This is a genomic window from Actinocorallia libanotica (assembly GCF_039525175.1).
GTDB classification, from domain to species: Bacteria; Actinomycetota; Actinomycetes; order Streptosporangiales; family Streptosporangiaceae; genus Actinocorallia; species Actinocorallia libanotica.
On the sequence record NZ_BAAAHH010000041.1, the window covers coordinates 1 to 56,506 of the forward strand.

General features: G+C 71.5%; 50 protein-coding genes, 2 pseudogenes and 1 riboswitch (1 of these 53 cut by a window edge). Of the genes and pseudogenes, 25 read left to right on the forward strand and 27 right to left on the reverse strand.

Annotated features, from left to right (window positions below; translation table 11 throughout):
- Both ABD140_RS33535 and ABD140_RS33540 read left to right on the forward strand, forming a co-directional pair.
- Positions 1–719 (forward strand): annotated as a pseudogene (locus tag ABD140_RS33535) (hypothetical protein); the annotation flags it as partial.
- Positions 716–1,255 carry a flavoprotein gene (locus ABD140_RS33540; RefSeq protein ID WP_344245808.1) on the forward strand — a complete coding sequence of 180 codons (540 nt, stop codon included), beginning with the start codon at positions 716–718 and terminating at the stop codon, positions 1,253–1,255. The pseudogene ABD140_RS33535 and the gene ABD140_RS33540, both read left to right, overlap by 4 nt.
- Before the next feature lie 518 nt (positions 1,256–1,773).
- Here the strand turns inward: ABD140_RS33540 and ABD140_RS33545 are convergent.
- Positions 1,774–2,370 carry a TetR/AcrR family transcriptional regulator gene (locus ABD140_RS33545; RefSeq protein ID WP_344245810.1) on the reverse strand — a complete coding sequence of 199 codons (597 nt, stop codon included), beginning with the start codon at positions 2,368–2,370 and terminating at the stop codon, positions 1,774–1,776.
- A gap of 132 nt (positions 2,371–2,502) precedes the next feature.
- Between ABD140_RS33545 and ABD140_RS33550 the strand changes: the two genes are divergently transcribed.
- On the forward strand, positions 2,503–3,447 hold the full coding sequence (locus ABD140_RS33550; RefSeq protein ID WP_344245812.1) for an alpha/beta hydrolase family protein: 945 nt from the start codon (positions 2,503–2,505) through the stop codon (positions 3,445–3,447).
- 25 nt (positions 3,448–3,472) lie between these two features.
- Here ABD140_RS33550 and ABD140_RS33555 read toward each other — a convergent pair whose 3' ends face one another.
- The 8 genes from ABD140_RS33555 to ABD140_RS33590 form a co-directional block, all read right to left on the reverse strand.
- Complete coding sequence (locus ABD140_RS33555) at positions 3,473–4,876, reverse strand: MFS transporter (protein ID WP_344245814.1); 1,404 nt, start codon at positions 4,874–4,876, stop codon at positions 3,473–3,475.
- Between the two features lie 406 nt (positions 4,877–5,282).
- Complete coding sequence (locus ABD140_RS33560) at positions 5,283–5,849, reverse strand: nucleoside deaminase (protein WP_344245816.1); 567 nt, start codon at positions 5,847–5,849, stop codon at positions 5,283–5,285.
- 181 nt (positions 5,850–6,030) lie between these two features.
- On the reverse strand, positions 6,031–7,287 hold the full coding sequence (gene serS, locus ABD140_RS33565) for a serine--tRNA ligase (protein ID WP_344245818.1): 1,257 nt from the start codon (positions 7,285–7,287) through the stop codon (positions 6,031–6,033).
- A 260-nt stretch (positions 7,288–7,547) separates the two neighbouring features.
- Positions 7,548–8,600 carry a hypothetical protein gene (locus ABD140_RS33570; protein ID WP_344245820.1) on the reverse strand — a complete coding sequence of 351 codons (1,053 nt, stop codon included), beginning with the start codon at positions 8,598–8,600 and terminating at the stop codon, positions 7,548–7,550.
- A gap of 156 nt (positions 8,601–8,756) precedes the next feature.
- Complete coding sequence (locus ABD140_RS33575; protein ID WP_344245822.1) at positions 8,757–9,512, reverse strand: enoyl-CoA hydratase/isomerase family protein; 756 nt, start codon at positions 9,510–9,512, stop codon at positions 8,757–8,759.
- A gap of 39 nt (positions 9,513–9,551) precedes the next feature.
- Positions 9,552–10,466, reverse strand: coding sequence for a prephenate dehydratase (gene pheA, locus ABD140_RS33580; protein ID WP_344245824.1), 915 nt, complete (start codon positions 10,464–10,466; stop codon positions 9,552–9,554).
- Positions 10,467–10,498: 32 nt separating this feature from the next.
- The gene (locus tag ABD140_RS33585) at positions 10,499–10,939 is read right to left on the reverse strand and encodes a DUF4446 family protein (RefSeq protein WP_344245903.1); all 441 of its coding nucleotides are present in this window, start codon (positions 10,937–10,939) and stop codon (positions 10,499–10,501) included.
- Positions 10,939–12,219: a glycosyltransferase 87 family protein gene (locus ABD140_RS33590; RefSeq protein ID WP_344245826.1), complete on the reverse strand. Its 1,281-nt coding sequence runs from the start codon at positions 12,217–12,219 to the stop codon at positions 10,939–10,941. Before ABD140_RS33590 ends, ABD140_RS33585 begins: the two co-directional genes overlap by 1 nt.
- A 71-nt stretch (positions 12,220–12,290) precedes the next feature.
- Here ABD140_RS33590 and ABD140_RS33595 point away from each other — a divergent pair, with 71 nt between their 5' ends.
- A complete protein-coding gene (locus ABD140_RS33595) occupies positions 12,291–14,444 on the forward strand; it encodes a hypothetical protein (protein ID WP_344245828.1) in 2,154 nt (717 codons plus the stop codon).
- Here the strand turns inward: ABD140_RS33595 and mptB are convergent.
- Genes mptB through ABD140_RS33610 form a run of 3 tightly spaced genes read right to left on the reverse strand, consistent with a single transcriptional unit; the run spans position 14,362 to position 16,971 of the window.
- Positions 14,362–15,864 carry a polyprenol phosphomannose-dependent alpha 1,6 mannosyltransferase MptB gene (gene mptB / locus ABD140_RS33600; protein ID WP_344245830.1) on the reverse strand — a complete coding sequence of 501 codons (1,503 nt, stop codon included), beginning with the start codon at positions 15,862–15,864 and terminating at the stop codon, positions 14,362–14,364. The two genes, ABD140_RS33595 and mptB, sit on opposite strands and share 83 nt — an antisense overlap.
- Positions 15,854–16,612 (reverse strand): glycosyltransferase family 2 protein, encoded by a 759-nt coding sequence (locus ABD140_RS33605; RefSeq protein ID WP_344245832.1) that lies wholly within the window; start codon positions 16,610–16,612, stop codon positions 15,854–15,856. The genes mptB and ABD140_RS33605 overlap by 11 nt, the downstream gene beginning before the upstream one ends.
- A 20-nt stretch (positions 16,613–16,632) precedes the next feature.
- Positions 16,633–16,971 carry an STAS domain-containing protein gene (locus ABD140_RS33610; RefSeq protein ID WP_344245834.1) on the reverse strand — a complete coding sequence of 113 codons (339 nt, stop codon included), beginning with the start codon at positions 16,969–16,971 and terminating at the stop codon, positions 16,633–16,635.
- A 164-nt stretch (positions 16,972–17,135) separates the two neighbouring features.
- On the opposite strand from ABD140_RS33610, the gene ABD140_RS33615 reads away from it, so the two are divergent.
- Positions 17,136–17,501, forward strand: a complete 366-nt coding sequence (locus tag ABD140_RS33615; protein ID WP_344245836.1) for a hypothetical protein — start codon at positions 17,136–17,138, stop codon at positions 17,499–17,501.
- A gap of 197 nt (positions 17,502–17,698) precedes the next feature.
- Here ABD140_RS33615 and ABD140_RS33620 read toward each other — a convergent pair whose 3' ends face one another.
- From ABD140_RS33620 to ABD140_RS33635, 4 genes are all read right to left on the reverse strand, one after another.
- Complete coding sequence (locus tag ABD140_RS33620; protein WP_344245838.1) at positions 17,699–18,148, reverse strand: ATP-binding protein; 450 nt, start codon at positions 18,146–18,148, stop codon at positions 17,699–17,701.
- Positions 18,149–18,395: 247 nt separating this feature from the next.
- Complete coding sequence (locus ABD140_RS33625) at positions 18,396–20,210, reverse strand: ATP-binding protein (protein WP_344245840.1); 1,815 nt, start codon at positions 20,208–20,210, stop codon at positions 18,396–18,398.
- Positions 20,211–20,308: 98 nt separating this feature from the next.
- A complete protein-coding gene (locus ABD140_RS33630; RefSeq protein ID WP_344245842.1) occupies positions 20,309–21,697 on the reverse strand; it encodes a purine-cytosine permease family protein in 1,389 nt (462 codons plus the stop codon).
- A 7-nt stretch (positions 21,698–21,704) separates the two neighbouring features.
- Positions 21,705–21,821: riboswitch (TPP riboswitch) on the reverse strand.
- A 37-nt stretch (positions 21,822–21,858) separates the two neighbouring features.
- Complete coding sequence (locus tag ABD140_RS33635) at positions 21,859–22,194, reverse strand: rhodanese-like domain-containing protein (protein ID WP_344245844.1); 336 nt, start codon at positions 22,192–22,194, stop codon at positions 21,859–21,861.
- Between the two features lie 49 nt (positions 22,195–22,243).
- Between ABD140_RS33635 and ABD140_RS33640 the strand changes: the two genes are divergently transcribed.
- Complete coding sequence (locus ABD140_RS33640; protein WP_344245846.1) at positions 22,244–22,699, forward strand: SSI family serine proteinase inhibitor; 456 nt, start codon at positions 22,244–22,246, stop codon at positions 22,697–22,699.
- Between the two features lie 294 nt (positions 22,700–22,993).
- On the opposite strand, the gene ABD140_RS33645 is transcribed toward ABD140_RS33640, so the two are convergent.
- On the reverse strand, positions 22,994–25,225 hold the full coding sequence (locus ABD140_RS33645; RefSeq protein ID WP_344245905.1) for an FtsX-like permease family protein: 2,232 nt from the start codon (positions 25,223–25,225) through the stop codon (positions 22,994–22,996).
- Positions 25,225–25,956, reverse strand: coding sequence for an ABC transporter ATP-binding protein (locus ABD140_RS33650; RefSeq protein WP_344245848.1), 732 nt, complete (start codon positions 25,954–25,956; stop codon positions 25,225–25,227). The genes ABD140_RS33645 and ABD140_RS33650 overlap by 1 nt, the downstream gene beginning before the upstream one ends.
- An 87-nt stretch (positions 25,957–26,043) precedes the next feature.
- Between ABD140_RS33650 and ABD140_RS33655 the strand changes: the two genes are divergently transcribed.
- Positions 26,044–26,649 carry a response regulator transcription factor gene (locus ABD140_RS33655; protein ID WP_344245850.1) on the forward strand — a complete coding sequence of 202 codons (606 nt, stop codon included), beginning with the start codon at positions 26,044–26,046 and terminating at the stop codon, positions 26,647–26,649.
- Between the two features lie 109 nt (positions 26,650–26,758).
- On the opposite strand, the gene ABD140_RS33660 is transcribed toward ABD140_RS33655, so the two are convergent.
- On the reverse strand, positions 26,759–28,870 hold the full coding sequence (locus ABD140_RS33660; RefSeq protein WP_344245852.1) for a sensor histidine kinase: 2,112 nt from the start codon (positions 28,868–28,870) through the stop codon (positions 26,759–26,761).
- A 186-nt stretch (positions 28,871–29,056) separates the two neighbouring features.
- Between ABD140_RS33660 and ABD140_RS33665 the strand changes: the two genes are divergently transcribed.
- Positions 29,057–29,992, forward strand: coding sequence for an EamA family transporter (locus ABD140_RS33665; RefSeq protein WP_344245854.1), 936 nt, complete (start codon positions 29,057–29,059; stop codon positions 29,990–29,992).
- Here the strand turns inward: ABD140_RS33665 and ABD140_RS33670 are convergent.
- Positions 29,970–30,593, reverse strand: a complete 624-nt coding sequence (locus ABD140_RS33670; RefSeq protein WP_344245856.1) for a TetR/AcrR family transcriptional regulator — start codon at positions 30,591–30,593, stop codon at positions 29,970–29,972. The two genes, ABD140_RS33665 and ABD140_RS33670, sit on opposite strands and share 23 nt — an antisense overlap.
- Positions 30,594–30,681: 88 nt before the next feature.
- On the opposite strand from ABD140_RS33670, the gene ABD140_RS33675 reads away from it, so the two are divergent.
- A complete protein-coding gene (locus tag ABD140_RS33675) occupies positions 30,682–31,713 on the forward strand; it encodes an oxygenase MpaB family protein (RefSeq protein ID WP_344245858.1) in 1,032 nt (343 codons plus the stop codon).
- 68 nt (positions 31,714–31,781) lie between these two features.
- Positions 31,782–32,390, forward strand: a complete 609-nt coding sequence (locus ABD140_RS33680; RefSeq protein ID WP_486303353.1) for a response regulator transcription factor — start codon at positions 31,782–31,784, stop codon at positions 32,388–32,390.
- Here ABD140_RS33680 and ABD140_RS33685 read toward each other — a convergent pair.
- Entirely contained in the window at positions 32,331–34,094 is a 1,764-nt protein-coding gene (locus ABD140_RS33685) for a sensor histidine kinase (protein WP_344245862.1), read from the reverse strand. The genes ABD140_RS33680 and ABD140_RS33685 overlap by 60 nt on opposite strands.
- Before the next feature lie 94 nt (positions 34,095–34,188).
- Here ABD140_RS33685 and ABD140_RS33690 point away from each other — a divergent pair, with 94 nt between their 5' ends.
- From ABD140_RS33690 to ABD140_RS33715, 6 genes are all read left to right on the forward strand, one after another.
- Positions 34,189–36,045 (forward strand): serine hydrolase domain-containing protein, encoded by a 1,857-nt coding sequence (locus ABD140_RS33690; protein ID WP_344245864.1) that lies wholly within the window; start codon positions 34,189–34,191, stop codon positions 36,043–36,045.
- A gap of 175 nt (positions 36,046–36,220) precedes the next feature.
- The gene (locus ABD140_RS33695; RefSeq protein WP_344245866.1) at positions 36,221–37,195 is read left to right on the forward strand and encodes an Acg family FMN-binding oxidoreductase; all 975 of its coding nucleotides are present in this window, start codon (positions 36,221–36,223) and stop codon (positions 37,193–37,195) included.
- Positions 37,196–37,388: 193 nt separating this feature from the next.
- Positions 37,389–38,390, forward strand: a complete 1,002-nt coding sequence (locus ABD140_RS33700) for an OB-fold domain-containing protein (RefSeq protein WP_344245868.1) — start codon at positions 37,389–37,391, stop codon at positions 38,388–38,390.
- Positions 38,387–39,412, forward strand: coding sequence for a lipid-transfer protein (locus tag ABD140_RS33705; protein WP_344245870.1), 1,026 nt, complete (start codon positions 38,387–38,389; stop codon positions 39,410–39,412). Before ABD140_RS33700 ends, ABD140_RS33705 begins: the two co-directional genes overlap by 4 nt.
- Positions 39,412–40,566, forward strand: a complete 1,155-nt coding sequence (locus ABD140_RS33710; protein WP_344245872.1) for a thiolase domain-containing protein — start codon at positions 39,412–39,414, stop codon at positions 40,564–40,566. Before ABD140_RS33705 ends, ABD140_RS33710 begins: the two co-directional genes overlap by 1 nt.
- 202 nt (positions 40,567–40,768) lie before the next feature.
- Positions 40,769–41,533 (forward strand): TetR/AcrR family transcriptional regulator, encoded by a 765-nt coding sequence (locus ABD140_RS33715; protein WP_344245874.1) that lies wholly within the window; start codon positions 40,769–40,771, stop codon positions 41,531–41,533.
- Positions 41,534–41,548: 15 nt separating this feature from the next.
- Here the strand turns inward: ABD140_RS33715 and ABD140_RS33720 are convergent, their stop codons facing one another.
- Positions 41,549–42,841 carry a CE1 family esterase gene (locus ABD140_RS33720; RefSeq protein ID WP_344245876.1) on the reverse strand — a complete coding sequence of 431 codons (1,293 nt, stop codon included), beginning with the start codon at positions 42,839–42,841 and terminating at the stop codon, positions 41,549–41,551.
- Between the two features lie 257 nt (positions 42,842–43,098).
- On the opposite strand from ABD140_RS33720, the gene ABD140_RS33725 reads away from it, so the two are divergent.
- Complete coding sequence (locus ABD140_RS33725; protein WP_344245878.1) at positions 43,099–43,596, forward strand: DoxX family protein; 498 nt, start codon at positions 43,099–43,101, stop codon at positions 43,594–43,596.
- Between the two features lie 190 nt (positions 43,597–43,786).
- Here the strand turns inward: ABD140_RS33725 and ABD140_RS33730 are convergent.
- Together ABD140_RS33730 and sigJ are read right to left on the reverse strand one after the other, a co-directional pair.
- Positions 43,787–44,568: pseudogene (locus ABD140_RS33730) on the reverse strand (transposase family protein).
- A 303-nt stretch (positions 44,569–44,871) separates the two neighbouring features.
- On the reverse strand, positions 44,872–45,822 hold the full coding sequence (sigJ, locus tag ABD140_RS33735; RefSeq protein WP_425544180.1) for an RNA polymerase sigma factor SigJ: 951 nt from the start codon (positions 45,820–45,822) through the stop codon (positions 44,872–44,874).
- Positions 45,823–45,908: 86 nt separating this feature from the next.
- On the opposite strand from sigJ, the gene ABD140_RS33740 reads away from it, so the two are divergent.
- The 4 genes from ABD140_RS33740 (at position 45,909) to ABD140_RS33755 (ending at position 49,289) form a co-directional block, all read left to right on the forward strand.
- The gene (locus ABD140_RS33740; protein WP_106396697.1) at positions 45,909–46,298 is read left to right on the forward strand and encodes a hypothetical protein; all 390 of its coding nucleotides are present in this window, start codon (positions 45,909–45,911) and stop codon (positions 46,296–46,298) included.
- Complete coding sequence (locus ABD140_RS33745; protein ID WP_344245883.1) at positions 46,295–47,239, forward strand: NAD-dependent epimerase/dehydratase family protein; 945 nt, start codon at positions 46,295–46,297, stop codon at positions 47,237–47,239. Before ABD140_RS33740 ends, ABD140_RS33745 begins: the two co-directional genes overlap by 4 nt.
- A gap of 320 nt (positions 47,240–47,559) precedes the next feature.
- A complete protein-coding gene (locus ABD140_RS33750) occupies positions 47,560–48,522 on the forward strand; it encodes a hypothetical protein (RefSeq protein ID WP_106396699.1) in 963 nt (320 codons plus the stop codon).
- 419 nt (positions 48,523–48,941) lie between these two features.
- Entirely contained in the window at positions 48,942–49,289 is a 348-nt protein-coding gene (locus ABD140_RS33755; protein ID WP_344245885.1) for a hypothetical protein, read from the forward strand.
- Positions 49,290–49,441: 152 nt separating this feature from the next.
- Here ABD140_RS33755 and ABD140_RS33760 read toward each other — a convergent pair whose 3' ends face one another.
- Together ABD140_RS33760 and ABD140_RS33765 are read right to left on the reverse strand one after the other, a co-directional pair.
- Positions 49,442–49,795 carry a VOC family protein gene (locus tag ABD140_RS33760; protein WP_106396701.1) on the reverse strand — a complete coding sequence of 118 codons (354 nt, stop codon included), beginning with the start codon at positions 49,793–49,795 and terminating at the stop codon, positions 49,442–49,444.
- Positions 49,792–50,298 (reverse strand): VOC family protein, encoded by a 507-nt coding sequence (locus tag ABD140_RS33765; protein ID WP_106396702.1) that lies wholly within the window; start codon positions 50,296–50,298, stop codon positions 49,792–49,794. Before ABD140_RS33765 ends, ABD140_RS33760 begins: the two co-directional genes overlap by 4 nt.
- A gap of 807 nt (positions 50,299–51,105) precedes the next feature.
- Between ABD140_RS33765 and ABD140_RS33770 the strand changes: the two genes are divergently transcribed.
- Both ABD140_RS33770 and ABD140_RS33775 read left to right on the forward strand, forming a co-directional pair.
- Positions 51,106–51,948, forward strand: a complete 843-nt coding sequence (locus ABD140_RS33770; protein WP_157963534.1) for a hypothetical protein — start codon at positions 51,106–51,108, stop codon at positions 51,946–51,948.
- A gap of 359 nt (positions 51,949–52,307) precedes the next feature.
- Positions 52,308–53,288, forward strand: coding sequence for a hypothetical protein (locus ABD140_RS33775; RefSeq protein ID WP_344245889.1), 981 nt, complete (start codon positions 52,308–52,310; stop codon positions 53,286–53,288).
- Between the two features lie 130 nt (positions 53,289–53,418).
- Here the strand turns inward: ABD140_RS33775 and ABD140_RS33780 are convergent, their stop codons facing one another.
- A complete protein-coding gene (locus tag ABD140_RS33780; RefSeq protein ID WP_344245891.1) occupies positions 53,419–53,724 on the reverse strand; it encodes a hypothetical protein in 306 nt (101 codons plus the stop codon).
- A gap of 177 nt (positions 53,725–53,901) precedes the next feature.
- Between ABD140_RS33780 and ABD140_RS33785 the strand changes: the two genes are divergently transcribed.
- Together ABD140_RS33785 and ABD140_RS33790 are read left to right on the forward strand one after the other, a co-directional pair.
- On the forward strand, positions 53,902–54,816 hold the full coding sequence (locus tag ABD140_RS33785; protein WP_344245893.1) for a hypothetical protein: 915 nt from the start codon (positions 53,902–53,904) through the stop codon (positions 54,814–54,816).
- On the forward strand, positions 54,813–56,506 hold the 5' portion of the coding sequence (locus ABD140_RS33790; protein ID WP_344245895.1) for a hypothetical protein. 112 nt of this gene lie beyond the right edge of the window; 1,694 of the gene's 1,806 nt are visible here — the first part of the coding sequence; it begins with the start codon at positions 54,813–54,815; its stop codon lies off the right edge, out of view. Before ABD140_RS33785 ends, ABD140_RS33790 begins: the two co-directional genes overlap by 4 nt.

The window sequence follows — 56,506 nt, forward strand, 5'->3', positions numbered from 1 at the left end:
ATCGAGCCAAAATTAAACACCTTCCGGACAATCCCATTGTAGTGGGACCACTGTCCGGAACCTTCGGGGCGCTTCACCTACAGACCGGAGATCCCGTCTCTCTCGTCCGTGCCACCCGATGCGCGGCCCGCGCCCTGATGTCCTCAGGCCAACGAAAAGAGGCCGTACAGCTCGTGCTCAAAGTCGTCCAGCGGCTTGAGCCCGACCTGGCCGATGCGCCCGACGAACTACTCTCCCTCATCGGCATGATGCTGCTCGCCGCTGAGATCGCAGCAGCCCGAGACGGAGACGCGGACACCTCCCTCACCATGCACGAGCGGGCAACGGAACTCGCGCTCAAGCTCGGAAGCGACTACGACCACCCGCAGACCGCATTCGGTCTGCCGAACGTCAAGGTCCATCGTCTTTCGGCACTTGTTCGGCTTGGGAACGGCTCAACTGCGATCATCTATGCCCAGCAGATCAGTGACGAAGAGCTCAACCGGCTGCCCAGAGAACGCAAAGCCAACTACCTGCTCGATCTCGCTGAGGCACATCGCCAATGCGGCCAACCCACACAGGCCGTCGAAGCCCTTGTACTCGCGGACCGGACTTCACCACAGGAGGTCCGCCGCCGTCCTCTGTCCCGAGAACTCATCACCTCTTTGCTGTCTACCGAGGAGACAGGCCAGTCGAGGAGTTTGCGCCAGGTCGCCGCACACGCTGGACTTTCCATGTGAACGACACGCACCGTCCCGTGCTTTACCTCATCGTCTGCGCCGCCGGCCCCGCCTCTCACGTCGCCGACATGGTCCGCCACGCCCAAGAACGCGACTGGACCGTCTGCGTGATCGCCACCCCCTCAGCGACCGGCTTCATCGACACCACCGAGCTGCGAACGCTCACCGGCCAACCTGTGCGTAGCAACTACCGCGAACCCGGCGAGAACAGACGACTCCCCAAAGCGGACGCCGTCATCGTCGCGCCCGCCACCTACAACACGATCAACAAATGGGCACACGGCACCGCCGACAACTACGCCCTCAGCACCTTGGCCGAACTCGTCCCTCTCGGAGTCCCGACCGCGGTTCTGCCCTTTGTCAACACAGCCTTGGCCGCGAATCCCGTCTTCGCCCAGAGCATCGCCTATCTACGCAGCACAGGCGTCCAAGTGCTCTACGGTCCAGGCCAGGTCGAATCCCACCCACCAGGCACCGGCGGCGACCGGTTGGCCACGTTCCCTTGGCACCTCGCCCTCGACACTGTTGCCGGGTGATTGCGACAGGACCCACGTGCGTGAGGCTTTCCCCTACAGGATCAAGGGGGACCGCCGCTATCGCGGCGGTCCCCAAGAGCCTGCTGATCAAGCGTGCAACACAGTGGCCCCCTCACAGCAGACCCTTCACCACCCACCGTCTCCCGCAGGCGACTACACCCGTGGTCGACTGTGCCGCCGTGGGTACGCGGCAGGCCCACCTATGCCCCCTCTGTCACAAAGTCCCAAGTCAACAGGGCATAGGTGCGCCGACTGCGCACCATCACCCGCGCCCCGTCACCGACGATCGACACGACCCCGAGCCGGCAGAACGCCGAATGGCTCAACGAATACAAAGCCGCCCTCGCCACCGCTTCCACCCACTCGTGAACCGCGAGCAGAGGTTCCTGGCGATGGGGCTTGAGACGGACAAGGACCGCTGCTCAGCGATGCTCGTTGACGAGGAGACCGCTCTCCATCTGGCGCGTCTCGGGCCCTTCCCGTCGGCTCGTCTCGCGTGCCCGCCGTACGTCCCGCTCTTATCGGGTGTTCTGGTGGCGTAGGCCGGAGATGAGGAGGTCGACCAGGCGGCGGGCGTCGTAGCGGGTGTCGTTTTCGGCGCCGATGCAGAGGTTTCCGACGCCGCGCATGAGTTCGTAGGCGGCGATGTCGGTGCGGATCTCGCCGGATGCGGCCGCGGCGTCGAGGAGGCGGGCGCAGACGGGCACCAGGCGGTCGAGGAAGTAGGCGTGCAGGGTCTCGAAGCCGGCGTTGTCGGACTGCAGCACGGCGGCCAGGCCGTGTTTGGTGACCAGGAAGTCGACGAAGAGGTCGATCCAGCGGGCCAGGGCGGCGTGCGGGGTCTCGGCGGTCTCCAGCAGGGCGGGGCCGGCTTCGGCGCAGGCTTCGACCTGGTGCCGGTAGACGGCGATGATGAGGTCCGCCCGGGTCGGGAAGTGGCGGTAGATCGTGGCGGTCCCGACGTTGGCCTTGGCCGCGATGTCGCGTATCGGGGCTTCCACGCCCGACGCGACGAAGACCGCGGCGGCGGCGTCGAGCAGTGCCTCCTTGTTGCGCCGGGCGTCCGCCCGCCGGGGGCGGGCCGCGCGCTCCGCGGCCTGGCCGTCTTCGTTCATCGCGTGTTCCTCCACTGCCGGGATTGCTAAACGGGACAATGTCCCATATCGTCGAAACGGGACGACGTCCCGTTTGTCCATGATGGCAGGCGGGCGCCCCACGACCAAACACGCACGACGGAAGGCGTTTCCATGCCTACATCAACCATGGCGAGCACCGAGGCGAACACGCGCGTACCCGCGCCGGTGGTCTCCGTGCGGCCGGTCGTCCTGCCCGCCCCGGGCCGCGGCGAGGACCTCCAGGTCCGCGTGTCCGCGCCCGTGACCGGGCACGACCTGCCCCTCGTCGTCTTCTCGCACGGCTATGGCTGGTCGATGGACGGCTACGCCCCGCTGGCGGACTTCTGGGCCGCCCAGGGCTTCGTGGTGGCGCAGCCCACCCATCTCGACTCGCGGACGCTCGGCCTCCCCGCCGACGACCCCCGCACCCCGCTGATCTGGCGCCACCGGGTCGAGGACCTGAAGCGCGTCCTCGACCGGCTCGACCTGCTGGAGGCCGCCGTGCCGGGCCTCGGCGGCCGCCTCGACCGCGACCGCGTCGCCGTGGCCGGGCACTCCTGGGGAGCGCAGACGGCGAGCACGCTGCTGGGCGCGCGCGTCCTCGACTCCGCCGGCGTGCCGGGAGAGGACATGTCCGACCCGCGGGTCAAGGCGGGTGTCCTGCTCGCCCTGCCGGGCCGGGGCGGAGACGACCTGTCCCCGTTCGCCGCCGAGCACTTCCCCTTCATGAGCCCGTCCTTCGACGGCATGGCCGCGCCGGCTCTCATCGTCGCCGGGGACCAGGACCGGTCGGCGCTGTCCGTCCGGGGACCGGACTGGTTCACCGACGCCTATTTCCTGAGCCCCGGCGACAAGGACCTGCTGACGCTGTTCGGGGCGGAGCACGCGCTCGGCGGCGTCCCGGGGTACGGCGTCGCGGAAACGACCGACGAGAGCCCCGAACGGGTCGCCCTGGTGCAGCGCCTCACCTCGGCCTTCCTCCGCAGCGCCCTCCACCCCGAGGACCCCGCCTGGCCGACGGCGTGCTCCGAGCTGAAGGAGGACCCTCACCCGCTGGGACAGGTGCAGACCAGGTGAGCGAACCTCCTCGGCGGTCCCTTCGTCATCGTGCGCCTCCCTCGACGCGCTCGAAGTCCCTACGGCGGAGCAGGGCGAGGAGGAGGGCCGCCGCGACCAGGATCCCGCTGACCCAGACGGGGCCCGGTCCGGCCGCGCCGGTGGTCAGGGCGGCGGCGGCGAGCACGGGGCCGACGGCGGCGCCGACGTTGAGGGCCGCGGTGGCGTAGGAGCCCGCCATGGTCGGGGCGTCCGCGGCCTCGTACAGGGCACGGGCGATCAGCGTGCCGCCGAGGGCGAAGGACAGGGCGCCCTGGGTGAAGGCGAGGAGCAGCAGGGCGGGCGGCTGGGACGCGGTGAGGGCGAAGGCTGCCCAGCCGCCGAGGAGCAGCGGGCCGCCGACCGCGATGACGGTGCCGGGGCGGTGGTCGGCGAGGCGGCCGGCGATGGTCGTGCCGGTGAAGGCGCCCAGGCCGAACAGCACCAGCACGACCGGGATCCACAACGGCCCCAGGTCGGCGACGTCGGTGACGATCGGCGCGAGGAAGGTGAAGGTGCCGAACGTCGCGGCGTTGACCAGCGCGCCCAGGAGCAGGATCAGGGCCAGGCGGGGGCGCCGCAGCAGGCCGAGTTCCCGACGCAGATCCGGAACCGGTGCCCCGACCGTCCGTCGCACGACATCGGGGACGGCCCCCACCAACCCGGGAGCAGCGTCGGAAACGGCCCCCGCCACCTCGGACGTGGTATCGGAAACGACCCCCTCCACGCCGGGAGCTGTATCAGAGACGGCCCCCACCACGCCGGGAGCGGCGTCGGAGACGGCTCGCGCCGCCTCGGACGTGGTGCCGGAAACGGCCCCCACCACGCCGGGAGCGGTGTCGGGGACGGCCCCCGCCACGTCGAGTGTGGTGGGGGGAAGGGCTCGTGCCACGCCGAGGGCGGAGAGCAGGCACAGAGCGGCCACCGCCCAGAACGTGGCGCGCCAGTCGAGCAGGGTTCCGAGGAGTGCGCCTCCGGGGACGCCGGTGATGATGGCGAGCGTGGTCCCCGCCAGCAGGACGGACAGGGCACGGCCCTTGCGGTCGGCGGGGACCAGGTCCGCGGCCGTGGTGAGCGCGACCGCCAGGAATCCGGCGTTGGCGACCGCCGCGACGACGCGGGTGGTGAGCAGGACCGTGAAATCGCCGGTGACGGCGCCGAGGGCGTGTGCCGCCACGAACAGGCCGAGGAAGCCCAGCAGGCTGGACCGCCGTGGCCACCGGCGTGCGAGCCCCGCCATGAGCGGGGCGCCGACGACCATGCCGACGGCGAAGGCGGAGGTGAGCAGCCCCGCCGTCGCGATCGGAACGCCGAGGTCGACGGCGATGTCCGGGAGCAGCCCGGCGAGCATGAACTCCGAGGTTCCCATGGCGAAGACCGCCACGGCGAGCAGGTGAAGAGTCAGAGGCATCGAGTGGCTCCGAAGTGAAGAGGTCGAAGAAGACGTCTCGTCACCGCGGTCAGCGGCCCGACCGCTCCCGCGCACAGCCGCCATCGGCGAGCCGCCGTTACCGACGGACCGCCGTCATCGACAGGCCGCCGTCATCGGCGAGCCGCCGTTATCGGCAGACCGCCGTCATTGACGGGCCACCGTTACCAACGGACCGCCGTCATCGGCGAGTCGCCGTCGTACGGCGGGCGGGAGTGTTCTGGTGGTTCAGGGGGCTGACGGGTGACCGAAAGCCCCCACCCTGGATGCTTCTGGGCTCGACATGGTGGGCACCATACCCCGCCGGGCCCCACCGCGCACTGCGGTTTCCGGCCGGTCGCGGCACTGCGGTTTCCGGCCGGTCGTGTGGGCGGCGGGGTGTTCGGGGTCAGTACGGGTGGCGGTCGGGTTTTCGCTCCCAGGCGCGGTAGGCCGCGGCGCCCAGCTCGGGGTGGTGTTGTTCGAGGAGGATGCCGCGTTCGGCCGGGGGTTTCTTGAAGTCCTCGTACTGGAAGGCGTCGCCGAAGCCGATCTCTTCGGCGGCCTCCGGGCCGCAGCTGTAGTGGACGGCGCCGATGCGCGCCCAGTAGATGGCGCTCATGCACATGGGGCAGGGGACGCCGCTGGTGTAGATGGCGCAGCCCTTGAGCATGCGGGCCCGTTCGGGGAGGGGGTCGGGGGAGCCCTCGGGACGCGGGGTGAGGGCCAGCGTCGACTCGTCGAGGTGCTCTTCGGGGATGGAGGGGGCGCGGGGATTGAGGACCTGGACGGCTTTGCGGATCGCCTCCAGCTCGGCGTGGGCGGTGGGGTCGCCGGTGAGCAGGACGCGGTTCTGGCCGCGGGCGATGATCCGGTCGTCGTGGACGATCACCGCGCCGAACGGGCCGCCCCAGCCCTTCTCCACGGACTCGACGGCGAGGCTCACCGCTTCGGCCAGGTGTTCTCCGTGTCCCATGGCGCCTCCCTCGCGTTCTCTCCCCTGGTGGATGTCGTTCCCCGTATGCCGGTGAAGGCTCCCAGGAGCGGTGAAGGTCACAGGGAACACGGCGGCCCCGGCCGTCACCTGGACGACGGCCGGGGCCGGTGCACGACGTGGAGCGGGTCGCCTCCGAAAGGCGCCGCCGTTTCGTGGCGGGTCAGCGGACGGGTTCGATGACCTCCCGGCCCAGGTACTTCTGGAGGGCCCGGGGGACGCGGACGGAGCCGTCGGCCTGCTGGTGGTTCTCCAAGATGGCGACGATCCAGCGGGTGGTGGCGAGGGTGCCGTTGAGGGTGGCCACGGGCTGGGGCTTGCCGTCGGCGTCGCGGTGGCGGATGGACAGGCGGCGGGCCTGGAAGGTGGTGCAGTTGGAGGTGCTGGTCAGCTCGCGGTAGGCGTTCTGGGTGGGGACCCAGGCCTCGCAGTCGTACTTGCGGGCGGCGCTGGTGCCCAGGTCTCCGGCGGCGACGTCGATGACGCGGTAGGGGAGCTCCATCTTGTCGAGCATCTCGCGTTCCCAGGCCAGGAGGCGGAGGTGCTCGGCGTGGGCGTCGGCGGGGTCGACGTAGCTGAACATCTCGACCTTGTCGAACTGGTGGACGCGGATGATCCCGCGGGTGTCCTTGCCGTAGGAGCCCGCCTCGCGGCGGAAGCAGCTCGACCAGCCCGCGTAGCGCCTGGGGAGGTCGGTGACGATCTCGTTCATGTGGTAGCCGGCGAGCGCCACCTCGGAGGTGCCCACGAGGTAGAGGTCGTCGGCGGGGAGGTGGTAGACCTCGGCGGAGTGGTTGCCGAGGAAGCCGGTGCCCTCCATCGTCTCGGGCTTGACCAGCACCGGGACGTACATGGGGGTGAAACCCGCCGCGACCGCCTGCTCCATCGCCAGGTTGAGCAGGGCCAGCTGCAGCTGCATGCCCACGCCGGTGAGGTAGTAGAAGCGCGAGCCGGAGACCTTGGCGCCGCGCTCCATGTCGATGGCGCCGAGCTTCTCGCCGAGCTCCAGGTGGTCGCGGGGCTCGAAGTCGAAGACCGGGATCGTGCCCGCCTCCTCCAGGACCACGTAGTCGTCCTCGCCGCCGGCGGGGGCGCCCTCCTCCACCAGGTTGGGGACGGTGCGCAGGGCGGCGTCGAGCTCGGTGGCGAGGGTGTCGGCCTCGGCCTCGGCCTCCTTGACCTGCTGGGCCATCTCCTTGGCCTTGGCCAGCAGCGCCTGCTTCTCCTCGCCCTGGGCGCGGGAGACCAGCTTGCCGGAGCTCTTCTGCTCCGCGCGCAGCTGCTCGAACCTGGTCAGCGCGGCTCGGCGCCGCTCGTCCAGGTCGAGCAGGACGTCGACGACGGCCACGTCCTCGCCCCGGGCGCGCTGGGAGGCGCGCAGCCGGTCGGGATCTTCTCGAAGCGCTCGCAGGTCAATCACAGAACCGAGGTTATCGTTCCCGGCGGCCGCGCCGCCGCCCGATATCCACAGGAGCCGCGTGCCCGACGGCACGCCGCCCGCGACCGAACGCGCGCCGACGCGCACTGAACGATCCGCAGGAGCCCCATGCCGCCCGCGGCTGAGCACACGCGCCGAACGAGCCGCGGAGATAAGGAAAGGCCGCCTCCCGCGCCGGAGACGGCCTTCCTCGTTCTCTCACTATGACGACCGCTTGGGCCGTTTTGTTGTGAAGTGTCCGGTCAGCGAACGTTCACGAACCAGGTCCTGCTGCTGTCGCCCAGGTGGGTGGCGCTGCCGTGGTAGACGACCTTCCAGCGGCCGTCGCGCTTGGCGGTGAAGCGCTTGCTGAACCTGCCCTTGCGGTCCACCCAGGCCCAGCCCTGCAGCTTCCACTTCTTGGAGCCGCTGACGCGCTGGTAGACGGCGACCTTGACGCCGCCGAAGTTCGCCCAGGAGCCGTCCACCTTGCGCTCGAGCTCGCCGTGGACGCGGAGCTTGCCCTTGTAGCGCACGCTCTTGGCGGAGGAGGCCGAGACGCTGGTGCGGTAGCGGGCGTCGACCTTGGCCGAGCGCTCGGTCTGCAGCCAGCCGTCGGCGACCAGGTTGGGCTTGAGGACGACCTTCCAGGTGCCGCTCTGGCCGGCGGTCGGCGTGAAGCGGAACTGGCCCTTCTTGTCGCTGGTCGTCGAGGAGACATAGGACCAGGTGCTGCCGTCACCGGTGAACAGCAGATCCAGGCCCGCCCCCGTGAGCCTCTCGTCGCCCGCGACGGCGATGCGGTTGGTGCGTCCCGTGATGGTCACCGGCTTGTTCTGCTCGACCGGACGCGGCGAGGCGGAGAACTTGTCGATGAACGTGCGGTACTGCAGCGCGTAGTAGGCGGTGGCCGCGGCGGACTCGTCGTAGGAGTCCGAGCCGAGGTACTCGGCGGTGAACGTGCCGCTCTTGGGCACGCGGAACTCCGCGATGTACAGGCCGTCGGAGTTGGTCCTGACGATCTTCCGCTTGCCCGCCACGTTGATCAGGACGTCACGCCCGCTCAGGGCGCTCCCGCTGGAGCGGGTCAGCTTGCCGCTGACGGTGACCTCGTCGCCGATGTAGGCGGGGGCGTGGTCGGTGCGGATGGTGATCTTGGTCGCCACCGCGGCGTGGGCGGGGGAGGCGTAGGCGAGGGTGCCGGCGACCATGACCAGGCCGGTGGCTACGCCGGTGATTCTCCGCAAGGGGTCCTCCGGGAGGTAGAGGTACGAGTGCCCGTTGGCCGGACACATCAGCAGATGGCGCGTGATCATCGTTTATACCAGGATTCTCAAAATTTCCTAGAATCCCGTGCAACCTTTTCCCGCGCTCATGTGTCGTCCCGAGGAGCCGAAGCGTGCGTTTCGGCACGTCAAATAAGACTCAGGACACAACCGAAGAGTTGGCCCCAAGCCGGAAATTTCTCAGGATTACTGACGCGTCCAGGTGAATCGGGCGGGTCGCCGCGCCAGGAACGCCGCGATCCCCTCGGCGGCGTCCTCGCCCTCCACCGAGCCGCGCATCCAGCCGTCCACCCGCTCCTCGGTCAGGGAGCCGTCGGCGATGCCGCCGACGATGTCCTTGGCCGCCTCCAGGCTGAACTGCGAGCGCGACAGCAGGGTCCGCACGAACTCCGCCACCCGGGCGCCGACGTCCTCGGCGGTCTCCTCGAGGAAGCCGATGCGCAGGGCGTGCTCGGCCGTGACGAGGTCGGCGGAGTAGAGCAGGTACTTGGCGGAAGCCGGGCCGACCAGGCCCACGAGCCGCTCGATCGCGGTCGGCGGGTAGACGATGCCGATCTTCGCCGGGGTGATCGCGAACCGCGCCCCGTGCTCGGCGAACCGCACGTCGCAGGCGGCGGCGAGCTGGCAGCCGCCGCCGACGCAGAACCCGCGGATCGCGGCGACCGTCGGCCGGGGGAAGGCGGCCAGCGCCTTCTCCGCCCGGGACGACAGATTGGCGTCACCGCTGCGGTTGATGTCGGTGAGCTCGGAGATGTCGGCGCCCGCGCAGAAGTCGGCTCCGGCGCCGGTCAGCACCAGGACGCGCACGGCGGGGTCCTTGGCCAGGGGCTCCAGCAGCTCCGGCAGCTCCCGCCACATCCGGGCGGTCATGGCGTTCCGCTTGGCGGGATTGTCGATCGTCACCGTCGCGACACCATCGCGAACCGCGCATTCCAGGCCCATGAGCGAGAGCGTACCTGTGAGTAACCTGCCCGGTGGCGGTCAGCCCCGGATTCGCGCCAGCCAGTCGGCCGCGGCGGCGAAGTCGGCGTCGTCGGTGCCCCGCCGCACCTGCGGGCGCGTCCCGGCGGCGGCCGGGTAGCTGCCGACGAAGCGCACGTCGGCGCAGACCCGCCGCAGCCCCATCAGCGCCTCCCCCACCCGGGCGTCGGCGACGTGGCCCTCGAAGTCCATCCAGAACAGGTACGAGCCCAGGCCCGCGCCGGTCGGCCGGGACTGGATGAGGGTCAGGTTGATCCCCCGCACGAAGAACTCCTGGAGGATCTCCAGCAGGGCTCCGGCGTGGTCGTCGCGGATGTAGGCGACGGCCGTCGTCTTGTCCCGGCCGGTGGGGGCCGGCGGCGAGCACGGGCGCGCGAGCTCCACGAACCGCGTGACGGCGCCCTCGACGTCGTGGACGGAGGAGGCCAGCACCGACAACCCGAACCGTGCCGCGGCGAAGGAGCCGGCCAGCGCCGCGTCGTACAGCCCGTCCGCGACGTGCTGGGCCGCCTCGGCGTTGGACGTCGAGGCCCGCCACTCGGCGTCCGGCACGTTGGCGGCCAGCCAGCGGCGGCACTGCGGCTGCGCGTGCGGGTGGGAGGCGACGGTCTTGATGTCCCTCAGGGACGTGCCGGGCCGCACCAGGAGCGCGAACTCCACCGGAAGGTGGATCTCGCCGATGATCTGCAGCTGCTCCCCGGTGGACAGCTCGTCCAGGGTGGTGGGCACCGAGCCCTCGACGGAGTTCTCCAGGGCGACGACCGCCCGGTCGACAGCACCGCCGCGCAGGGCGTCGAGCGCGGCCGGGACCGTGGCGAAGGGCAGCCTCTCGGCCCGCTCCGCTCCGGGAAGCGTCAGCAGCGCGGCTTCGGTGAACGTCCCCTCGGGACCCAGGTAGGCGTAACGGTCCGGCATGAAACAGAAGGGTAACCGAGGGAAGCGGCTGCTCAGCTGTGAACGGGGTGCCCGAAGTCCGGAAGCGGATCGTCCAGGTCCACGATCGGGCCCTTGCCCAGGCGGGCGGCGCGCAGCGCGCGCTCCTCCTCGGGCGAGAGCAGCGTGACGCCCTGGCCGTCCTGGACGACCTTGGCGTAGGTGCGGGTCTCGGTACGGCCGTTGATCGAGGTCAGGATGATGCCGTCGCCCACGGAGTTGAGCAGGGCCAGGGAGAACGACAGCCGCCCCGACATCTCCTCCAGCGCGTCGTACTGGACGATCGCCAGATCGCGGTACGCCTGCTTGTCGACGCCGGTGGCGACCTGCATCTGCTTGCGCAGGATGCCGGCGCACTCCTCGACGACCTGTCCCATCCGCCTGTGCGCGACCAGCGCCATGGCGAGCCCCGCGAGTCCGGCGAGGGCCCCGATGACGGCCACGGTGATGAGCATCACGAGGTGAACATACCCATCGATGCGTCGGTACGCGCCTCATCTTCGTGTTCTGCCGGTGTTTCCCGCCACATTTCGCTCACCAACCAGCTTCCCAAGACGAACAACAGAGCGACCGCGCCCAGCCCGTAAGAGCTCTGCATGATCCTACCGAGGGCCTGTTCCCAGAGCGGCTTGGCCGACTGGATATGGCTTGTTCCCCACCAGGGAATGGTGAGCACATAGAAAAGCCACACTCCGGCCGCGGCCGAACACCTTCTCAGGTTCCTGCCGTCCCCCGCCAGGGCCCCCACGACCGGCACGAGCCAGGCCAGGTGGTGGATCCACGAGACCGGGGAGACGATCACCGCGAGCAGGCCCGTCACGGCGATCCCCGCCTGCTCGGCCGACCAGGAGTCCGCGGGCGACAACCGGCCGGAGGCGCCCAGCAGGGACAGCCTCCTGGCGTACCGGAAACCCGTCCACGCCAGCACCGCCACGGCCGCCGCCCACACCGCCGTGGTGACCGGGTCCGGCCAGTACATGCGCAGCAGGACGGCGCGCACCGCCTGGTTGGCGGTGACGTAGTTGGAGCCGACCCGGTCCCCCTCCAGCAGCGCGCCCAGCCAGAAGTCCCGGGACTCCCACGGCAGCAGGGAGGCGGTGAAGAGCGTGGCGGCCGCCGCGGTGAACAGCGCGTTGACCGCGGCCTCCCGGCGCCGGGTGATCAGGAGGTAGACGAGGAAGACGCCCGGCGTCAGCTTGACCGCCAGGGCCAGGCCCACCAGGAGCCCGCGCGGCCAGCGGGCGCGGGGCGCGGCGCAGTCCACGACGCACAGCGCCACGAGGAACAGGTCGACCTGCCCGAACCGGATCTGGTCGCGCATCGGCATCGGGCACAGCATCAGCGCCACCAGCACGCCCAGCGCCAGCGGCGACCAGGCGCCGGTCCGCCGCAGCAGGGGACGGAAGCCGTACCGGACCGCCAGAGCCAGCGCCCCGTAGATCAGCAGGACCATGACGACCTGCGCGACCGGCCACGACATCCAGGCCAGCGGGACGGCCAGCAGCGCCGCGAACGGGGGGTAGGTGAAGGGCAGCAGCTGCGGCGGCTCGGTCACGAAGCCGTAGATCGGCTCCCCGTGCACGAGCGCGATGGCCGCCGTACGGTAGACGTCGAGGTCCACCAGCCTCTGGTCGGCCGGATTGGTGAGCCAGTTCACCGCCATGGGGACCAGCACGAGGGCGGCGGCCGCCAGCCCCGCCACTGCGGCGAGCACACGTCTTCCAGGTCCGACCATGGGACCATCCTGGCCTAATCCGACCACTAACCTGGGGGCGACCGTCTTGTAGAGCAGCCGTTGGAGGTCTCGTGGCCCGCAGGTGGCCCGCCGCCCGGGCATTGATCACCGCGCTGGTCGCGGCGGTCATGACCCTCTGCGCCCAGCCCGCACAGGCCGAGCCGGCCTCCCGCGTCGTGGTCGTCGGCGTGCCCGGCCTGCAGTGGAGCGACCTCTCCGCGGAGGGCACCCCCGCCCTGTGGCGGCTCACCGGCGACGGCGCGGCCGCCGCGCTGTCGGTCCGGACCACCACCACCCGCACCTGCCCCGTCGACGGCTGGCTGACGGTCTCGGCGGGCCAGCGGGCGCGGCTGGCCAACGGAAGCTGCGCGCTCCCCCCGCCCCCCGCCACCGCCGAGGGCGGCGCGACCGTCCCCGGCTGGGGCGAGATCGTCACCGACAACGCGGGGACCGCCTACGGGGCGAAGGCGGGCCTGCTCGGCGACGCCGTGCGCCGGGCGGGCGGCTGCACCCAGGCGGTCGGCCCCGGCGGCGCCTTCGCCGCGGCGGACGGACAGGGCCGGGTGGACCGCTACGCCGCCGACGAGAACGCCGTCACCGACTGGGCGGCCTGCGCGCTGACCGTCGTCGACGTCGACGACGTCTCCCGCGCCTACGTCAAGGCCGGTGTCGACTCCTCCGGCGCCCAGGCCCAGGTCAGCGCCGAGGACCGCGCCCGCGCCGTGACCGCCGACGACGCCCGGATCGCCCGGGTCGTCGGCGCCCTGCCCGCCGGCACGACCGTGCTGATCGCCGGGCTCGCCGACACCACCCCGACCCCGCACCTGCACGTCGCCCTGGGCGCGGGCGGCTTCGAGCGCGGCTACCTCACCAGCGCCGCCACCCGCAGGGACGGCCTGGTCACCCTGACCGACCTCACCGCGACCGTCCTGGCCGAGCTGGGGATCGAGCGCCCGTCCGGCGCGGTCGGCTCGGCCTGGCGGTCGGCCCCCTCCGCCGACCCGGCCGCGGCCAAGGTCGAGGCGCTGCACGACCAGGACCTCGCGGCGCAGGCCGTCCGCAAGCTGAGCAGCGGGTTCTTCATCGTGCTGTTCAGCGTGCAGCTGCTGCTCTACGGCTACGCCGCGCTCGCGCTGCGCCGCAGCGGCGCCCGCGACCGCGACCGCAGGCGCATCCTCGGCTGGACCAGGATCGGCGCGCTGGCGGGCGCGGCGACCCCGGCCGCCGCCTACCTGGCGGGGATGCTGCCCTGGTGGCGTGCCTCCTCCCCGGGCACGATGCTCGTCGTCTGCGTGGCGGGCCTGGCCGCGCTGATCACGGCGCTGGCGCTGGCGGGCCCCTGGCGGCGCTCGATCACCGGGCCCGGCCTGGTGATCGCCGGGCTGACCGCGCTCGTCCTCGGGCTGGACGTGATCAGCGGCTCCAGCCTGCAGATCAACACGTTCATGGGCTACACCGCGCTGGTGGCGGGCCGGTTCTACGGTTTCGGGAACATGGCCTTCGCGCTCTTCGCCACCGCCTCGATCCTGACGGCCGCCTGGCTGGCGGAGCCGCTGCTGCGGGCAGGACGGCGCAAGGCCGCGCTGGCGGTCGTGGTGGCCATCGGCCTGGTCGCGGTGGTCGTCGACGGCCTGCCCGGCTGGGGCAGCGACTTCGGCGGGGTCGTCGCGATCCTGGTGGGGACGGGCACGCTCGCCCTCCTGCTCAGCGGCAGGCGGATCTCGGTGGTGCGCCTGGGCCTGCTGGGCCTGCTGGGCGCCGTGGTCGTGCTCGGCATGTCGTACGCCGACTCGCGCCGCGCCGAGCCGACCCACCTGGGCCAGTTCTGGCGGCAGCTGGCGGCGGGCGAGGGCTGGAGCGTCGTCACCCGCAAGTTCGGCGCGATGCTGGGCAGCCTGGGCCACCTGGAGTACACCCTGGCGGTGATCGGCGGGCTGCTCTTCCTGTTCCTGGTGCTGGCGCGCCCCTCGGCGTGGCGGACCCCGATCCTGGCCTCGGCCTACCGGCGCACCCCGACGCTGCGGCCCGCGCTGCTGGCGGTGCTGACGGTCGCGCTGATCGGCATGCTGATGAACGACTCCGGCGTGGTGATCCCCGCGCTGGTCTTCACGCTGGCGATCCCGCTGGTGCTGGCGGCGTGCGTCAGAGCGCTGGAGCTGGACGCGGCCGACGCAGGCAGCACCACACCAGAAGAGCCAGCACCGACGCCAGCACGAACGGCATGACGGTGGCGCGCACGCCCGTCACCAGCCAGTGCAGCCCGTCGGGGAGTCCGGCGAGCCGGGGGTCCCGGGCGGGCAGGTAGGCCAGGCTCAGCGCGACGGTCCGCGCCAGCATGCACCAGTCGAACCGCGACCACGGCAGGAAGGCCAGCAGCGCCCAGCCGAGCCCGTCGTACCAGGGCAGCGCGTAGGAGGCGGCGAACAGCCAGGCCAGCACCAGCCCCGCCGAGACCGTCAGCACGGGATCGGTCTCGGGCAGCGCCCGGACCAGCAGCCACAGCAGCAGCACCAGCAGGACCAGCGAACCCGCCGCGACGAACGAGCGCGGCAGGTCCAGGCCCAGGACGCCGCCGCCCCGGCCGGCCAGCAGGCGCCAGGGATTGGCCAGCGAGATGGAATCGGCGGCCTCCCGCACCCGGTCCAGCGCGTGCGGCCCGGCCAGCCGGTAGCCGACGGCCACGACCAGGCCCGCGCCGGCCAGCAGCGCGGCCAGCTCGGCGAACCGGCGCCGGGTGAGCAGCCGCCAGGCCGGGCCGCCGCCGACGACGCCGGCGGGGAACTTGGTGGCGACGGCCATGCCGACCGCGGCTCCCGTGCCGAACGCCCGCCACACGCCGCCCGACCCGGCGGTGAAGAGGGCGAGCGCGGCGACCGCCGCGGTGATCCCCAGCACGTCGTTGTGCGCGCCGGCGACGAGGTGGTAGAGCAGCAGGGGGTTCAGCGTCCACAGCAGCGCGGCCCGCACCCGGGCCCGGGGGTCGCGGGTGCGCAGGTGCAGGATCAGGCCGGCCAGCACGAAGGCCAGGCCGTTGACCAGGGAGAGCCCCAGCACGGTCAGCCGCGGCGAGTCGCCTCCGGCCAGCGCCGCCAGCGCCTGGACGCCCGTCACCAGCGGCCCGTAGATGGACGGCGTGTCCCGCCACTCCTGGACGGCGCGGCCGTACGGGTCGTCCCCGAGGTCGGTCGCCGTCGTGGTGTACGGGTCGAGCCCCGAGACCGCCATGTGGCCGTACGCCGCGTAGTTCAGGTGGTCGCTGGAGCCGACCGGGGGGGTCACCGAGAACAGGACGGCCAGCCCGACGCCGGCGCCGAGCAGGAGTCCGGGGCGGGGGGACCAGCCGCGCGCCGCCGCGCGGAAGCACAGGGCCAGGCCGAGCCCGGCCAGCAGGACGCCCGCCACCAGCAGCGCCAGCACCGGCTCGGGCGGTGGATTCACGTGAAACGACCACGGCGGGCCGGAGCCGTCCAGCGCGGGCTGCACCAGGGACGGGCCGAGCAGGGAGAGGGTGAGGAAGGCGGCGAGGCTCAGCCCCAGGCAGGCCAGGCCCGGTATCCCCCGGGACGGGGTGGAAGTGGCGCCTCCGCCGGGACGCGGGTCCGCGGACGACCCGTCGAGAGCGGGAGAGGCCTGGTCAGAGGCCACGGGCGCGGAACCGGCCGAGCCGGTCGCGTACCGCCGGGTCGCGGGTGGCCAGCGCCCTGGCCACGTCCCGGAACTGCCTGGCGCGGTGCAGCTGGGCCCGCAGGTCGGTGCCGGTGGCGCGGTGCGACAGCGGCACCTCGACCTCCTTCAGCCGGAACCCCTGGCGCAGCAGGTCGATGGTGAGCGCCGTCTCCACGCCGAACCCGGCGGCGAGCGGCCGCGCCGCCTCGAACGCGGCGCGGGTCAGGCAGCGCTGCCCGTTCAGCGGCTGGGTGGCGCTCCAGCCGGTGGCGCGCAGGATGCCGTCGCGCGCCAGGCGGACGACGATCCCATGGCCGCCGAGCTTCACCCGCGAGACGAAGACGGCGATCGTCATGTCGGCCTCGCCGGCCCGGACGGGCTCGATCAGCGGGGCGGCCTCCTGGGCCGTCTCCCCGAGATCGGCGTCGAGGAAGAGCAGGTGGCGGGCGGGCACCCCGTCGTGGGCGTCCAGCAGGCGCACCGCCTCGGCGCCGGTCTCCATGGCCGCGGCCTTGCCCCGGTTGCGGGCGTGCCGCACGACCCTGGCCCCCGCCCGCTCGGCGAGCTCGGCGGTGGCGTCGGACGATCCGTCGTCCACCACCAGCACCAGGTCGGCTCCGGGCAGCTTGAGCGCGGCCTGGACGGTCGCGGGGATCCGCTGGGCCTCATCCTTGGCGGGGATGACCACCGCGGTGCCGATGGTGTCGGCCGGGGTGTTGTCGGGCATGCCTGCGATGGTAGTGGCCCTCAGGTGGCGTCGAGTGCCGGAACCGCGTCGTGCACGGTGAAGACGGTGTCGAGACCGGTGACCTGCAGGATCCTGCGGACGGCCGGACGCGGCGCGGCGAGTTCGAAGGTGCCGCCCCGCTCCTTGGCGCGTTTCATGCCGGACAGCAGCACGTTCATGCCTGTCGAATCACAGAACTCCACTCCCGAGAGGTCGACGACCACCCGGCCGAAGTCCTGCTCGGTGAGCGCGGCGGCCAGTGCCTGCTGCAGTCTGGGTGCGGTGTACAGGTCCAGCTCACCGACAGCGGTGATCGCGATGTGACCTGCTTGTGATGCAGTCGAGACCTGAAGCTCCATGACCGGCACACTATCCGCCAAGTCGGCCGGGGGCCAGAGAACGCCTACCCAGGCCCGGCGATTCATCTGTTCTGCCGGTAATCATCATGTCCCGTCAAGGTAATGACACCGTCTGACCTGGTGATTACTGCCCCATGAACCGGCGATTTTGGCAAGCTGAACGGGTGAGGATTTCGCCTGAGCGGCAACGTTCCCGGATACGTGAGCGCCTGGAGACGATCCACGCCCGATCGGAGAAATCCACGCCCTGGCGCGGCACCGTCAGGTTCCTGCTGCGGCTGGTCAACCGCGACGGGATCGTACCGGTGCGGGCGCGGCTCACCCGGGAGGACCTCCTCTTCCTCGCCGAGGCGCGGGAGGACGTCGCCGCCCTGTCGGAGATGGCGCTGCGCGTGTTGTGCCTGCACCGGCCGCGCCAGGGCGGCGGCCTCACCAGCGACCCGGACGCCCCGCTCCGGCGCTGCCACACCTGCATGGTCAGCTGGCCGTGCGCGACGTACCGGGCGCTCAGCGAGTCCCTGCGAAGCTGAATCCGGTCCCTGCGAAGTCCGGCTCCGGCGGCCGGTGAGAGGTCTCATGCCGGGTGTCCCGGCGAAGGGGCTCACGGGCTGGAGGGCGTCACACGGGGCGGAAGATCATGTTCGCCGCACTCCGGACGGGGCGGAAGGCTTGGAGGCCCGGAGTGCTACCGACGGGGGCACGACAGCACCCCGAGCTAAGGATGACCTTAGCGTGTCACTTGACGCAGATTTTGCATTGGGGCCCCTCTTTCACCGTTCGCGTACCCGACCGGTGCGTGCAGGTGGGCCCAGACGGTGTTGCCCTGGTCGTCGCGGCGTACGCCCCAGGACTGGGAGAGGATCTCGACGATGCCCAGCCCCCGCCCTCCGAGCGAGGAGAGCGCCGGCTGGCCCTTGCGCGGTTCGGTGATCGCGCCCCCGTCGGTCACCGCCAGCTCGACGGTGTCGCCGACCTTGATCCACGAGACCTTGACCTCGCCTTCGCCGCCCGGCAGCGGGCGGGCGTGCCGCAGCGCGTTGCTGAGCAGCTCGCTCAGGATCACCGCGGCGTCGTCCGCCACGTCGTCGGCGACTCCCCACGAGATCAGATCGCGGTTGAGACTCCGGCGGGCCGTCGAGACGCTGGCCGGTGCGTGCGGAAGGTAACAGGTGCTCATCGTCTTCACCTCCTCCGCATCTCGCGCAACTCCTGCGTCTTCTGTACGACCGAAATGCCCAGTTGGTGACACCCGGAAACCCGGGCGAAACGTACGTTTGCTCGCCGTGCGAGACACTGACCGGGATCTCATCACCAACCACCCCCGTATGTTGGCGCGAAGCGGTCAACCTACCGTTCTCCGTCCGCCGGTTGACGGCCGGGGTTGTGCACTTCAAGCCATTTCCAGCGATCGGCCCGGTTACTCGTCACACGCGCGTTTCGTCCGTCACATTCGCGAGCGGCAGGGTCAGCCGCAACCGCGCCCCGCCTCCGGCCCGGGACCGGGCGCTGATATCGCCTCCCTGGGCCGTGGCCAGCCGTTTGACGATGTAGAGGCCCAGTCCGACACCACCGAATCTGCGGCGGTCCCCCGCCTCGCCCTGCACGAAGCGTTCGAAGATCCGCTCATGGTCGCCCTCGGCGATGCCCACTCCCTCGTCGTCCACGGTCACCACCAGCAGGTCGTCCTCCAGCGCCGCCTCCACCGCGATCAGGCCGCCCGAGGGCGAGTACTTGCAGGCGTTCTCCACCAGCTGGCCCACGATGATATCGGTGGCCATCGGATCGCCCAGCGCCCGCGGCAGCCCCTCGGGGACCCGCACCTCCAGCCGGTGCAGCTCCGACAGCGGCTGGAAGGCGGGGACGACCCGCCGCAGCAGCCCGCCCACGTCGAACGGCTCGCGCACCACCGGCAGCTCCTCCGCGCCCGCCCTGGAGCCCATCAGCAGCTGCTCGACCAGGCGGCCCAGCGCCCTGGCCCGGTCGGCGATCGTGCCGACCGCCTTGCGCCGCTCGGCCTCCGGCAGCTCCTCCCAGCGGTTGACCAGGGTCTCGGCGAAGCCCCGCACCACGGTGATCGGGGTGCGCAGCTCGTGGCTGGTCGTGGCCAGGAAGAGGTCCTTGGACTCCTCCAGCTCCTTGGCCTCGGTGACGTCGCGGAAGTCGATCACCAGCTCGCCGGTCTCCGGGATGGGCGCGCACAGGACGTCCAGCCAGACGCCGTTGGGCAGCTGCAGCGTGGTCTCTCCGCCGGGGACGTGGTCGAACGGCAGGGAACCGCCCAGGACCGCCTCGGCCGGCATCCCGGTGAGCCTGGCGGCCGCCGGGTTCCACTGGCAGACCCGGCCCTCGGCGTCCAGCACCGCGATCCCGTCGACGCTGGCGTCGATCACGGCCCGTTCGTGCGCCCGCTGCCGGACGACCTCCTGGTAGGACATGACGTTGCCGACCGCGACGCCCGCGTGCCCGGCCAGCAGCTCCAGCAGCTCCAGCTCGGTGTGGCCGGCCGCGCGGCCCGCGAACAGCGCGTAGAGGGCGCCGTAGGGGCGCTCCCCCAGGAAGGCCAGGCCCAGCGCGACCATCCGCAGGCCGGGCAGCGCCCGCCAGATCAGGTCGTCCAGCCGGGGCCGGGTGGCCAGCAGGACGGGCCGGTCGGCGCGCAGGAGCTCCTCCACCAGGCTGTCGTGCAGCTCCACCGACGTGCCGAGCAGATCACCGGGCAGGCCGCGGGCCGAGACCAGCCGCAGCCGGTCCTCCTCGATCCGCACGAACCCCGCGGCGTCGGCTCCGGTGAGCTCCAGCACCGCCGCGGTGATCCGGTCCAGCACCCGGTCGAGGTCGTGCTGGGCGTTCAGGTCGCCGAGGATGTCGTTCAGCCGCCGGACGAGCCGCGCCTTCTCGGCGGCGACGTGCTGGTCGGCCTCGGTGACCCGGTGGTAGACGCTGACCCAGCCCAGCAGCGCGCCGCCGGAGTCGCGCAGCGCGCTGGTGTCGATCCGGACGTCGACCAGCCGCCGCTCCCGGGTGAGCCGCCGCGTCCCGATCGAGATCTGCGGCCCCTCCCGCACCCGCTCCAGCACCGCGTTGTGCTCGGCCTTGAGCTCGTCGGGGACCATCGGCACCACCCGGCCGAGCACCTCCTCGGCCGTCCAGCCGAACAGGCGCTCGGCGGCGGGGTTCCAGGCCACGACGCACAACCCCTCGTCGAAGGCCACCACCGGATCGGCCGCGCAGCGGAGCACGGCGCTTGCCGTCGAGTCTGGGACGTCCGAGAGCACCCCGTCATGGTGCCACCATCCCCGCTCCGCCACCCGCGACCTGACCGGATCGCGATGGAACTCTAGGCCCGCCGGCCGATCCGACCCACCAGGAACGCGGCGAACCCGGCGGCCAGGAACGACAGCAGGGAGGCGCTCATCCACGGCTGGGGCGTGAAGTGGAGCAGGTCCTGCACGTCGGTCCACAGGCCGCTCCACCAGCTGACGGTGCCGGGGTTGATCAGCTGGTAGACGGCGAAGCCGGCCAGCCAGGCGGCGATCATGCTCCAGCGGGAGGGCGCGTCGGGGGAGGTGTCCCAGGAGCCGCGGGCGCGCAGGAAGAAGTCCGCGGCCAGGACGCCGAGCATCGGCACGAAGACCGAGCCGATCAGGCTGAGGAAGCCCGCGTAGTCGCCCATGTTCAGGCCGAGCGCCAGCACGGTGATCAGGACGCCGAGCCCGACGCTGAGGACGCGGCGGTCCAGGCGCGGCAGCAGGTTCTGGATGGACAGCGCGGTCGAGTAGACGTTGGCGAACGACTGGTCGGCCTCGCGCAGGACGAAGACGAAGAAGAACACCGCGCCGAGCGTCACGGTGAGGAACGGCTGGTAGACCCCCTCGCCCTGGACCGCGAACGCCAGGGCGAACAGGCCCAGGACGTAGGCGACGATCTGGGTGAGCGCGTACGCGCCGCTCGCCGCGCCGAAGGCCGCCTTCTCGCTGCGGGAGTGGCGGGTGTAGTCGGCGGCCAGCGGCACCCAGGAGATCGAGACGGCCAGCGCGGCGTCGGTGGCGAGCCAGAACATGCTCCAGTCCGTGCCGAACGGGGCGCCGCCGGACGGGCCGGGGTTGTCCGTGAGGTCGGGCAGGCCCTCCCGGAAGAACTGGAGGTAGAACCAGCCGAGCGCGATGACCACCGCGACGGTCACGAACCGGCGCAGCAGCCGCACCGAGCCCAGCGGCCAGATCGTCAGGACGGTGGTCAGCACCCCGGCCGCCACCACGTACAGCCAGCGGGGGCCGCCGCCGAAGAGCTCCCCGGCGGCCTCCGCGATCACGATCAGCTCGAACGTGCCCCAGCCGATGAGCTGGGCGACGTTCAGGACGGTCGGCACGTAGGAGAGCCGGGCGCCGAACAGGCCGCGCAGCAGCACCATCGCGGGACGGCCGGTGCGGGCGCCGGGCACCGCCGCCAGGCCGAGCATGAGGCCGCCGAGCAGCGTGCCCACGGTCATCGCGACGATGCCCGCGGCGATGGACAGCCGCAGCGCCCCGTCGACGTCCGGGGCGAGCACCGTGTAGGCGCCGGAGAAGGCGAACAGGCTGACGCCCAGGTTGGCCCAGAAGGCGCTCTGGTCCCAGAAGGACAGCACCCTGGGGGCGGGCTCGTCGAGCGTCAACGGCGCCTCGTGGGCGTCCGGGCGCGCGGAGGCCACGCCCCCGCGCACCGGTTCGTCGCCGTTTTCGAGCATGGCTGGGGGCATGGCGGAAGCACTCTCCCTACGCCGGCATTACCCGGACAGGTTCATGCGGTCGGCGACGCACGGGGTCGCCCTCTCAGCCCGGCCCTCGGCCCGAGCTCCCGCGGTGTGATCAGAACGCTTGAATGATACCCATACGGGACGAATCGGATCTAGGCCACGTAAGGCTCTCCGGCCTGCTCCGCCACCATCGGCCTGCCATGATGGGCCCATGCCATCATCCCGCCGTCCACGTTGGAGGCCTGCCAGCCGGCGTTGTTGAGGGCGATCGTGACCTGCGCGGAGCGCCCGCCGACCCGGCAGATCACGTAGACCTCGCGATCCTGCGGGATCTCGCCGGCCCGGTCCCGCAACTGGCTCATCGGAATGTGCACCGCGTCGGGCGCGTGTCCGGCCGTCCATTCCTCCGGTTCGCGCACGTCCAGCAGATACGCGTCCCGCGGCACCGCCGCGGCGTCGACGGAGGGTACGTTGTCCCCGAAGCTCATCACCACTCCCATGGATCTTCTGTCTCGACCACGACGTGCGAGGTGTCCTTTGCCCAGATCGGCGGCCACGGCCCTCCTGCTGGCCACGGCGACCCTGGTCGCGACCGGTGCCTGCGGGGCGAAGAAGGCCGAGACCGGGGACTCTACCGTCGCCGGCCCGCCCACCTCGCTCGCGGCCCAGGTGAACCGGCTCACCATCACGTTGAAGAAGTCGCCCACCTCCGACCCGCAGAGCTGGACGCTGACCTGCGACCCGCCGGGCGGCGACCACCCCGCGCCCCGCAAGGCCTGCGCGCAGCTGGCCAAGTCGGGCGCCAAGACCTTCGCGCCGCCGCCCTCGGACGCCGTCTGCACCGAGATCTACGGCGGGCCCGAGCAGGGCACGGTCGAGGGCGTCTGGCGCGGCTCCAAGGTCCGCGCCACCTACCAGCGCAAGGACGGATGCGACCTGGACCGCTGGGCCCAGGTCAGCGAGCTCTTCGGCGAGCTGCCCCGCGTCCGCTGACCCGCGTCCCAGGGTTTTCCACAGGCCCCGGGCGCTCCTCCACGGGTTTTCCCCAGTTATCCCCAGCCCTGTGGAAGCCTGTGGACAAGGCCTGTGGATAACTTGCCGTGAGACCGGAAACCCTGCCATCCGAGCCGTCAAAAAGCATCAAACCCAGACATAGCTCCCGAGCTTTTCCCCTGAGGATATCCACAGCGCCTGTGGATAAGTTTTCCCCAGGGTGCATCCGCACGCCCGGAACCGGATGCGGGCCGATCGGCCCGGTCCCCACCCGGCCCGGAACGCGGCGTCGGCTCAGGAGGTGAGAGCGGTGCGGAGGGCGGCCCGGGCCGGGAGCGCGGTGGCGACCAGGGCCAGGACGCCGGCCGCGAGGACGATCGCCAGGAGGGCGGACGGGGGGACATGGGGGCGGGCGAGACCCGTCATGCCCCGGCTGAAGGCGGTGAGGACGACCAGGGCGATGGCGGAGCCGAGGACCGCGGCGACCGCCGTGGCCGCGAGGGCCTCCCAGCGGGACATGCGCAGGACCTGGCGCCGGGTGGCGCCGGACAGGCGGAGGAGCGCGAACTCGCGGCCCCGCTCGGCGGTCGACATGGCCAGGGTGTTGACGACGGCTATCGCGGCGAAGGCGATGATCAGCCCCATGGCCACGTAGTTGACCTCGGCGTTGTTCTGCGCGGGGGCGGCGGCACCGTAGGGGTCGTCGACGTGGCGGGCGAGCAGGCCGCGGTCGAAGAGGAGGTCGCCGAAGGCCAGGTCGCGGGTGTAGACGGCGATGACCTCGAACTCCCCGGGGGTGCCGTCGCCCAGAGTCAGCCGGACGATGTCGCCGACCTCGCGGTCCATGCGCTCGCCGACGGCGACCGTGCGCTCGTCGAGGTCCGCCAGATCCCCGGAGCGCACGCCCGGGTCCACGGCCCGCGGGTCGACGCCCTGGGCGGCGTACCTGCCCAGACCGACCCGCACGGAGGTGTGGACGGCCGGCGCTGACGTCCTCGTGCCCGCACGGTGCTCGTCCTCGGCCGCCTTCTCCATGGTCGTCCGGGTGAACAGGATCGTGGCGGACAGCGCGATCATCAGGGTGAGCGGCGTCAGCACCGACGCGAACCGGCTCGCCCTCGTCCTGAGGTTGGCGGCGGCCAGGTGCCCCACCGCGCCGTCCAGCCGCAGCAGCGGGCCCAGGACCGCCGCCGCGATCCGGACGATCATCGGGCCGAGCACGGCGACGGCCATCGTCCACAGGAGCGCGGCGAGCACGACCACCGGGCTGGAGGCGGCCTCGGTGTCCAGCCCGCTCAGCACCAGCGTCAGGGCGATCGATCCGGCGAGGAGCACCGCCCCCGCCACCAGCCGGGGCAGGCCCGGACGCGCGGGTTCGAGCGCGGCCGCGCCGAGCGCCTCCACGGGGCGGATCCGGATGACGCGCCGGGCCGAGAGCCGCGCCGCGGCCCAGGCCGTCACGGCGGTCGCGACGAGCGCGGCGAAGACGGGGAACGGGCTGCGGACGAGCGCGAGGTTCTCGGGCATCGCGCCGAGCTCGACGAACCTCGTCCGCAACCACCCGGCGAGCAGCAGGCCCGCCGCCGAACCCGGCAGCGCCGCGGCGAGACCGACGAGCAGCGTCTCCCCGCCGATCATCTCGCGGAGCTGGCGGGGCGTGGCCGCCACCGCGCGGAGCACCGCGATCTCCCGCTGCCGCTGCTGGATCGTCAGGGCCAGCGTCCCGACGACCACGAGGACGGCGACCAGCAGCGACGTCCCGCCCAGCGCCCCGCCGAGGCTGATGAGCCTGACCCGGGCGTTCTCGGCGCCGAGGAACTCGACCCTGCCCCGCGCGTCGCCGGTGTGCGCGGTGGCGGTGGTGCCCTCCAGCGCCCGGGAGACGTCCACGGCGGGGAAGACGCCGATCGCGGTGAGCATCCCCGGCCGCCCGGCCAGCCGCCCGGCCTCCTCCGTGGTGAAGAACAGGGCGGCCTGGTACTCCGGTTCCTGCGCGGTGATGCCGGAGACGCGGTAGATGCCCGTCCCCAGATCCACCTCGTCACCGGGCGAAAGGCCCTTCAGCCCGGCGGTCCGCGCGTCGACGACGAGATCGCGCGCGTCACGCGGAGCGACGCCTTGCCGCAGGGTGAAGGGGGTGAGGCCCGCCGACTCCCAGCCGTGCCCCCACGCCTGCGCGACGCCGGGCAGCCGCACCGGGAACGTGACCTCGGTGACGACGCGCTCCACCCCGGGCACGGACCCGATCCGGTCGGCGAGCTCCGCCGGGATCCATGCCCGCTCGGCGATCGGCTTGGCCTTCTCCTTGGCCTTGCCCTTCTTGACCTCGGTCTCCCGCACGTACTGGTCGCCCGAGACGATCAGCGGGGCGCCCGCGTACCGTTCGGGGGCGATCCGGCCGCGCAGCCCGGTGTCCAGGAGGGTGCCGCAGGCCGTCACCAGGGCGGCGGCGCAGAACAGCGCGAGGAAGGCGCCGGCGAAGGCGGCCTTGCGGGCGCGGAGCGAGGCGAGGACGAGGGTCAGCATCAGTTCCACGCCCCCAGCCGGGTCATCCGGGCCGCGACGGCGTCGGCGGTCGGCTCGTCCAACTCGTCCACGATCCGGCCGTCGGCGAGGAGGAGCACCCGGTCCGCGAACGAGGCGGCCAGGGGGTCGTGGGTGACCATGACGACGGTCTGGCCGGTCGCGTCCACGGTCTCGCGGAGCAGGGTCAGCACCTGGCGGGCGGTCACCGTGTCCAGCGCGCCGGTCGGCTCGTCGCCGAAGACCACCTCGGGGCGGGTGGCCAGCGCCCGGGCGAGCGCCACGCGCTGCTGCTGGCCGCCGGACAGCTCGGCGGGCCGGTGCCCGATCCGCTCCTTCAGGCCCACCCGTTCGATCACCTCCGCCAGCCATGCCCGATCGGGGCGCGTCCCGGAGAGGCGGAACGGGAGGGTGATGTTCTGCTCGACGGTCAGCGACGGGACGAGGTTGAACGCCTGGAAGACGAAACCGACACGTTCGCGGCGCAACTCCGTCAGCCGCGTCTCGTTCATCCCGGACAGCTCCGTCCCGCCCAGCCGCACCGAGCCGGAACTCGGCGTGTCCAGCCCCGCGGCGCACTGGAGGAACGTGCTCTTCCCCGACCCCGACGGCCCCATCACCGCGGTGAACCCGCCCCTGCGGAGCCCCACCGTCACCTCTCGGAGCGCCGCCACGGCGTTCCCGCCCCTGCCGTAGACCTTGCTCACCGCGTCCAGACGCACAGCTTCATCCATGGCAGAAAGCCTGCCGACCTGGGCGTTCACCGACCAGAGAGACGATCACCGATCGACCATGACATTTTCACTGGTAGACCTGAAGCCGTGATCAAGGTACTGCTCGCCGAGGACCAGCACGTGGTGCGCGCCGCCCTCGCCGCCCTCCTCGACCTGGAGCCCGACCTCACCGTGGTCGCCCAGGCGGGACGCGGCGACGAGGTCGTCCCCCGGGCGCTCGCCGCCGCCCCCGACGTCGCCGTCCTGGACGTCGACATGCCCGGCCTGGACGGCCTGGAGGCCGCCGCCCTGCTGCGCGAGGAGCTCCCCTCCTGCCGGACGCTGATGCTCACCGGCAACGGCAGGCCCGGCCACCTCCGGCGCGCGCTGGCCGCGGGCGTCACCGGCTTCCTCCTGAAGACCGCCCCGCCCGACGAACTCGCCGACGCCATCCGCTCCACCGCCGCCGGACGGCGGGTCCTCGACCCGTCCCTCGCCGCCGCCGCCTGGGACCTGGCCGACAACCCCCTCACCCCCCGCGAGACCGAGATCCTGCGCCTCGCCGCCACCGGCGCCGAGCCCGACGAGATCGCCGCGACCCTGTTCCTCTCCTCGGGCACCGTCCGCAACAACCTGACGTCCGTCGTCACCAAACTCAACGCCCGAGGCCGCCCCGACGCCCTTCGCATCGCCACCGAAGCCGGGTGGATCTAGCTCCCCGCAGGGCCGCGCGTCCAACCGGTCTCCGACCGACGCAGACCCGCCCCGGCCGCACCGGACTCCCGCCCCCGACCCACGAGGCCCCGCGGGCTTCCACCGGGCCTCAGGACGGTGCGGGATCCGGTATCGGGCTCGCGGACGGTGCCCCGGCCGGGTCCGTGGCCGGGTCCGTGGCCGGGGAGGCAGGGGGGACCGTCGCCTCGATGCGGAAGAGGCCGGGCCCGGTGGTGACGGACAGGGTGCCGCCCAGTTCCGCCAGGCGGGTGGTGAGGTTGCCCAGGCCGGAGCCCGGGGGGCCGGTCCTTCCCCGGGGGGCGTCGTTCTCGACGGTCAGCGTCGTGGGGGTCGAGGCGATGCGGCAGGTCGAGGCGCTGCTGTGGCGCAGGATGTTGGTCACCGATTCGCGGACGACGATGCCGTAGACGGTGTCGAGCCGTTCGGGCAGGTCTCCGTGCGCCGCCTCGAACCGGGGGTCGATGCCGGCGCTGGCGAGGACGTCGCGGGCCCGGGCCAGCTCCCCGTCCAGAGTCGTGCCTCGGGAGGGCGCCAGCTCGTCCTTGGCGAGCTCGGCCATCTCGACGAGTTCGGCCAGCTCGCGGGCCGCCCGCTCGGGCGGCAGGCGGCGGGCGAGCTCGCCCTTGAGGAGGATCGCGGCCATGGTGTGACCGAGGATGTCGTGCAGGTCGCGGGCCGTGCGCAGGCGTTCCCGGACGGTCGCCGCCCTGGCCAGCTCCTCGCCGGCCTCCTGCATCTCCCTGATGACCCGGGCCAGGCGCACCAGCACGAAGACGACGACACCGCTGACCAGGGTGCTGATCGTGTGGTTGGCCACCGCCGCCGGTTCGAGGCCGTGGCCGTGGGCGGCCCAGGCGACGCCCGCCATGATGGCGAGCACGAACGGGATCGGCCTGGCGAACGCCACCATCAGCGTGCCGGCCAGGAAACCGGGGACGCCCAGCCAGGCCTCGCCGAACCAGATCATCGGCAGGTAGGCGAGGGCCGCCTCGGCGGCCAGCGACCACCGCCAGGCCCGGGGCCGTTCCGGTCCGCGCCAGCGCAGCGCCAGGAAGGCGAAGGCCGCCAGGCAGGCGGTCGCTGCCGCGAGGGACGCACCCCACGGGATCATGAGCAGCGCCTTCAGGCAGAACCCCGTCAGGACGGTCGCCAGCAGCGCGACCGACAGGCGGTGGGCCGCCGGGTCGGTGGGAGGCGGCTCCCGTTCGACGGCCGCGGCCTCGACGAAGAAGGTGCCGTCGGGGTCGAGGCCCGTGCGCAGCGTGCCGCCCGCGGCCTCGATCCGCTCTCCGGCGCGCAGCAGCGCGTCGGTGCCCAGCGCGGCGTTCGAGACGCCGTCGTGGGAAACGCGGAGCCCCACCATGCCGTCGTCGCCGTTCCACGTCCTGATCGTGCAATGCGTGGCCGTGCCCTGCCGCACGACGTCCGTCACGGCCTCCCGCAGCACGACCGCGAGCAGCGTCCCGGCCGAGTCGAGCGGCTCCCGGTGGGCGGTGTCGACGGTCACGCTGATTCCCGCCGACCTCAGCAGCGCCTCCGCGGTCGCCGTCTCGGGCCGCAGGGACAGACTCCGCAGGTCCAGGGCCACCGCTCGGACGTCCGCCGCCGTCCTGCGCGCGCCCTCGATCATCCCCGCGACGAGTTCGGGGCGTTCCAGCGCGGCCCGTCCTTCGCGCGCGATCTCCTCTAGCCCGCTGCCGAGCCGTCCGTTCAGCTCCTCCGCGAGCCGCAGCCGCTCCCGCTCGACCGCCGAGGCCGCCACCGCGCCCCGCGTCGCCTCGAGGTCCTGCGTCCGCCGCAGGAGGACGACCGTGACGGCGACGACCCCCGCCGTCAGCCCGACGGTGATGGCCGAGGACAGCGCCTCATCCGGCGCGCGGACCGTTCCGATCACCAGGGCCGCGAGCAGGATCAGCGCGGCGGCCCCCCGCCGCCGCGCGACCGCGGCGATCCCGGCGACCGGCGCGACCAGCGCGGGCGAGAGCCCGAACCCGAGCACGCTCCCCAGCGCCACGACCGCCTGGCCGAGGAGCAGCCGTTCGTCCGCCCGCCACCACAACCACGCGGCCTGCAGGCCGAGCACCACCAGCACGGCCGGCAGGCCCCAACCGCGGGCTCCCAGCAGGTGCACCGCCCCGAACGCCCCCAGGACCACGGCCACCAGCGGCCGTGCCCCGATCCCGCGAGCCCGTCCCCCCATCCCGATCACCATCCCGCCCGCCATCCTGCCGCACCCCCGTCCGCCCCTTCGGCCCTGATCCCACATCTGTGGACCGTCCGGCACGCGGCGGCGTGCTCGGGAGAGAGAAGCCCCGGATACCGATCCCACCTGCTCAGTCGGGGTACCACCCGAACGATCAAGATCTCGAACACCGAGGAACCCGCCATGGCCGCCACCGCACCGCCTCCGCCGGGCCGCGCCCTGCCCGCCGACCTGGCGCTGACCGCGCTGGCGCCCATGTCATGGGGCACCACCTACGTCATCACCACCACCCTGCTGCCGCCCGAACGCCCGCTGCTGGCGGCCATGCTGCGCGCGCTGCCAGCGGGGCTCCTCCTGCTCGCCCTGGCGCCCCGGATGCCGCGGGGGCGGTGGTGGCCGCGGCTTCTCGTCCTGGCCCTGCTGAACTTCGGGGCGTTCTTCCCGCTGCTGTTCGTCGCCGCCTACCGGCTTCCCGGCGGGGTCGCCTCGACGATCAACGCGCTGCAACCGCTGCTCGTGGCGTTCTTCGCGTTCACCGTCACACGGGTGCGGCCACGGGCGGCCGCCCTGGGAGCGGCGGTCACCGGGGCGGCGGGGGTGGCCCTGATGACGCTGACGGCCGAGGCGCGCCTGGACGGCACCGGCATCCTGTCCATGGTCACCGCGCTGACCCTGATGAGCCTGGCGATCGTCCTGAACAAGAAGTGGGGGCTGCCGCCGGAGATGGGGCTGCTGACGTTCACCGCCTGGCAGCTCTCCCTCGGGGGGCTCATGCTCGTGCCCCTCACCCTGGCCGTCGAGGGGCCTCCCGCCGCCCTCACCGCGCAGAACATCCTGGGCTTCACGCTGATGGGCGGCCTCGGCACCGCGCTGGCCTACGTCCTGTGGTTCCGCGGCATCGACCGGCTGCCCGCCACCTCCGTGGCGCTGCTCGTCCTGTGCAATCCCCTGGTCGCCACCCTGGCGGGCTACTGGATCCTGCACCAGACGCTGACCGCGGGGCAGCTCGCGGGCTTCGCCGTCGCGCTGGGCTCCCTGGTCGCCGGGCAGCTCGCCCAGGCCGCCGCGCCGCCGGACGGGAGGCGGCGCGCCGCGGTCAGCGGGGGTCGCCGAGCCTGACCAGGGAGGCCGCGTGCCCCACCACCGCGTCCAGGTCGTCGCCGAGGGCGCCGGAGAGCCACTGGTGGGCCAGCTCCACCATCGCGCCGGTGAACATCGCGGCGCTCACCTTCGCCCGGCAGGGGTCGGCCTCGGGACGGGACTGCGCGTTCTGCTGCAGCACCGCGTCCATCAGCGCGCTCTGGGTGTCGCGGCGCCGCGCCGTCAGCACGGGGTGATGGCGTCCCTCGGTGAACAGCACACGGCCCCGGCGCGGGTCGGCCGAGCTGAACTCCAGGACGCCGTGGACACCGGCCCTGAGCCGGGCCGACAGGTCGTCCCCCGCCGCCGCCAGCTCACCCAGCAGCCGCTCGGCCAGTTCCGCCTCCACCTTGTCGTACACGGCGCCGAGCAGTTCGCCGGTGTCGGCGAAGTTCTCGTAGAAGTAGCGGGCGTGCAGCCGCGCCTCCCGGCACACCGCGCGCACCGAGACGGCCGCCTCGCCGCCGGTGCCGAACAGCGCGAACGCCGCGGCCACCAGCAGGGAACGCCGTTCGCTGCGGCGGTCGGCCAGGGAGACGCCCGCCCAGCGGGTCGCCGACGGCTCCCTCTCGCGCACCATCGCCCCACCCTATCCCGGCGACTCTGGCTACACATGTGGCCAGAATTTCCCTAGACTGGCCACACCCGTAGCCAGAAGGGGAGTCGCCATGTTCCCGCCGTCCCTGCCCCTGCCCCACGAACTGCTCACCCGGCCGCTGGCCGCCAGGTTCGAGGACTTCTTCGACGCCCAGGTGCGCTCCCGATACTTCAAGGGCCTCGAGTTCGCCGGTCCCGAAGGCGACCCCGGCTGGTTCGGGCCGGACAGCGCCGTCTGGTACGTGCACTCGCACTTCCCGACCCTGGCGTTCGGCCTGGCGTGCGCGTCCTACATCGAGGGCCTGGACCCGAGCATCTTCTGGATGGCGGCCGACCACGTCCGGTTCGTCGTCAGGGACGCCGAGGGCAGGCCCACCGGGCAGATCGACCCGGAGGGCGCGGCCGTGCGCTTCGGGCACTCCCTTTCGTTCTTCATCGGCACCGCCTACGGCTCCACCGAGACCGCCGAACGCCTCGCCCGCACCGTCCGCGCCATGCACCACACCGTCAAGGGCACCCGCCCCGACGGCCTCCCCTACGACGCCGACGACCCCGAATGGCTGCGCTGGAACTACGCCACCGTCGTCTGGGGCATCGCCACCGCGCACGAGCGCTACCACCCCCGCCCGCTCCGCGGCGCCGAACTCGACCGCTACTACGGGGAGTTCGTGCGCGTCGGCCACGCCCTGGGCGGCACCGACCTGCCCGCCACCAAGGCCGAGACCCTCGACTGCCTGCACTCCTACCTGCCCAGGCTGGCCGTCACCCCCGGCAAGGCCGAACGCACCGACCCCAACCTGCGCGGCGCCCAGACCGGTCCCCTGGACAACCCGTTCATGGACTGGGCCATCCGCGACACCCTTCCCAGGTGGGCGGCCCGCATGGTCATGTACCAGCGCCCCAACCCCATAGAGCTGCGCGCCCGCCGCAGCGCCCTGTGGACCGTCCTCAACTCCCTGCACGCCGTCACCGGCCCGCTCCCGGAGTTCCGCCAGGCCCAGGCCCGGGTCGCCGGCGGCACCGCCGTCCCGCACACCGAACCCGCCTACGTGCTCGGCAGCGACCCCGAGCGCACCCGCGAGGAGGTCGAGGCGGACGCCTGACCCCGGCGACGGCCGCCGGTCACCGGCATGATGGTGCGGAGACCGTAGGCGACGTTTCCGGGGTGACCGTGATCAAAGTGCTGCTGGCCGAGGACATGCACCTCATCCGGGGCGCGCTGGCCGCGCTGATCGACCTGGAGGACGACATGCGGGTCGTCGGCCAGGTGTCCACCGGGGACGACGCCGTCGCCCGGGGGGTCGAGCTGCGCCCCGACGTGGCGGTGCTGGACGTCCGGATGCCGGGGCGGCTGGACGGGTTGGGGGCGGCGCGGGAGCTGCGGGAGCGGGTGCCGCAGTGCGCGCTGCTCATGCTGACCTCGGCGGGAAGGGCCGAGACGCTGCGCAGATCGCTGGCGGCGGGGGCACGGGGCTTCATGCTGAAGGACGCGCCGCCCGCCCGGCTGGCCGAGGCGATCCGGCGGGTCGCGGCGGGCGAGACCGTCGTCGACCCGGATCTGGCGGCCGCGGCGATCACCGGGCCGCCCAACCCGCTGAGCCCTCGCGAGGCGGAGGTGCTGCGCAAGGCGGGGGAGGGCGCGGACCTCAAGGAGATCGCGGCCGAGCTGTTCCTCAGCAAGGGCACCGTGCGCAACTACCTCGGCGCGATCGTCACGAAGCTAGACGCCCGCAACAGGCTCGACGCCGTCCGCATCGCCGCGGAGAACGGCTGGATATAGAACCGTCAGCGCGTACTCGCCTCCGCTCTCCCCGGCGGTGAGCGTGCCGCCCGCGGCGGTCACGCGGGCGGTGAGATTGGCGGTGCCTCTACCGGCTCCCCTGGTCGCGGAGGCTCCATCGTTGACGATCTGGAGCCCGTCTCGGGTGATCTCGATACGGCAGCGGGTGGCCGAGCTGTGCCGCAGCACGTTGGTGACGGCCTCGCGCAGCACGACCGCCAGCAGCGCATCGTCCCGTTCCGACGTCCGGTGGACGGTGACCTCCACGCCCGACGCCGCCAGAAGCGACCGGGACGAGTGCAGTTCTTCCGCGAGCGAGAGGTGCGGATCCGGCTCGTCGGGGATGGCGCGCAGCGCGGACAGGGACCGGCGCGCGATCCCCGCGATCTCCGCGAACTGCTCCCCCGCGGCCTGCGACGCGAGCCTCCCGGCCAGCTCCGCCTTGACCGTGATGGCGGACAGGCCGTAGCCGAGGAGGTCGTGGACATCGCGGGAGATGCGCCTGCGCTCGTCCGCGGCGGCGAGCGCGGCCAGCGTGCGGCGCGCCTCGTGCGCCCGGAAGACCAGCGCCGTCTGCGTGGCCAGCCCGTAGAGCATCGCGGCGACGGCGACGGTGTTGAACGTCCAGTAGAGGTTCTCGGCGGGAGAGTACCCGCGAGCGGCCAGGACGACGGCCACCGCGGCCGTGACCACGCCCGCCGCAGGCCACCAGGCCCGCCCCAGCACGAGGAAGCCACCGACGGCGAACCCGGCGAGCTGCGGATAGGCCTGCCCCGGATACAGAAGCACGACGACGGCGAGCACGAGCTGCACCGAAGCCGTCCACCGGACGACGCGTGCCTGACGGCGCACTACCCGCGGCTGAACGCGCGCTGACGCGCGCTCAACGAACCACCGGACGACGCGTGCTGACGTGCGCTCAACGAACCACTGGACGACGTGCGCCTGGCGGGGCGCCGGCAGGGGGCGGGGTAGTGCGTGGTGGAGGTGGAGGCCGAGGGTCGCGGTGGCGAGGAGGGCGGGGGCGGGGCTGCCGCCGAGGTAGATGAGGGCGGTCATGAGGTAGCCGGCGTGGACGACGAGGAGGATCGGCAGCGCGAGGCGGGGGGTGAGGTCCGGCTCGGGAAGGGGGGTGCCCGGGGTGTCGGGGACGGCACGGGCCCGGGCCGCGGCGGCGCGGGAGGTCTCGGCTGTCCGGGCGGCGTCGCCGCGGGCGGCCAGGGCGATGATCGCGGACAGGGCGGTGCCGAGGGCGGTCTGCAGTTCGCGGGCGGCCCGCGCGCGCTCGGCGGCGACCGTCCGGGCGGCGAGTTCGGCGCGGGTGGCGTGGAGGGCGGCGCGGGTGTCGCCGAGCCGCGTCACCCCGAACAGGACGAGGCCCTGGCACACCGCGTTCAGCAGCGCGAGGGTCTTCTCGAACGGCGTCGCGGGCGCGAGCAGCACCGCCGTCACGGCCACGGCGGCGAACAGGCACCAGCGCGCGGCGCCGCGCAGGAGGAGCAGCGCCGACGCCGCGACCATGCCCGCCGCCGCGGGCCCCGCCCAGGGGAGGAGCAGGAGCTGCGCCGCCAGCGTCCGGCGCTTCCGCCAGGGCGTGAGGCAGTGGAGCAGCTGGAGGGCCAGGACGAGGGCGAACGGCGGGTCCGGCACCGGATCGAGCGGATCGAACGCGACGCCCGCGAGCACCACCAGAACGATCACCACGGGTGCACCATATGTCCAAATCGCGCATTCTCCACGGCCTACCGGGTTACCGGGCACTGATGCTGGAAGCACCGCTTTCGCCAGGCTGAACGGCATGAAGAAAGCGCTCGCCGCAGCCCTCGCCGCCCTCTGCCTCCAGGCGGCGCCGCTCCCCGCCCACGCCTCCGCCGGGACGGACGACCTGGCCGAGCTGATCGACGGCGCCGTGCCCGCGCTGCTGGCCGAGGACGAGATCCCCGGCGCCGCCGTGGTCGTCGTGGCGAACGGGAAGGCGGTGTTCAGCAAGGGATACGGTCTCGCCGACGTCGCCTCGGGACGGCCGGTCGACACCGAGACGCCCTTCCTCACCGGCTCGCTGGCCAAGGTCTTCACCGCTGAGGCCGCCCTGCGCCTGGTCCAGGAGGGCAAGCTCGACCTGCGCGCCGACGTCAACCGCTATCTCACCGCGTTCCGGATCGAGGACTCCTATCCGGGCCGTCCGGTGACCCTGGAACACCTGCTCACCCACACCGCGGGCTTCGACGACGACCTCGTCGGACTGGCCGAGGAGAACCCGGCGGACCTCCCCTCACTCGTCGAGAGCCTCAAGGAGCGCCGGCCGCCCCGCGTCCGCCCGCCCGGCTCCCGGATCGCCTACGACAACTACGCCCTCGCCCTGGCCGGACACCTCGTCGAGACGGCCTCAGGCCTCCCGTACGCCCGGTACGTCGCCGAGCAGGTGTTCGCCGCCCACGGGATGACCGGCTCGACCGCGGCGCTCCCGCATCCCTCCGGCGTCGCAGAGCGCCTCGCCCGCGGCTACCGGCCCGAAAACGGCGGCCAGACCGAGCAGAAGGGCCAGTACGCCCCCTGGACGCCCTCGGGGACCGGACCCGCCGTCACCCCCGCCGACATGGCCCGCTACATGATCGGCCAGCTGCGGGGCGGGCCGGTCGCCGAGCTGATGCAGGAGCGCCGTTTCACCGCCGACGACCGGATGCCCGGCATGGGCTACGTGCTCGAAGAACGGCCGCGCAACGGCCGCCGGCTCCTCTACAAGGACGGAGACGTTCCCGGCTACCACAGCGCCATGGCCCTCATGCCCGACCAGGATTTCGGTGTCTACGTGGTCTTCAACGGCGACGGAACGGCCGGAGCCGCTCCCTGGGACGCGCAGAGGCTCCTCGACCAGATCATCGACCGGCGCTTCCCCGCCTCACCGGCCGCCGATCCCGCCCCGGTCACCGCGGACGTCTCCGCCTACGCGGGCTCCTACCGTTCCGCCCGCACCAGCCGTACCAGCCTGATGAAGGCCGCGGCCCTGTTCTCAGCCCCGACCGTGGAGGCGCACGCCGACGGCACCCTCACCACCACCGGCCTCTCCCCGGACCCCGAGCGGTGGACCCAGCACTGGATCCCGGTCGCCCCCGGCCTCTTCCAGGAGCGCGGCGGCCAAGCCCGCATCTCCTTCCCCGGCGACGGCGTCCTCGTCTCCTCCGCGCTTCCCAGCGAGGTCTACGAGAGACTCCCCTGGTACGACGCCCCGTCCCTGCACCTCCCCTTGTTCGCCGCCGGCGCCCTCGTCCTGCTCCTGGCAGCCCTCGGCATCCCCGTCACCGCCGCCGTCCGCCGGGTCCGGGGAGCCCGCTCGGCGGCGCCCGCGCGGCTCGCCGCCCTCACCGCCTGGGCCGGGGCCGTCCTGGCCACCGCCTTCCTCGGCGGTTTCGCCCTCCTGATGGCGGACCCGAACGTCAGCGGCGCGGCGCTCCCCCTGAACTCCCCGGAGCTGGCCGTCCTGCCCGTCCTGGCCACCCTCGCGCTGATCTGCGCCGCGCCCGTGCTCCCCGCCGCCGTGCTCGCCTGGCGCGGCCGCTGGTGGTCCCCCGTCCTCCGCTCCGCCTACTCCCTGATCGCGGTGGCCGCCCTCGGGTTCTTCGCGGTCGCCTTCGCCTACAACCTCCTCCTCTTCTGAAGAGGCCGGGAGGCCACGACCCTCGCCGCAGGTCGGGAAAGTCCTGCCCTTTCTCCTCTGATCGCGGGGACCTTCGTCCCCCGCTTCCCGGAACCCTGTCCCGCGGAGCCGGAGGCTGCTGGAATGGAAGGGCAGTCCATCCCGAGGGGGCGTGATGGCGGCGGTGACGAGTGCCGTGGAAGCGGCGCGAGAGGCGATCGAGGCGGCGGTGTGGGCGCCGTCGATCCACAACACCCAGCCGTGGCGGTTCTCGACCGAGGAGCTGCCCGACGGGATGCGGATCAGCCTGCACGCCGACCCGGACCGGCGGCTGGAGGTCGCCGACCCGGACGGCCGCGAGCTGGCGATCAGCTGCGGGACCGCGCTGGAGGTCCTGCGGATCGCCGTGCTGGCCGGCGGGTTCGCGCCGCAGGTGCACACCCTGCCCGACCCCGACCGGCCCGGCCTGCTGGCCGACGTGACGGTCCGGGAGCGCACCGAGGCGGCGCCCGACAACGAGCGGCTGTTCGAGCAGGTGCGCCGGCGCCGCACCCACCGCGGCGCCTTCCCCTCCGGCGGCCCGCCCCGGCACCTGCTGGCGGCCCTGGTCGAGGAGGCGCGCCGGGAGAACGCCTCCCTGCGGGTGGTCACCGACACCCGCGAGATCACCGCGTTGGGCGCCCTGACGGAGACCGCCGAGCAGTTCCAGCGGCTCGACTCCGCCTACCAGGACGAACTCGACCACTGGAGTCCCGCGTTCGGCAGCCGGCGGCAGGACGGCGTCCCGGACACCGCCTACCCGCTGGAGCAGCAGCACACCGAACCGCACTTCGCCCAGCGCGACTTCGGCCGGGGCCGCGACCAGGGCACGGACGTCGGCGAGGAGGTGCCCGGGGTGACCGGGACCGTGCTGGTCCTGGAGACGGACCGGGACGACCGCGCCGCCTGGATCGCCGCGGGGCAGGCGCTGGAGCGGGTGCTCCTGCGCGCCGCCGCCGACCGCTACTCGGCGGCCCTGCACACCCAGGCCCTGGAGGTGCCCGCGACCCGGGAGATGATCCGCCAGGAGATCTGCCAGGGCCGCCACCCCCAGGTCATCATGCGGCTGGGGCGCACTGGTCCCGCCTTCACCTCCACGCGCAGGCCCGCCGCCGAGGTCACCGACGACTGAGCGCCGCGGTCGACCGTCGCGGCCCATCCTCGCGAACACCCGTACCGCCGAGCCCGTCGAGCGGCTCAGGACGCCGAGTCGGCGGCCTCTCCGTTTCGCGTCCCTTTCGCCCCTTGACGGGGAGAGCGGCCGCGTGTGATTTTGAATCGGTTTCAAAAACCGTTTCTCAAAATCGTTCGGACGGAGGGCGGGCTTGGCTGCACAGCCGGAGCGGGCCGGGTTGTCGACGGTCCTGGAGTATCCGTACACGCGCACGACCGGACCGGTCGTGGGGGCGTTCCTCGGCGGGCTCGGCCGGGGGCGGCTGCTGGGGTCGCGGATCGGCGGCAGGGTGATCTGCCCGCCGGTGGAGTACGACCCGGAGACCGGGCACCGGGTCGAGGCCGACCTGGTGCCCGTGGGGCCGGGCGGTTCGGTGGCGGTGTGGACGTGGGTGCGGGAGCCGACGGCGCGGCACCCGTTCGACCGGCCGTTCGCGTTCGCGCTGATCCTGCTCGACGGGGCCGACACGCCGTTCGTGCACGCGGTCGACGCGGGCTCGGCGGAGCTGATGTCGTGCGGGATGCGGGTCACGGCGCGGTTCGCGGACGAGCCCGCCGGGGCGATCACCGATGTGGTCTTCGTCCCCGAGGGGTCGGAACCGGGCGGTTCGCCCGCGGCCGAGGCCGAACCGGTGACGACCACCACGCACCTCATCTCGCTGCGGTACTCCCAGCCGCTGCACCCCCACCGGCAGCGGTTCGTGGACGGACTGCGGGCGGGCCGGATCATCGGGCAGCGCTCGCCGGTGAGCGGTCTGGTGTACGTGCCCGGGCGCGGCCACGACCAGCTCGAGCGCGTCACGATGGGCGAGGAGCACGACACGGCGGTGGCCGACCGGGGCACCGTCACCTCGTTCACCGAGATCACGCCCGTCCAGTACCACGGCCAGAAGGAGACCGAGCCCTACATCCGGGCGTCGATCCTCCTGGACGGGGCCAGCGCGCCGATCACCGGTGTGGACGTCCGGTCGATCCCGCTGGCCCGGTTCCGGGTCGGGTTGCGGCTGCAGGCGGTCTGGCGGCCCGAGGACGAGCGCGACACCTCCGGGTTCGACAACTGGGCCGTCGGCGGCTGGGAAGGGGTCTTCGCCCGGTGGGAGCCGACCGGTGAGCCCGACGTCGATTCCGCACTACTCGAGGAGCACGTGTTTTGACCAGTTCCCCCGGGCGTCCCGTCGCGATCGTCGCGGCGGCGAGCGCCCTGCACCCGGTCTACCACGGGCCCGAGGCCACGCTGGTGATGACCTGCGTGAACGAGGTGCGGCAGGCGGCCGGCGTCGACCGCGTCGACTTCACCATGGCGGGCAGCTGCGACTACCTGGCGGGCTCGCCGTTCGTGTTCGTCATGAACATCGAGGGCATGGGAGCGTGGCCGCCCATCTACGAGAGCCACGTGGAGATGGACGGCGCGTGGGCGCTGTTCGAGGCGTGGCTGCGGCTCCAGGTCGGAGACGTGGACACCGCGCTGGTCGTCGGTTCGGGCCGCCCGTCGGTCGGGAACCAGCGCGAGGTCTTCAGCCTCCAGACCGACCCGTACACGATGGCTCCGCTCGGGCTCGACCCGGTGTCGCTGGCCGGGCTCCAGGCGCGGGCCCTGCTGGAGGCCGGGATCGCGACCGAGGCCGACTTCGCCGCCGCGGCCGGACGAGCCCTCCCCGGCATGGATCCCGGCGACCTCCTGGCCGCGCCCTACTTCAACGACCCGCTGCGGTCCCACGACGTCGCGACGCCGACCGACGGGGCGGCGGCGGTCCTGCTGGTCGCCGGGGACCGGGTCGCGGAGTTCACCGACACGCCCGTGTGGATCACCGGCATGGACCACCGCGTCGAATCCCACCACCTGGGCCTGCGCGACCTGACCCGCTCCCCCTCGGCCGCCGCGGCCGCGGCGCACGCGGGCGCGGCGGACGGCCCGATCGACGTCGCCGAGCTGATGGTCGTGCACAGCCCCGAGGAGATCGTGCTGCGGAACGCGCTCGGGCTCGGCGCGGACACCCGGATCAACCCGTCCGGCGGGCCGTTCGCCGCGAACCCGATCATGGCGACCGGCCTGATGCGGGTCGTGGAGGTCGCCCGGCGCATCGCCTCCGGAGAGGCGCGGCGCGGCCTGGCGCACGCCTCCAGCGGCCCGTGCCTGCAGCAGAACCTCGTCGCCGTCCTGGAAGGAGAGCTCTGATGGCCCGCCCCTGTGCCGTGGTCGGCATCGGACAGACCGACTACCGGCGACGCCTGGAGGTGAGCCTGGAGGGCCTGGTGCGCTGGGCCGCCCTGGAGGCGCTCGCCGACGCCGGACTGACCTTCGCCGACATCGACGCCGTCGTCATCGGCAAGGCGCCCGACCTGCTCGAAGGCGTCATGATGCCCGAGCTGTCCCTCGCCGACGCCCTGGGCGCGGTCGGCAAGCCCATCCACCGGGTGCACACCGCCGGATCCGTCGGAGCCGCCACCGCCATCAGCGGCGCCACCATGATCGAATCCGGCCGCTACGACCGCGTCCTGGTCGTCTGCTACGAGAAGCAGTCCGAAGGCAACGCCACCTGGGCGCTGTCGGGCGGCAGGTCCGGCGGGCAGGGCGCGGGAGGCACCTTCGCCCCCTGGATCCGCGGCTACATCAAGCGCTCCGGCGCCCCCGAGCACATCGGCTGGAAGGTCGCGGTCAAGGACCGCCGGAACGCGCTGCGCAACCCGCACGCCCACCTGCGCATCCCCGACATCTCCCTGGAGAAGGTCAAAGAGTCGCCGATGCTCTGGGAGCCCCTCCGCTTCCTGGAGTCCTGCCCGTCCTCCGACGGGGCGGCGGCCGTCGTCCTGGCCTCGGAGGACGCCGCCCGCAGGGGTCCCTCCAAGCCCGCCTGGATCATCTCCCACGCCAAGCGCAGCGAGTACTCCTCCTTCCCCGGCCGCGACCCGATCCGCCCCCGGGCGGGCGTCGACTGCGCCGAGGCGCTCTACCGCAAGGCCGGCATCACCGACCCGCTGCGGCAGATCGACTGCGCCGAGCTCTACGTCCCCTTCTCCTGGTACGAGCCGATGTGGCTGGAAGGCCATCTGCTCGCCGCCCAGGGCGAGGGCTGGAAGCTCACCGACGGCGGCGCGACGGAACTGGGCGGCTCCTTCCCCGTCAACCCCTCCGGCGGGGTGCTCTCCTCCAACCCCATCGGCGCCTCGGGACTGGTGCGCTGCCTGGAGGCCGCCCGCCAGGTCCGCGGCACCGCGGGCGAGCACCAGGTGGACGGCGCCCGTATCGCGCTCGGCCACGCCTACGGCGGCGCGGCCCAGTACTTCGCCATGTGGCTGGTGAGCTCCGAACTCCAGCCTGAACTCCGCTGACCGTCCCGACCCTGGAGGGGACAGCCATGTCTGCCGCGGTCGTCGGGGTGCCCGACGAGCGGTGGGACGGGGCCGTCAAAGCCGTGACCGCGCCCCGGCCCGGCGGCCTTCCGGCAGGTGAGCGCGGCGAGGCGCCGTGGAACGTGCGTGAGACGATGAGGCCAGACAGCCGCGGCGACAGCCGCCCGACTCCCGGAGCGCCGTGACCAAGAGCCAGCCGCCTGCGGCCGACGGACGGTCGGCCCGTTCCCGGCCGTCCTCCAGGGGCGGGCGGCCGGCCCGCATCGACCGGGCCGCGATCGCCCGGGCGGCGGGCGAGATCCCCCTGGCCGAGCTCAGCATGCGCTCGGTCGCCGAACGGCTCGGCGTCACCGTCTCCAGCCTGTACCACTACGTCGCCGGGCGCGACGAGCTGTTCGCCCTCGCCGCCGAGCAGACCGTCCGCCGCCTGGCCCACCCCGTCGACCGCGGCCAGCACTGGGCCGTCTGGTTCTACGAGTGGGCCGTCTACATCCGCAGCGCCTTCGTGGCGGACCCCGGCCTCCTGAAGCAGTACGTCGACGGTGTCATAGGCGTCGAGGCGATGGCCGAGAACCTCAACGCCGCCCTCGACCTCTGCGTCCGCCAGGGCTTCAGCGTCTCCGCCGCCCTGCGCACCTACGAGCTCGTCTCCGAGTGCGCCCTGGGATCGGCCATCACCCAGATCCGCGGCGACCACGCCCGCGCCACCGGCCGCAGCGTGGACCGCGTGATCCGCCGGATGATCGTCGACGGCGACCGCCCGCTGCCCCGGCTCGAGTTCCTCCTCACCGGCGGCACCATCGAGCAGACCTTCCCCTTCCCCGACCAGATCACCACCGTCCTCCTCGGCGTGGCGCTCCAACGCGACGAGAACGTCGCGGAGATCCGGGACCTGCTCCGCGCCGAGAGCCGGGCGGGTGCGGAGAGGACCCGCCCGGCCTCGTGAGCGGCGGCCGGGGGATCAGGCGAGGCGGAAGGCGGAGACGAAGTCCCAGATCACCTCGTTGGCGTCGATGTCATGGGTCGTCCCGCCCAGGAAGGGGCCCAGGAAGGGCAGGCCGCCGGGCCAGTTGTGCCCGCCGCCCTTGATCTCGTAGAGCTCGACCGGAGCGTCGGCGGGACAGCCGTCGTGGACGTGGCGGACGACGGTGGTGTTGTCCCTCGGGTCCTTGTCGGGCAGAGGCGTGGCGGTGGAGGTGGCGGAGCAGGTGTTGTTCCCGGCCCAGAAGGCGGCGGCGGGCGCGACGGTGGAGTAGGGGACGATGGTGTCGGTGGTGCCGTGGAGCATCACGATGGGGACCTTGCGGCCGGGCTCGCAGGCCGGGATGTCGCTGAGCTGGCCGGCGACGGCGGCGTAGGCGGCGAAGCGCTCGTTGACGCAGGCCAGCCTGCTGGTGAAGAAACCGCCGTTGCTCATGCCCGAGGCGTACAGCCGCGCGGGGTCGGCGTTGAACCGGGTGATGAGGATGTCCTGGAGCCTGCGGATGAATCCCGGGTCGTCCAGGTCGGGGGAGGGAGTCCCGGCGGGGACGCCCTGCCAGCCCCGCCCGTAGTGCTCGGGCGTGATCATGATGAAGCCGCGGGTCTGCGCGTAGTCGGCCATGCGGCCGTAGAACTCGGCCATCCCGGGTGTCTCGAAGAGGCCCGGAAAGTGGAAGAGGACGGGTCGGGGCGTGCCGTCGTAGTCGTCGGGCAGCCGCAGGACGGCGTTGCGGGCCTTGCCCGCGTGGGTGATGCGGATGGCGTGGTCGCCGGGATCGGGCCAGCGGTCCAGGAGGGTGAGGGAGACGTTCCGCGCCTCGGACGCCGAACCCCGGCGGACGGTGGCGTTCCCCTGCCAGGTGACGGTGCCGTCGGCGGGCGTCTTGACGCCGCCCGTCACCTTGGCCGAGATCTGCACACCGGCGCCGGGGTCCTGAAGGGACAGGGTCCCGGTCAGGCCAAGGACGCCGCGGGTGATGTCGACGGTGAAGGTCGCCTCACCGCCTTCCGCGCCGGGGAGCGTCGCGGTGCCCTGGATCTTCCGGGTGGCGAAGGTGCTGACGTTGTCGGTGACGACGATGCCACCGCCGACGACGTCGGCGTCGATCCGGTAGGCGGGGGTTCCGGCGGCATTGAGCGTGATCCGGTCCGCGCCGGGTTCGGCGGCGGACACGGGGGCGGGCGTCCCGAAGCAGAGGGACGCGGCGGGCAGCAGCGCGAGGACCGCTGTCCAGCGCCTGCGGCGCAGGCGCGACGGGGGGTGGAGGGCCATGCGTTCAGCGTAGGAACACAGCCGCGGCACGTATTGTGCCCAGCGCTCAATCTCCGGAGCGCGACCCGTTCGCGCGGACGGACATCCGTCCGTCCGCACTACCGCGCGGCACGGCGGCGCTCCTCCGGGAGACCGGCCGGGAGCACCGCGGCCGGCCGGTCGGATTGATCAGGAATCGAGAAGCGCGGTCCACCCGGCCCGCAATAGCTTGACGATTAACGCCGTCCGATCACGAGCCGACCGGGAGCCGATGCCTTATGCCAAAGAAACAAAGGATCGCCTACTGGGCTTCCACCCTCGTTCTCGCATCGGGACTGGCCGGCTCCGGGATTCAGCAGCTCTTGAGGACGGAGGGCAGGGAAGCACTGGCTCCCCCCTACGCCTGGGGCATTGCGGAACTGGGCTATCCCGTCTATGTCCTCACGATCCTTGGCATGTGGAAGGTCCTGGGAGTGCTGGCGCTCCTGGTCCCCGGGCAGCCGCTGCTCAAGGAGTGGGCGTACGCGGGTGTCTTCTTCCTGCTCACGGGAGGGATGTTCTCGCACCTCGCCTCCGGCGACCCCTGGTACCAATTGCTTCCGGCACTCTTCCTTCTGGTTTTCACGATGATTTCCTGGTACTTCAGACCGGCGGACAGGAAACTGCAGGGGCACGGGGTGAGCGTCGGTCAGGAATCGAGACAGCCGCGGGGAACCTTCGGCCTCCAGGACCTCACCGGAGAACCGGTCACCGGACACGGCTACGAAAGATCATGAAACACCGAACGGCCCCGACGCTTTCGCGTCGGGGCCGTTCGGCCACGCGGTGGGGGCGACTTTCGTCGCCACCCCAGGGTGGGGTACCGACGAAACCCTGTGACCAGCCGTTTCGCTCGGGCCGTCGTCAGCGGTTTCCACGCTAGGAAAGATCATTTTCCACCCGCTTGAGCGGAAGACTGAGCCTCTTTCATCCTCGGGTGGCTTGAGCGGTTCGGTGGTTCTGCAGGACGGCGATCGCTTTGACGAGGTGGCCGGCCTTGGCGGGGCTGCAGCGCAGCCTGTGCAGGATGCGCCATGACTTCAGCTGCGCGTTCGCGTGTTCGCCGGGCCCGCGGAGCTTGGCATGGGAGCGGTTGGCCTGCTTCTGACCTGCAGGTTTGTTCCTGCCCTTGTACGGAGTGATGACGACTGCGGCCTCGGCACCCTGATAGGCCTTATCCGCCAGGGTGAGGATCCCTGTCTTTTGCAGCTCGCGCAGGATGCCCCAGATGCGGGCGGCGGTCAGGTCGTGGATCTTGCCCGGCATCGCCCCGGACGTCCACAGGATCCGCCCGTTGGGCGCGGCTATGACCTGCACGTTCATCCCGTGGCACTGGTGTTTGACCGAGAAGTAGGGCCGGTCGGCCTTCACGCGGTCGGTGCGGATCAGGGTGCCGTCCAGAATCAGATGGCTCAGCCCGTCCTTCCGGGCCGCGCGCAGTGCTGTTGTGAGTTTGGGCGAGCGGGCCGACACAGGGCGACGACTTCGTCGACGTAGCGCCACGCAGTCGCCTCCGAGACTCCGAATCCGGCTGCGAGCTGGGCGAACGTCTCGCCCTTGCGCAGGTGGACCAGCACCAGCAATGCCTGTTGGGCCGGGTTCAGGCGCCGCCACTGCGACCTGATCGCCCGGCGGTGGCGGCAGACGATGGCGGCCACGTAGTTCAGCATTGGGCGCGGCAAATCGACCGCAGCGCGGTAGAACAGCATCAGAAGCTCCTGGTGGGACAAGGTGATTGTGGTGATCAACCCGCCTACCAGGGGCTCCTCTGCGTCCAGGAGCGAATCCTCAAGTCGCGATCATGCCGTGACCAACGCCCGCCGCCGAGGATGAAAGACGCTCAGTGATCACCAGCTGAACCAACGGCACCGCTGAAGGCTTGTTCGTTGAGGCCGTCGCTCCGCAGACGTAGCACTCGAGGGTGCCCTCGACCGGCCATCCCTGGTCTCGGCCTCAGCGACCAAATCCTTTGTCAGCAGGCTCTTACGGCCGGCTGAACCAGCCAACATCGGTTACCTGCAGCTGGTGGCCGACGACAGGTGGGTGAGCTTTTCGGGGTTGACGATGCCGTAAATGTGCCGCGCCCTGGCGGTGACGGCGTCCAGGTCCAATACCAGCACCGCGAGCAGCTCATCCTCAGCCGTCAGCAGCGCGGTGGGCTGGCTACCGGGGAGCCAGCGGGTGCGCAGGTGACCATAGCGGGGGCCGAGCTTTGCGAGTAGGCGTGCCACCTTGGCCGCCCCGCTCACCGGGCGTAGGGCGGCCCGCACCGCGCCGCCGCCGTCGGTCCACAGGGTGACGTCGGGGGCGAGGACATCCATCAGGTCGCCGAGGTGGCCGCCGAGCGTGGCGGCCAAAAAACGCTCGGCGGCCTGGCGCGCGAGGTCGGGGTCTGCGGGGAAGCGCGGCCGCCGCGCCTGGACATGCTCGCGGGCGCGGTGGATCAGCTGGCGGGCCGCTGCGGGGGATCGCTCCAGGACGCGGGCGATCTCGGCGTGCTCGTAGCCGAATCCCTCGCGCAGCACGAAGGCCGCCCGTTCCAGAGGCGAGAGGGTCTCCAGCACCACCAGCAGGCCGAAGGTCAGTTCTTCTGCCCGGGAGACGGCCTCGGCAGGGTCGGCTTCGGTGGGGTCGGCTTCGGTGAGCAGAGGCTCCGGTAGCCAGGGCCCCACGTAGTCCTCCCGGGCCGCGCGCAGACGGCGCGAGCGTGCCAGTGCTTGCCGTACCGCGATGCGCACCAGGTACGCCTTGGGATGCTCGATCCGGTCGGCCTCCACGGAGGACCAGGCCAGCCAGGATTCCTGCACTACGTCCTCGGCGTCGTGCACGCTGCCCAGGATCTCGTAGGCGAGGGTGAACAACAGGTTCCTGTGTTGGTTGAAGGTGGTGTCCGCGGCGGCCATCTGTCTCCTTGAATGCCATGTCCTGCCCATATAAGGCGGTTCGCGACCCAGATGTGACATGTGCCCTGGATCACATGGCGTCCGTGTCACGTCCCCGGATGCGCCTCGCCTCTCATGAGCAGAGGCGAGGAAAGGAACCATGACAGATGTCCAAGGACAGACTGGTCAAGGCCGTGGTGGTGCTGGCGGCGTCGACCATGCTGAGCACCGGATGCTGGGCCCGGCTGGATCCAGCGAGCTTCGCCCGTTTCGCCAACTGGCCCAATCACGTGCACTTCCTGCACGACGCGGGCGTGTTCCAGATCGGGATCGGGTTGATGATGCTGTGCGCCCTGCGCTGGCGCGACGTCCTGGCCGTGGTCCTGGCCGGTTTCGTGTTCACCAACACCTTCCATGCCGTCAACCACGCTTTCGACTTGCCGCTGGGTGGCAACGCCTCCGACCCGTGGACGTTGCTGGCGGTCTCCGCGATGGCGCTGGCGGCCTGGGTCGTGCGGATCCGGCAGCTGCGCGGCCGGGCGGAGGCGGGGTCATGAGGGTCCTGTTGGCCGGCGCGACCGGCGCACTCGGCTCCGCCCTGATCCCCGTGCTGCTGGCCGAGGGGCATCACGTGCTCGGCCTGACCAGGTCCGCCGCCAGCGCGGCCCGGCTGGCCACGCTGGGCGCGCAGCCGGTGCGAGCCGACATCATGAACGTCGAGGAGTTGCTGACCGCCCTGGAAGGCCGACGGGCCGACGCGGTGATCCACCAGGCGACCGCCATCACCGGCGTGCCGTTCCTGCACCGGCATCTGTACGCTACCGACGCGCTGCGCGAGCGCGGCACCGCCCACCTGCTGCGCGCCGCAGCCGAGCTCGGCGCCCGTCGCTTCCTCACCCAGTCGTTCTTCCTCGGGTACGGCTATCGCGACCACGGCGAGCAGTTGCTGGACGAGGACCACCCCTTCGCCGTCCGCACCGGCCACCGAGGCTTCGACCGGCACATGATCTCCCTGCGCAGCAACGAGGGCCAGGTCTTCGGCACCCCGGGCATCGACGGCGTCGCCCTGCGTTATGGCATGTTCTACGGTCCGGAGCCCGCCACCCGGCGGCTGATCCACCTCGCCCGGCGACGCCGGCTGCCCGTCCCGAGCCCCAGCGGTACCGTCTCGCTCGTCCACATCCACGACGCCGCCTCGGCCACCGTCGCCGCACTGCACCGGGGGCGCCCCGGCCAGCCGTACAACATCGTGGATGACCATCCGGTCACTTTTGAGGACTACCTCCGCGCCGTCGCACAAGCCGCGGGGGCGCCTCCTCCACGGCGGGTGCCCAGCAACCTCCTCACCGCGCTGCCGTACCTGCGCGCTCTGATGGTCACCACCCGCATCCGCTTGTCCAACCGGCGCGCCATCGACGAGCTGGGCTGGACGCCCCGCTACCCCTCCTGCCGCGACGGCCTGGCCGCGCTGGTTGCAAGGACGGCCAGTGACCACTGAGTCCAGCAGAGGACGACTCGTTCGAACTCCAGGACGCCCGGCAGGACCAGGTGGGAGTCCACGGACAGAACGGCCGAACGAACGAACCGGATCGGTCGAGCATCGGCTCATGGCGGCAGAACCGCGACATGACCAGGGCTCCGAAGTCAGGCGGCCCAAAGGGCGATCCTTCTCCCCCGTACGGGGGAGAAAGCGCCGGCGTTCCACACCGTGGGGGGATCTCGCCCGGTCGACGCCCCGCAAGACTCGAACGCGTCTAGATCAACACACTTGGAAGGCAGGTTCAGGTGACACAAGGTTCTGGTGAGTTTCCTGCCGAGATGAGTGCGCGCGCGCGATGGAGCGCGGTGCGCAGGCTCGCGGGCTATGCCGCGGCCCTCAGCATGTCGCTCTACCTGGCGGTCAAGCTCATCTGGGTCGCTGCGGCGCTGCTCGGGCACGGTCCGGACGACTACGGCACCGCCGACTGGGTGCTACTGAACATCGTCACCGTGGTGATGGCGATGACCGGGATCGCACTGGGGCTGGCGCTGGCACAGCGATGGGGCCGTCGGCTGCCGGCCATGCCGGTGATCTTCTTTTCCTGGGTGGGTGCGGGCTTCCTGGTCCCGATGCTTCCCTACTCGGTGATCAAAGGCGTCCTCGGCGCACTCGGGGTCGATCTGGGTGGCGGTGAGGACTCCGCCTCGGCTCCGCGAGGGGAGACGGTCTTCCTCACCATCGGCTTCGCCGGTATGGCCGTGGGGCTGGCCGTGGCCTTGCCGATCTACCTGAGGGAGAGATGGCCGAAGGCCTTCCTCGGCCGCGTCGGGGACGGCCCTGCCCGCTCATGGGCCCTGGTCACGATGGCGATGGCGGTGGCTTCCGGGCTGGGACTGGCCTGGTCCTACTGGGCGCTGGGCGGGACGCTGGGCCTCGACCCGGCTCATCGCGACCGCTGGGATCTCAACGGGCGATTGCTGAACGCGAGTTCGGGACTGTGGGCCCTGCTCGGAGCTTGGAGCACCTGGACACTCACGCGCTGCCGACCGGCCCGGCTTCGGCGGTGGATCCCCATGACGCTGGCCTTCGGGGCTTCAGGCTCGCTATTCGCGTGGAGCAGTTGGAAGCTGCCGATGGTGATCCTGCAGCCCGGAGGTTTCGTGACCGCCGAATACACGATGGTCGCAGTCATTCAACACGCCTTGGGCATCGCCGTCGGCCTGATCTTCATGGCCGCCATCCTGCGTGTCGCCCGGAGAAAAGACAAAGCGCCGATAAGGAATACCACAGGACTCGAATAAGCGCCCTGCCCCAGTAACCCGGCTGGAGGAATGTCCTCAATCCTAAGGACCACGGGTGGAAGAACCTCCGTCCCCGAGCGTGGGACGACTGGCCGCTGACCTGCTGCCCTCCGGCGTCAGCCGTCCATGCCGCCGTGCCCCGCCAGAGGAACCATGAGCCCACCGGCCGAACACCTTCGCGGTCCAGATCGACTCCCACGGCGTCAAGCGCCGCCGGGCCCGAGACATGACATGCAGGTACAAGGTCGGCGACGCCCATCGACCGCACCGCCAGCAGCCCAGACCTCCAGACCACCGGGGAATCGAGGAGGAAGGTCACCTGGGCCCGGAAACCGGGAAAGACCGTGGGTTCAAATCCCGCAACGATCATTGCGAGTTTCGAGGGCGCCCTTGGGGCCTGGGCGAGCACACACCCGGACATGGAAGACGCACACGGCGGCGAGACCGTCCCGGGCATAGAGCTGGAGCTCGTGGCCGACGACGCGCGGTGCGCGGCCCAGCTCGCCCGCCTGCTGGGCGTGCATCCCAGCTCGGTCAGCCGCACGCTGTCCTCCGCCGCCGGGCGAGGCATCTGCCTGCCCCCGCACACCGTCGACCCCGTCACCAAAAGGCGCTCTTTCTCCGCCACGGCGTTCCTGGAGCCCAGCCCGCATAAGCCCAAAAGCCGCAATGAGCGGATCTTGAGTGTCCGATGTAACGGATACATCGCAAGCCGCGCGACCATCGTCGCGGCAGAGCCGCTGGTCAGCGTGTTGGGCAGGCTCTGATGTATGTGATAGCCATTCTTGTCCACGACACGTCTGCTTACGCTAGATGAAGGAATCCTTCATCCGATGAAAGCGACCTACAGAACCATCGCACAGGCCCCGCCAGCAGAGACGCATGGCCATATAGGTGTTGAACCCATGGGGGTCAGCCCCTACGAGGGTCCTTGCGGAGGGCGAGTGCGCAGGTTCTTTCCCTTGAAAGGGCGTAGCAGGCTCTGGAAGCTCAGCAGGGAAGCCTTGCCGCGAGGCGGGCAGAGCAGAGCCAGGTGGGCGCCTTGCGGGTCGATCAGATCGCAGAACCGGCCCTGGTCCCGGTCGACGGGGGCGGTGCGGATCTGAGCGCAGACCTCGACCGCCCGGGCGGCGGCCTCATCGCAGTCGTCCACCGTGAAGTGCGGTACCCAGTGGGGCGCAGCCGTCGGCGGCCACCGATCACCCATGGCCATCGCGTCGGCCACGGGACCGTCCCGGTCGGCCCACACCAGGCGGTCCTCGGACCGGCTCACCGACCTCCAGCCCAGGAGTTCCTCATAGAAGCCACAGGCGCCGACAGGTCACGGCTGGCCAACTCGACCCAGGACAAGGCACCAGGCTCGTCGACCACCGAGGCTCCCTGGTGGCGGTAGGGTTGCCACAGGCCGAACTCCACTCCCTCTGCGTCCTGGGCCAAGCCCAGCAGGCCCAGGTCCTCCATCTCGGTCGGCGGCAGCAGCACCCGCCCGCCGAGGTCCGGCACCCGCTGCAAGGACTCCTGCGAATCGGGGGTCTGGAAGTAGAGCAGCCAGGTCGCGGGTGAAGAAGAATCGGTCGTGGCCGACATCCCGCTCACCTCGCCTCCCGTCGGACCCGGCAGGGTGAAGACCGTGTAGTCGCCCACCAGATCACTGCTCAGCACATAGGACTCCCAGCCGAACAGCATCCCGTAGAACGCCTTGGACGCCTCGATGTCGGAGCTGTGCAGCCCTGACCATGACGGTCTGCCCCAGGCGTAACCGAGTACCTCCGGCACCGAACCCCACCTCCCTGCCTCTCCCCGAGCGGCCCGGCCTCTGATCAGCACTCTCTCCCACCGATCGCCACGACCATCGCCAAAAACCCAAAATGGGCACATTGTCAGCAAAAGCCATTGAAATTAGATCAGAGAAGACGAAACCGGACTCCCCGGTTCGGGTGTCCGTAAGAGCGGTGTCATGGAGTGCACCCGTAACCCGATGTACCGAATAAGGGGCCGTTGCCCGGTACATCGACCACCCAAGATCTACTCGTTGTGGATCCTGGGTTTATGTGGGTTCCAGCACTGGACCCCATCTACGCCCTGGCCTACCTGGGGTACCCGCTGCCGGGCATCCGATCGCCGGGCAGTTCAAGTTCGCTTCCGCCGGTACGACCTTCCCAAGAGGAAGGCATCGGCTGGGGATGGCTACTGGTGATCGGCGCGCTCGCCTTGGCCCTCGGCGGATGGGCTGCCATGTGGCAACGCAACCGCTAGACCTCCGGGTAGCCCTTCGCCAGTGGACCACTACTCCCGCAGAAGGATTGCGGGCATGGCATCCCTGCGGCCGCGGCCTGCAGCGGCCTCATCGATGCGAGTGAGGCTCCCGCTTTCCCCGCAGAAGCCGTGTAGGACAGCCCTGCAGCCGCTCTTGCAAGTGTCTTACCAAGGGATATCTGCATCCGGATCCGGGCTGGGAGGCAGCCGTAGCAGTGGGTTTCACTGCCTGCGTAAGCCCCGGATCGGCAGTGCTGCCACAACCGTGTGGAGGCGGTGATGCGAATGACCGCCCAGCGGCACCCCGGGAACGTTACGCTCTGCTCTGTGGTCAATTACACGCATTCGGTGAGCGCTTCCCGTCAGGCGTTCACCGACGCGCTGGAGCACGTCGAGGGCGACATCCAAGTGCTTCAAGCTCGGCAGGCCGGTCTCCGCATCACTATCAGTGATGCGGAGACCGCCCTGGAGCGCTGCGAGAGCCGACTGGCCTTCCTGGCACAGTCCAAGGATGTTCTGACCCAGCTGGTCTTGGACACAGCGAACGCAGCGCAAGAAGCAGGCTCCTCCACCGGATCCGCCGATCCCCCGCCGACCGATGCGCAGTCCTCGGCCGATAGGGACGGGGAGCCTGCAGATGCCCCGCTCAGCCGTTGCGACCAGATCCAGGAGGTCGTCGACCGGCACCCCGATCGTGAATTCCGTCCCCGGGAGATCGCTGAGCTACTGGGCTGGAACGATGAGGGCAACGATGAGACCGCCAAGGTGCGGTCGTTGATGAAGTACATGGAAAAGCGCGGGCGTCTTCGCAAGAACGCCGACGGGGCCTACCAGTCGCTCGCCGCCTCCTCTCGGGCTGCGCAGAGCGGGCCCCACCAGGAAGCCGACCCAAGTGGGGAAACGCCTTCAGCCGATGCTCCGGGCAGGTCCTCGCGCAGGTCCCGCACTCAGGCCGACTCCATCGATGTGTCCCAGGTGCTGGCGTACGTACGCGAGAGTCCCGACCGGAAGTTCCGGCCCCACCAGATCGCCGATGAACTCGCGATCCTGGACCAGGACGCGCTGCGCCGTGTGCTGAAGGAACTGGTCGAGCAGGGGCGGATGTCGGCGTGCTCGAGCGGGCGGTACCAGTACGTCCAGCAGCCCCACGCTTCGGGGAGGGCCATGTAGACGTGTGGCCATCTCACGGCAGAGACCATGAGATGGTCCCGAGTCCTGTGAAAAGGGGCTCGCCGCTGGGCTGCCACCCGGCGGCGAGCCGGCACCGCAACCGTCACCCCAGCACCGAATAGCTGCTGGGTTTTCACCGAACGGCAGGGCCACCCCCGACCATACCGGGCGATGTCCCGGTGTGGTCGCTTTTCGTGCCCTGCCGTGAGCTAAGTGTGTCCGCCTTGTGGGCACTACGGCATATCACGAGGGGTTTTGTGAATCATTCGCCCGATTTCTCGGCTGTGAAGCGGCCCGGCTCCGAGGAACGTGGTCAGCACAGGAGAGCACCCGGCCGGGACACCGCCGAGCCCGGCGTCTTGGGCTATCGGTGGGAGATAGCTGCGGCGATTCAGGGGTTCCGGCCAGCGGAGTGGTCGGCGGCCTGGGCGGCCACGGCGCAGGTGGTGCGGCGGATCGTCGCCGCCGTCGACCCGCCAGATCCCCAGCGGGCTCGGCAGCTGATGCGGCTGGTGGCCCGTCTGGCGGCCTTCGTCTACAACGCCGACCGTCCGGTCGGGTTCTCGACGCTGCTGGGCACAGAGCTGATCGACCGGTTCTGCGAGAGCGGGTGCGGTGGCCTCAGGCGCAGCACCCGCGAACAGTTCCGCAGGGAGCTGGAACGGCTGGCCCGCATCGTGTACGGCAGCAGCGGCCAGGCAGGTCTGTGGGCTTCGAGCAGGTGGCGCCCCTACACGGCGGTCGAGCTGACGGCGTTGTGGTGGTGCGCGACCGGCCAACGCACCGAGCAACTGAAGCGGGGGCACCGGATGCTGCTGTGCCTGGGATACGGGTGCGGACTGCCGACGCGGAGAATTGTCGACCTGCGGGTCTGCGACGTGAGGTCTGCGGCCGAGGACGGGACCGTCCGGCTCGACCTGCCGGGAGGCAGTGCGCCCGCGGTGTGCCTGCACGGCTGGGAGGACGTCCTGCGCGCCGAGATCACCGGGATGCGCCCGCAGGAATACCTGTTCCAACCAGGGCGGGCCAGGCGGACGAGCGCTCTGGTCTCCGAACTGGTCCGCCGCTGCGAGCACACCGATGCCCCGCCTCTCCTGGTGAGCCGGCTGCACGCCACCTGGTTCACCGATCTGCTCCTGGCGCGTACGCCGTTCACTTCGATCGCCGCGCAGTGCGGCTCCGGTGAGCTGGCCCTCAAGACCCTGGCCCGGGTGCTTCCCTACCTGCCCGAAGCCGATCCCGGCCGGGCCGCGCTGCTGCTGCGCGGCCCGGCACCACAGCCCCCGGCCTCGCACCTGCCCGACGTGCGCCGTCTCGAGGAGCGCACCGGGACGCTCTGATGGTGACCGGCTCCGCACAGCGATTCAGACCACCGGCCGCCCGGCAGCGCGGAAAAGACTGACGGTGTCCGCCCGCACGCCCGCAGCGGCGCCCGCTCGACCTCCGGCGTGCCCGGAAGATGAGGAACACCTACCCATGCGATCCGCTGCCGTCTTCGAGGCTGCTGCCTTCGAGCAGGGCTCTTTCCGGGAACTCCGGCCACAGCCGCCGCTGCAGCGCCAACTCCAGGTTCGCGATCGTGATCAGGTCGGGCCACACCGCTCCGGCCAGGACGTTGGCGATCGTCTGCCGGTTCACACCGCTGAGGGCGCCCAGCCGCTTGGCGCTCACCGCCTGCCGGCCCATCGCCTCGGCCAGACGGGCCGCCAGCTGCTGGGCCACGCGCGCGCCGTGATGGTCAGCGAGGGCGGCCTGCGGCCAATCGCCCTCGAGCACGTAGTCACGGGGCCTTCTCGCACGAGATTCGTCACCGGCCACGACCCACATTGTGGACGACAAAGCCCAGACGAAACCGAAAAACGGGGTGCGAATGGGGTAGCACCCCCCGCAATCCGGGCAGTTGTGATCTTGAGGGGAAGATCTTCCCTCCTGGCACACCGACTGCGAGCGGACATGGCGGACAAGAGCGGGGCGGCGATCGAGACCTACGCTCCGGCGGGCGACCCTCCGGGATGGCCGCGGGTGGCGGGGCAGGTGCGGGCGACCGTGGCGCTGGCGGCACCGGCCGTGCCTTACGCGGAGGACGAGCTGATGGGGGTGATGGCCAAGCTGGCGCTGTTCGCCGACGCCGAGGGCTATCCGCTGGAGGCCGCCTCCTGGCTGTCGCGTGAGTACATCGAGCGGTTCGTGCTGGTGGGATGCGCGCACCTGGGGGAGGCCACACGGGCGAACTACCGCTCCAAACTGCTGCGGCTGCGCGAAGCGGTACTGGGAGGAGACTGCGCGACCGGTACGCCCGCGCGGTTGTCGGGATCGGCGGCCTCGCGGCCCTACAGCCGGGCCGAGCAGGCCGCATTGTGGGCGTGGGCGGCCGGGCAGCCCACCGAGGAGCTTCGGTGCGGGCTGAGGGTGTTGATGGCGCTCGGGCTGGGATGTGGGCTGGACTCCCGCGACGTCCTTCCGCTACGGGCCCGCGACGTCCGCGCAACCGACGGGGTGGTCGTGGCGGTGCGGGGCAGACGCGCCCGGATGGTGGTCTGCCGCCGTCCTTGGGAGCGCATCCTGGCCGCAGAGGCCGCCCGCGTCGAGCCCGAGCGGTACCTGCTGCGGCCACAGGTGGCGAACCGAGGCGGCAACCTCGTCACCAACTTCGTCTCCCGCGCCCATCCCGCCCCCGACACCCCGGCGCTCAAGACCACACGACTGCGGGCGACCTGGCTGGTCGCCTTGATCAACGCAGGACTGCCGCTACCGGTCATCGTCGCCGCCGCGGGCCTGCAGACCCTGCACGGCCTCAGCCGCATCCTGACCCACGTGCACAACGTCGGCCCGGAGGTCGCCGCGACACTGCTGCGAGGACAGGAATGACCGCCCCGCTGCACGAGCCCGACCTTCGCGAAGAGGCCGTCGCCAAGACCTACCCGGGCGGTAAAGGCCACGGCTGGCTCAGCCTGCGGGAGGAACGCACCCAGATCTCCGATGGGGAAGTCCAGCGGGCCGTCGACTTCGTCGCCGCCAGCGGCCTGCTGGAAACCTTCGAACCGCTCCTGGCCCGCAAGACCGGACGGCCCCGCACCTGCACCGTCGAAGGCCTCCTGGTCGGTCTCCAGTTGGCCTGCCGCCAGAGCGGCGGCGGCCACCTGCACCTCAACCACGTCACCGACATCCTCTACTGGCGGATCGGCGAGCAGTGGCGACGCCGGTTCAAACTCCGCGACAAACCCGATGACCTCGATGGATTCGAAGCCGCCTACTCCGTGGTCCGCAGGATCTTCCACGACCTGCTGCGGCACCTGGACCCCTCACCCCTGCCCAAGAACAGGCGCCTGCTCAAAACCGAAGCCGCCCGCATCGAGAAGAACGCCGACCACAAGGCCCTGACCGCCCGAGATGAACTGCTGACCTTCGCCTGCAACCAGGTCCTGGAAGCCTCACTGCAACCCGTCCGCCCGCTGCTGGAGGCCGCGGACGGCTCCCTCGGCCTGGACGCCACCGTCATCGCCACCCCCTCCCGCGGCATCCGCAGCAAAGGCCCCTACCTGTCGACCGACCCCGACGCCGGCTGGTACGTCCGCCACGGCGACCACGCCGACCCCGACCACCCCAACCCCGCAACCCCTCTCCCGGAAGAGAACAGCAACCGCTCCCGCAAACCCAAGTACCTCTACGGCTACGACGCGGCCCTCGCCGTCACCCACGCCATCACACCCTCCGCAGCACATCCACCCGGCGCGCCCCCGCTCCCCGCCCTGATCCTGGGGATGAAGCTCGCACGGCCAGGCCACAGCCCCGGCGCCAACGGGACCGCCGTCCTTGCCGACATCGTCCGCCGCGGATACCCCACCGGCTACGTGGCCGCCGACAACTCCTACAACAACTCCCTTCCCGAGCATTACCAGCTCCCGCTGCGCAGCCTGGGATTCAGCCCTGTCTACAACTACTCCGTAAAACAATTCGGCGTCCAGAGCCAGGTCTACGGAGCCCTCCAGGTCGAAGGCTCCTGGTACTGCCCGCACACGCCCCCTCAACTGATCTCCGCGACCCAAGACCTGTACCGCCGCAAGAACGACCCCGCGAAGATCGACCAGGCCACCTGGCGCGCCCGCGCCGACGCCCGCACCCCCTACCAGCTCGCGCCCAAAGGCCGCGCCAAACCCTCAGACGGCCACCACCGCTACATGTGCCCAGCCACCGCAGGCCGCCTCCAATGCCCCCTCAAACCCACCAGCATGGGCAAAAACCCCCGACTGCCCCTCGTCGCCATACCTCCCAGCCCCGTCAAACCGCCCCTGATCTGCGAACAGACCGCCATCACCGTGGCCCCCAAACACGGCGCCAAGCAGTGGCAGCCCCTCACCTACGGCAGCCCCGAATGGCAACACGCCTACGCCACCTTGCGCAACGCCACCGAAGGCATGAACGGCTACGCCAAAGACGACGCCAGAGAAGCCATCGAACGCGCCCAAGGGCGCCGCGTCCGCGGCATCGCCGCCCAAAGCCTCCTGCTGGCCTTCCAGCTCGCACACGCCAACACCAGAAAGATCACCATGTGGGCCGA

Bases quoted from the DNA above. Each gene is read 5' to 3' on its own strand.
- ABD140_RS33590 (WP_344245826.1), bottom strand. From the start codon at position 12,219: ATGGTCGGACCTGGAAGACGTGTGCTCGCCGCAGTGGCGGGGCTGGCG.
- ABD140_RS33545 (WP_344245810.1), bottom strand. From the start codon at position 2,370: ATGAACGAAGACGGCCAGGCCGCGGAGCGCGCGGCCCGCCCCCGGCGG.
- ABD140_RS33620 (WP_344245838.1), bottom strand. From the start codon at position 18,148: ATGAGCACCTGTTACCTTCCGCACGCACCGGCCAGCGTCTCGACGGCC.
- ABD140_RS33610 (WP_344245834.1), bottom strand. From the start codon at position 16,971: ATGGAGCTTCAGGTCTCGACTGCATCACAAGCAGGTCACATCGCGATC.
- ABD140_RS33740 (WP_106396697.1), top strand. From the start codon at position 45,909: ATGTCCAAGGACAGACTGGTCAAGGCCGTGGTGGTGCTGGCGGCGTCG.
- ABD140_RS33755 (WP_344245885.1), top strand. From the start codon at position 48,942: ATGGAAGACGCACACGGCGGCGAGACCGTCCCGGGCATAGAGCTGGAG.
- ABD140_RS33650 (WP_344245848.1), bottom strand. From the start codon at position 25,956: ATGGATGAAGCTGTGCGTCTGGACGCGGTGAGCAAGGTCTACGGCAGG.
- ABD140_RS33555 (WP_344245814.1), bottom strand. From the start codon at position 4,876: ATGCCTCTGACTCTTCACCTGCTCGCCGTGGCGGTCTTCGCCATGGGA.
- ABD140_RS33665 (WP_344245854.1), top strand. From the start codon at position 29,057: ATGGCCGCCACCGCACCGCCTCCGCCGGGCCGCGCCCTGCCCGCCGAC.
- ABD140_RS33785 (WP_344245893.1), top strand. From the start codon at position 53,902: ATGGCGGACAAGAGCGGGGCGGCGATCGAGACCTACGCTCCGGCGGGC.
- ABD140_RS33645 (WP_344245905.1), bottom strand. From the start codon at position 25,225: ATGCTGACCCTCGTCCTCGCCTCGCTCCGCGCCCGCAAGGCCGCCTTC.
- sigJ (WP_425544180.1), bottom strand. From the start codon at position 45,822: ATGTCACATCTGGGTCGCGAACCGCCTTATATGGGCAGGACATGGCAT.
- ABD140_RS33585 (WP_344245903.1), bottom strand. From the start codon at position 10,939: ATGCTCATCACCGTGGCCGTCATCGGGGCCCTCGCCGGACTCGCGGGG.
- ABD140_RS33660 (WP_344245852.1), bottom strand. From the start codon at position 28,870: ATGGGGGGACGGGCTCGCGGGATCGGGGCACGGCCGCTGGTGGCCGTG.
- ABD140_RS33675 (WP_344245858.1), top strand. From the start codon at position 30,682: ATGTTCCCGCCGTCCCTGCCCCTGCCCCACGAACTGCTCACCCGGCCG.
- ABD140_RS33745 (WP_344245883.1), top strand. From the start codon at position 46,295: ATGAGGGTCCTGTTGGCCGGCGCGACCGGCGCACTCGGCTCCGCCCTG.
- ABD140_RS33710 (WP_344245872.1), top strand. From the start codon at position 39,412: ATGGCCCGCCCCTGTGCCGTGGTCGGCATCGGACAGACCGACTACCGG.
- pheA (WP_344245824.1), bottom strand. From the start codon at position 10,466: ATGCCGGACCGTTACGCCTACCTGGGTCCCGAGGGGACGTTCACCGAA.
- ABD140_RS33750 (WP_106396699.1), top strand. From the start codon at position 47,560: ATGAGTGCGCGCGCGCGATGGAGCGCGGTGCGCAGGCTCGCGGGCTAT.
- ABD140_RS33725 (WP_344245878.1), top strand. From the start codon at position 43,099: ATGCCAAAGAAACAAAGGATCGCCTACTGGGCTTCCACCCTCGTTCTC.
- ABD140_RS33720 (WP_344245876.1), bottom strand. From the start codon at position 42,841: ATGGCCCTCCACCCCCCGTCGCGCCTGCGCCGCAGGCGCTGGACAGCG.
- ABD140_RS33670 (WP_344245856.1), bottom strand. From the start codon at position 30,593: ATGGTGCGCGAGAGGGAGCCGTCGGCGACCCGCTGGGCGGGCGTCTCC.
- ABD140_RS33575 (WP_344245822.1), bottom strand. From the start codon at position 9,512: ATGGGCCTGGAATGCGCGGTTCGCGATGGTGTCGCGACGGTGACGATC.
- ABD140_RS33560 (WP_344245816.1), bottom strand. From the start codon at position 5,849: ATGGGACACGGAGAACACCTGGCCGAAGCGGTGAGCCTCGCCGTCGAG.
- ABD140_RS33630 (WP_344245842.1), bottom strand. From the start codon at position 21,697: ATGCTCGAAAACGGCGACGAACCGGTGCGCGGGGGCGTGGCCTCCGCG.
- ABD140_RS33570 (WP_344245820.1), bottom strand. From the start codon at position 8,600: ATGATCACGCGCCATCTGCTGATGTGTCCGGCCAACGGGCACTCGTAC.
- ABD140_RS33550 (WP_344245812.1), top strand. From the start codon at position 2,503: ATGCCTACATCAACCATGGCGAGCACCGAGGCGAACACGCGCGTACCC.
- ABD140_RS33635 (WP_344245844.1), bottom strand. From the start codon at position 22,194: ATGAGCTTCGGGGACAACGTACCCTCCGTCGACGCCGCGGCGGTGCCG.
- ABD140_RS33605 (WP_344245832.1), bottom strand. From the start codon at position 16,612: ATGCCCGACAACACCCCGGCCGACACCATCGGCACCGCGGTGGTCATC.
- ABD140_RS33690 (WP_344245864.1), top strand. From the start codon at position 34,189: ATGAAGAAAGCGCTCGCCGCAGCCCTCGCCGCCCTCTGCCTCCAGGCG.